The following is a 48781-nucleotide window of genomic DNA, read 5'->3' as shown; positions in this document are numbered from 1 at the left end:
AGTTTTTGGAAGGAGAGAAATGAACTTGGTGGCTTTGGCATTGAGAACAGAGAGGTACAAAAGACAGGAGTCACTATAAAAAGAGTAAAAGTAATTTTTTCTAACGGACAGGAGGAGTTAGTATGACAATAAACGATAAGCATTACAATGATATTAGTGAGAAGGTTTATTGGCTAGATCCCAAATATCCCCGCTACAATGAGGGATACAAAAAGAACTCTGTTAAAGAATTTGCTGGTATGGAATTCCAAATCCTAAAAATCAAAGACTCATTGGACGGCATGCAGGCGATGGCTGTAGCGCCAATCAAGAACGGTAAAGTGGATATTTCTCAAGTAGTGATTGCTTTTGCAGGAACGAACTTAAGTGATTGGAAAGATTTGGAAACGGATGCAAGGAGTATCATGAATCTCTATGGGAATAGACCAGGAGCAAGTTTTTCTGAAAAAGCAACAACAAACAAGATTTTATCCGTTAGTGGATTGAAAACAGCGGGGCAAATCAATTCAGCGATTGCATTTGCTAATGAAGTAAAAAAGGAATATGGAGAAGCTGCTATTTCTACTACCGGCCATTCATTAGGTGGATTCTTAGCATTATATGTAGCAGCAGAGAAACAATGGAAAAATGTCGGCTTCAACGGGCCGGACCCGTTTGATCTCTTATCACCAGAAGCAAAAAAATGGGTGGAAGAAAATCCCGGTATGCTCACCAATTACCGAAATCACGCCGATTTTATCGGTAATTTTGGTGGTAATGGCACAGGTGCTGAAGTTCGGATAAGTATGGAAACAGAATTCTTGAATCTGCTTGCTTCCCACAGTTTAACCTCTTGGAAGTTTGATGAAAATGGAAAGCTGATTATTCCTGAAAATGAAAACAATGTTGAAGCTCGAAAACAACAGAAAGAAAACCAAGCGACCCAGTTGTTTTCCTATCAGTTGCAAGAACTGAACAACATACGCAAAAAACTACGATTAAGTGGCGGCCGGCTGACAGTTAAAGAACAAATTTACTTAGATGACACACAAGCTAGGTTAGTAGTGGGAAAGTTATCGGCAAAAATGAAAAGCGCTATGGAAGAAGTTATCCGCATCAATCAAAGAGGAATTTTTGAGCTAGAGAAAAAATGGCTAGAAGGCTTGCGACAAGCACGTTTTGTCGCCCCTTCGTTGACTGAACAGGAAATCATAGAAGCATTAGCTAGTGTGGGCGCTACAAAAGAAAACTTAGTCGATTCTGCGAAAGAAGTCTATCTGCTGCGAATCAATAAGGCAAGACGTATGGGGGAGGCCTTTGATATATTGGCGAAGGAGATCCAAGACAAAATCAATGAAATCGTGGCACGAGATCGAGAATTAGCACAGCAATTCAATTAAAGGAGAAGTAGATGAAACTAGAAGAATTGGAAAGAGATTATCGAAGTGAACGAAGACAATTAGAAGCTCAAGAAGATGAATTGATCCACTTTAAGAATCAAGGATTACGATTGATGGAGCAAGAGGAGCAGCGACTGCATCATGTATTAAAGAACTTAGCTTTAGATAATGAGCCTCTGTTTCAAGCAAGACGAAGTTATTCGAATTATCAGGAGCATTATCAACAAGCCCTACAAGTAGAACGACGAAAACTCTATCAGCAGCAAGACGAACTAGAACGTTCCTATCGTCAAAAAATCAGACAAATAACTATGGAGAAATCATCTTATGAATGAATTTTTAATGCAATTACTAAAAGAATTAGAGAAAAATCTACATCGATCAAATGTACGTTCAGTTGGGATGGGGGTATCTCAGCAAATTTGGGCAGAAAAACGATTGACAGATCAAAACCACCAAATGACTGCAGAAGAAGCTGCTCAAGAATTTTCTAACCGACATTCACACTTGAAAGAATCAGTAAAAGGACAATTTGCAGAAAAACTAACCGAATTATTCCAAAGACAAGAAAAGGAATTAAAACAGTTTCGTTAGTAAAGTTATATAGAAAAATTTTGTGAAAATGGCTTTTCACATTTTTGTATAAATTTGACTTATTATTGTAGATGTAAGCTTTTGAACACCATTTATTCGGAAAAAGGGAGCTGCGACAAGATTTTTGTCGCAGCTCCCATTATTTCTGATTAATCTATTAGATCAATCATCTTTATCGTCTGATTCTTTGGTCTCTGGATTCGCTCTAGCATAAGCTGAAGCGGTGTTCCAGTAATCTGTATAGTTTTCATCAGTACCGCCAACGCCGAATTTAAAGGCGCTTTTCTTCGGACCATTTTTCGCCCAAAGTGATTCAACTGTTTTTCCTGGCGTTTGGATAGATTTTTTATTGACAGTAACTTTTCCAGCTGTTTGTCCTGTAAACCCAGATACTTTTTTCTTCATCACATCAGATGATAAGTCAAATTTCTCATCAGTGCCGAAAATCTCAGGGTTTGCTTGGTAAGCTTGATTGATTAGATTGGCAAGATAATTAGCCGAACGTATCCTTGCTTGGCTGTCCATTCCAGTATTGTCATCGTGTCCTGCCCAGCTACTGATAGTGATAGATGGAGTTGAGACGATCAGCCATGAATCTCGGTATTCATTGGTAGAACCAGTTTTTCCGACCCAATCTGCTTTTCCTAGGTTTCCGTTTAAGCTTGAGATGACATCTTTGAATGGTGTAGTGATTTTTTCATTGATCACACTACGCATCATGTCATTCATGATCGATGCCGTTGCTTCGGAATAAATACGGACAGAATTACTTTCATGTTTATAAATCACATTACCTGCATTATCTGTGATGGAATCAATGATATAGCCTTCTTCATAGACTCCACCATTTGCTAAGGCCTGGAATCCATTTGTCTGTTGAAGCGTCGTTACATCTACTGTCCCTAAAGGAGCAGATTCAACGCCCCAATTACCATTCGCTGGGTAGTTCATCTTCGCCAAGTAGTGCTCGTAAGCATATTGTTTCGATCCACCGGAATTCAATACGTCTTGGTATAAGTGATAAGCTGGAATATTGTTGGACCATTCCAGTGACTCACGGACGGTTTGGAAGGTGTTCGACCCTTCATTGGTCGCATTGACGATTTTCTCACCAGCATTTTCTCCTTCTTGCCAAGTCGTTGCATAATCTGATACACGGGATTCTGATCCGACAAGTCCCATATCGATTGCAGGACCGTAAACAAGAACCGGTTTGATGGATGAACCAGCTTGACGTTCTGTATCAAAGGCGTGGTTATTTTGATTCTGGTTGTAATTACGGCCACCCACGAATCCATAGATACGTCCGGTTCTGTTATCCATCAATACATTTCCAGTCTCCACTTGGCTCCCAGCACCATCATCTAACATGTAGCCATAATTTTCTACGCCGGTTTGCAATGCAGCATAGATGTCTTTATCGATTGTCGAATGAATCGTATATCCTTTGTTTTGGATCGTTTGCTGTGCTTTTTGATAATAAGCTTCACTGACCGATGAATCTGACATATCAGCATTATCTTTTTCTGCCAATTGTTGTGCAATAATCCTTGTTGCTTCGTTCATCACGGTATAATACAAGAATTCTCTGTCAGTCTGTTCCGCGATTTGTTGTGGGAGAAAGTCTTTTGTAAGATCATAGGCTTTCGCTTCTTCGTATTGTTCTTTCGTAATTTGTCCTTCACGGTACATACTGAATAAAACAAAATCTTTTCTGGCAAGACCGGCAGAAAGATCTTCTTTTAGCGCGCCTGTATTCGTGTATGGACTATACGTGATAGGGCTTTGAGGCAAACCAGCGATATAAGCAGCTTGTGGCAGAGTCACATCTTTTGCATCTACACCAAAGATTCCTCTAGCAGCTTCTTGGACTCCAGAAATATTTTGCCCCTTATTGTTCCGACCAAATGGCGAGACATTCAAATACGTAGCAATGATCTCATCTTTTGAAAAGTGTTTTTCTACTTGTGCAGAAAGAACGATCTCGTTTGCTTTACGTTTGAATGTTGTTTCATCGGTTAGGATCTGCTGTTTGACTAATTGCTGTGTCAAAGTGGATCCTCCAGACGAGCCGATGCCAGTAGCTTCTGAAACTAATGCTCGTAAAACAGCTTTAGGGACATAACCTTGGTGTTTATCGAAGTATTCATCTTCTGTACTGATAATTGCGGTTTTCAATAAAGGCGAAATCTTATCAGATGAAATAGTCGTACGCATCAGATCTGTCTGGATTTTTGATATCTCTGTATTATCTGCATAAACGATCTTTGACGTTTCCGTAATGTTTCCTAGTTCTGTCTGCAGTTCTTTTTTAGTCGGCAATTGTGTATCTTCGACAAGATAGGCAAAGTAGCCAGCACCTATTCCGATACCTAGAGCTGCGAACAACAAAAGAAGAACAGTAATAAAAACAGTCAATGATTGAAAGACTCTAAAAATAATCTTAGGAACAAACCATTTTTCTTTTTTTCTTCTATTCTGTTTTTTTCGAGTATTTTTGCGTGGCAAAAGGGTCACCTCAACTAATGGTTTTATTTCGCTAATTATAGCAAATAATAGGACAAAAAAACAGACAAGGCTGTTTTTGACAGGAATTTCTTTTTCGAATGAGATAAAACATGAGAAAATGATCTTTTTTATGAAAGAGTTCTTAAGCTTTTCTTTAGAGAAAGTTTCAGTTACTATGGAGAACAGGGCAAAGAAAAACAAACCATTTTCTTTGTACATCATCTTACCAATATATAGGAATTGTTCGAAACAATTACCTTTCAAGGAGGAATCCATCCATGTTATTAGGCTCACACGTCAGCATGAGCGGAAAGAAAATGCTGTTAGGCGCGGCAGAAGAAGCAGCCAGTTACGGATCTTCGACCTTTATGATCTATACAGGTGCTCCTCAAAATACTAGAAGAAAAGCTATCGAAGAGATGAATATTGATGCCGGAAAAGCATTTATGACAGAAAACGGACTAACAAATATCGTCGTTCATGCACCTTATATCATTAATTTGGGAAATACGATCAAACCAGAAATGTTTCCATTTGCTGTACAATTCCTGAGAGAAGAGATTGTCCGTGCGGAAGCTTTAGGTGCTACTCAAATCACCCTTCACCCAGGCGCTCATGTAGGAGCAGGGGCAGAAGCTGGGATTGCTAGAATTATTGAGGGTTTGAATGAAGTTTTGACAAAAGAACAGACGGCACAGATTGCTTTGGAGACGATGGCAGGGAAAGGTACGGAAATCGGTCGAACATTTGAGGAACTAGCGCAAATCATCGATGGAGTAAAATTGAATGAAAAATTATCCGTTACTTTTGATACATGTCATACGAATGATGCCGGATATAATATAAAAGAAGATTTTTCAGGTGTAATGGAAGAGTTTGATAAGGTCATCGGATTAGATCGGCTTAAAGTACTCCATATCAATGATTCTAAAAATCCACAAGGTTCTCATAAAGATCGGCATGCCAATATCGGTTTTGGAACAATTGGATTTGACACATTGAACAAGATCGTCCATGATCCAATGTTTAACAGTATTTCGAAAATCTTAGAAACCCCATATGTCGGTAAAGATAAAAAGAAAGCTTATGCACCGTATGGAAAAGAAATTGCCATGTTCAAAGCGCAAGCATTCGATCCCGAAGTGTTCCCTGAGTTATTAGCAGAAGAAGTCACACTTTAAGTTTTCTATCTGACAGCAACAAAAAAGGATTGGGCAGTCTGCCTTGTCCTTTTTTGTTTAAGAAACAAAGGAGTGCTTTTTGCAGTCGTTTTCATCACGCTTCTTCTACCCCCTCTTTTTAAATTCAGACAAACAGGGTATACTGATAGAAAAGCAAAAAACGAAAAGATTCACAAGCAAGTAGCAAAACGTGATTGAAAGGACGAAAAGATGCTGAACACTTTAAAACCCTTGATCAACCAACTAAAAAAGAAACATACATACTTTATTCTTGGCATAGCCGTATTATTTACAATTATTCGTTTGTATTTATATAGTAAAGCAATCTATGGAACAGATATGTCGGCGACCTATGATGATCAGCTGCTGATTCACTATGCTCAAAATATTTTGGATGGTAAATGGCTAGGGGAGTATACGACTACGACACTTTCAAAAGGGATCTCCTACAGCTTGTTTTTAGTACTTGCACATAAACTGCATCTTTCTTATGCAGTTTTGTTCGGCATGTTCAGTATTCTTGCCAGTATATTGGTTGCACTAGCGTTTAAACCGATCGTGAAGAACAAGTATCTTCTTTTGAGTATCTATTTTTATTTTTTGTTTTCTCCGATTAGTTTTACACATGAATATTCCACTCGAACGTATCGTAATGCTCTCGTGATTCCGGCTGTTGAGATCATTATCGCTTGTTTACTAGCTATTTATTACCGTAAATATAGTTCCAGCAAAAAATTGCTGCCGTGGTTTTTAGGGCTAGCTGTTTCTTTTCCTTTCTTTTGGTTCATTCGCGAAGATTCCATCTGGCTTCTTCCTTTTACTGTAGTCGCGTTAGGCATCAGTTTCGTCCAGATCTTGCTAGGACAAGACTTTTCTTTCAAAGAAGCAAAGAAGTTAAAAGAACGACCATTTCTCCTTTCGAAACAAGAATGGCTGAAACTTTCATTGTTTTTACTCCCTCTAGTCGGTTTCTCCATCGTCTATCAGTGGATCGAATATAAAAACGAGACAACATATGGTATTGCGACCATCAATGACCGTTCGAGTGGCGAATTTGGACGTTTGATGAAACAGCTGATCCGAATAGATGACGAAACGAACTTAAATAAAGAAAACAGTGAGATATGGGTCTCGCATGCTGCATTAAATAAAGCATTAGACGCATCTCCTACATTTCATACTGTTTCTACTAGTATTGACGAATTGTATACGACTCATGCGTGGACCCAAGGTGGAAAAGTAAAAGAATTACCAGGAGATATCATTTTTTGGGCATTGCGAGATGTGGTAAGCGAATCTGGTTATTACCAAAACAATGCAAAAGAAACCAATGATTTTTGGAAAAAAGTCAATCAAGAATTAGAAGAAGCCTATCAAAAGGGAACTATCAAAAAGAAAAAAGAATTCTATCTGATGGGATCAGGGGATGGAAAAACGATGAATGATCTGCCAATCGTATTTGATTTTCTGAAATCAGGATATGCCTATGCATGGCGATACAAAGATTTCCATCAAGGGGGAAATTATAGTTTTGGGACACAAGAACAAGTCGAACAGGCACAAGAATTATTGAATCTTCCACTAATGGATAATTGGATCGATAGCAATGATCCGAGAACACCTGATTTCCAGTTGACAAAAACAGCAAAAGTCGCGAATGTCATGATAAAAATTTACCAAGTTCTGGCCATTCCCGTGCTGATTGCTTCAATAGCAGGGATATTACTTATGATACTAGGAACCATATTTGCAAAAGCTGATCGTGCCTATTATAGTTCCTCTTTGATTGTAGTCATCGGATTAATACTCACACAATTGGTTTTTCTTTTCGGTGTCTCGTGGTTTTGTTCTTATGCGCCAGAAAAAAAGGATTATTTTTTAAGTGTCTACACTGGCGCGGGCGTGCCATTAACGCAATTCATCGTAGTAACAAGCATGCTAGTTTTCAGTAAATTGAATCTGAAAAAAGCTTTATCTTCTAAATAAAAAGACCCTTGGTAGCTAGATTTTTAACCTAACTATCAAGGGTCTTTGTGTGAAAAAATCAGTTTCTATTCGATTTCTTCTATCGTTTCTTGCAAACGCTGTGCATATTTTTTGTTTCCTTTATATAAATCACCAATCGTCCATGCCAACAGGAGAAGGACAAGAACAATGATTACATAAGCGATTTGATCAGCCAATGCTAGTTGAGCTGAGGTGGCTTGCTCGCCGAAGAAACTTTCGATTTGACCTGGTAATCCTCGTAAGTTCAAGTAAGTCAGACTAATCACAGAGAACCAGCCAAGAAGTTTTACAACAAATGAATTTTTGAATCGGCTCCCCATCTCCGCTTGGCTATTGGTCATCATCAGTAAAGGAATCATCGAGAATGGTAATGCAAAAGCCAGAAAAACTTGGGATTCATTCATCAAGTTATTCAAAGCGGTATGTTCTTCGATTGTTCCTTTTGTACTTGTAAACAAAACACAAATCAATACAGGAATCACAGAGAGCAATCGTGTGACCAGTCTTCTTAGCCAAATCGGGATACGCATATGGATGAAGCCTTCCATGATGACTTGACCGGTCAACGTACCAGTAATAGTAGAGTTCTGGCCAGAAGCAAGAAGTGCTACAGCAAATAAAGTGGATAAGATACCAGATTTTGCTACAGCAATCAAGATACCATTGCTCATAGCTGATGGATCAGATAAAGCTTCATACAGACCAAAAAAGGAAGGATCTTGGACAGAACCGGTTTTGAATACAGCGACACCCATGATCAATAGTAGTGCATTGACTAGAAAAGCCATTGACAACTGGATATTAGAATCCCAAGTAGAAAAGCGTACCGCTTGTGCTACATCTTCTTCGTCTTGGTGATCAATCTTCCGAGTTTGAGAAACTGCTGAATGAAGATATAAGTTATGCGGCATGACTGTTGCACCAATAATCCCTAAAGCTCCAGTCAGCGGAGTTTCGCCGCCGATGACCGGTGAGTCTGAGAATGTATGACTGTTAGGGATGAAGCCGGCAAACAAACTGTGCCAATCAGGGTTAGATAAGCCAACTTGATAGACGAAAACGAATAAAATGACGAAAATCAAGCAGACAACCAAAGCTTCGATTTTACGAAACCCGACTTTTGTCAGCAATAAAAGGACGAAAACATCTAACACAGTGATAAATACGGCAATCACCAATGGAATATCAAAAAGTAAGTAGAGGGCGATGGCTGCACCAATGACTTCTGCGATGTCTGTTGCCATAATGGCTAATTCAGTCAAGATCCATAAAATGACACCCAATGTCTTACTTGTCCGAGCTCGGATTGCTTGGGCCAAATCCATTTGGGTCACGATTCCTAATTTTGCTGCCATATACTGTAAAAGCATAGCAATCAGACTAGACATCAAAATAACTGACATCAATAAATATTGGAAATTTTGTCCACCAGTGATCGAAGTGGACCAGTTACCTGGGTCCATATAACCAACTGCTACTAATGCACCAGGTCCAGAGTAAGCAAGAAGTGTTTTAAAAAAACTTTTTCCCTTTGGTACATCCACTGTTCCATTTGCTTCAGCTAAAGATAAACCATTTGTATGTTCAATAAGTCGATGCTTATGAAATTGTTTGTTGGATTGATTATTCAAGAAAAAACCACCTTTCCTATTTATCTACGATTACATTCTACACCTCAGAAAGAAAAAATTAAAGAAAAAGATTCGGTATGCCTAATTTTTTTTCGTGGCGTGTCTTGCTAGTTAATGAAAGAAATTTTGTTCTTCTCTAAAAAAACCACTATTTTTTGCATGAAACTAAAGAATACGCCTTTCTTTTTTCAATAAACTTTAGTAAAATAAATCATTGAGAGCAATTCGGAAATAGAAAGGAGAGATTTATATGGTATCAACAGGTATTGTCGTACTTATTGCTATTATTGCTTTGCTAATCGGCGCAGTAGGTGGCTTTTTCCTAGCGCGTAAATATATGAAAGACTATTTAGAAAAAAATCCTCCCGTTAATGAGGACATGTTGCGATCAATGATGATGTCAATGGGGCAAAAACCATCTGAGAAGAAAATTCGCCAGATGATGCAGCAAATGAAGAACCAAGGGAAAAAATAGGTTCTGACCCAAAGACTTTTTGCGGGCTGATTTTTTCAGTCCGTTTTTTATTTCGTAATTTGTTAGACTATTCAGACTATTCAGCAAAAAAGACAAGCACAGACAATCCTATGCTCTTGATAAAGACAAAGGAGGAGTAAAATGTCGATTTTTAGAAAATTAGGTTGGTTTTTTCGACAGGAAAAGAAACATTATTTAATTGGGATTTTCTCCCTATTCGCGGTGGCTTTGGTACAGTTAGTTCCTCCAAAAGTGATTGGGATCATCATTGATGAGATCGCAGATAAAAATTTATCAATAAAGATCATTTCTTGGTGGATCTTACTATTGATCATTGCAGCTTTCTTACAATATCTTTTTCGTTATATCTGGCGGACGAATATTTGGGGAAGTGCAGCTCGGTTGGAGAAAGAACTTCGGCAGCAGCTATTCAAACATTTTACAGAAATGGACAATCTCTTTTACCAAAAATATCGGACTGGAGATTTGATGGCTCATGCAACGAATGATTTAAATGCAATCCAGAATGTAGCAGGAGCTGGTATCTTGACCTTTGCAGATTCAGTGATTACGGGCGGAACAACGATCATTGCGATGATTTTGTTTATTGATTGGCGCTTAACACTGATTGCGCTGATTCCTCTGCCTTTGCTAGCCGTTACTTCACGAGTGCTGGGGTCAAAACTCCACGACGCTTTTCGTGATTCGCAAGAAGCTTTTTCTAGTATCAATGATAAGACACAAGAAAGTATCACTGGAATCAAAGTCATTAAAACATTTGGACAAGAAAAAGAAGATCTAGCGGATTTTGAAGAAAAGATTGAAGATGCAATTATTAAAAACAAACGAGTCAATTTTTTAGACTCCTTATTCGATCCATTCATTACCTTGATTATCGGTCTGTCTTATGTTGCAACAATTATTTTAGGTGGAAAGTATGTCTTGGAAGGCACGATCTCGATCGGGCAGATGGTCTCATTTATTAGCTATATCGGTATGCTTGTTTGGCCAATGTTTGCGATTGGTCGATTGTTCAACGTATTGGAAAGAGGAAATGCTTCTTATGATCGCGTCAATGAACTTTTGCATGAAAAGACGCATATCGTGGAACAACTGGGTGCAGTGCAGACCCCGGCAAAAGGCGAGCTGAATGTAGCTATTTCCTCTTTTAACTATCCGAAAGAAGAATCACCAGCATTAGAACAAATCAAATTTGCGATCCAAGAAGGAGAAACATTAGGTATTGTTGGGAAAACTGGTGCGGGAAAAACGACGATCATCAAATTACTGATGCGTGAATACGATGATTATCAAGGGAAAATCCAATTTGGCGGACGTTCGATCAAAGAATATTCATTGAATGCTTTATTAGGATCAATCGGCTATGTGCCTCAGGATCACTTCTTGTTTTCGATGACCATTCGAGATAATATCCGTTTTTCTAATCCAAAACTTTCAGAAGAAGAAGTAGAGCATGCGGCTTCTTTAGCATTTATCAACAATGAAATCAAGGAATTGCCAAAAGGTTATGATACCTTAGTTGGAGAACGTGGAGTCTCTTTATCTGGCGGACAGAAACAAAGGATTTCGATTGCTCGAGCATTGATCAAAAATCCTGAATTGCTGATCTTAGATGATGCACTTTCTGCAGTAGATGCCAAAACAGAAGAAGCTATCTTGCATAATTTAAAAGAAATAAGAAAAGAGAAAACAACCATCATTGCAGCTCACCGTTTAAGCAGCGTGATGCATGCAAAAGAAATCATTGTTGTCGATCAAGGGAAAATCATTGAACGAGGAACCCATCATGAGCTGCTTGCACTAGGCGGCTGGTATGAACGAATGTGGGAGAAACAGCAATTAGAAGCGAAGATAGAAGGAGGCGAGGCCTGATGGATGAAAATTATCAATCGGAATGGACAAAATCGATTCCACTTAAAGAACAGAAGAAGATCATCAAACGACTGATGAAGTTCGCCAAACCTTTTAGAAGAACGTTTATCGTTGCTATCTTATTTGCGTTTGCTCTGTCTGTGATCAATGTCCTATTGCCAAGGATCATCCAAACTTTTATGGATGATCATCTGGCTAAACAGTCGGCTACGACGCAAGTTATTTTGTTTTTTGCTGGTATGTACTTGTTTGGAGTCATAGTCAAAAGTATCATTTGGTTTTTCCAATGGTATTTGTATTCCATGGCTTCATTGAAGACCTATCAGTATGTTAGGGTAAGATTATTTGAAAAGCTGCATACACTAGGTATGCGTTATTTTGATCAGACACCGGCAGGATCGACCGTTTCTCGAGTGACGAATGACACAGAAACGCTATTTGAATTTTGGTATGTCTTTTTGATGGTATTGACTGGGATTTTTGCAGTCGTTTCTTCTTTCATTGCCATGTTTCAAATCAATGGAGAAATTGCCTTGTGGACTTTGGTGTTCTTACCGATTTTAGGAATCGTCATCTGGTATTACCAGAAATTCAGTTCTCGTATTTACCGGAATATGCGGGAAAAATTAAGTCAGCTGAACACGAAATTGAATGAATCGATTTCCGGCATGCGTATTATCCAACAGTTTCGCCAAGAAGCTCGTTTAGCTAAAGAATTTGAACAAGTGAACAACGAGTATTTAGACACGCGCTATGCGATGATCAAAACGAATTCGATTCTGTTAAGTCCGATCATCAATTTTCTATATGCATTGGCGATTGCGTTGGCGTTGACTTTGTTTGGGATCGATGCGTTGCATTCTCCCGTAGAAGTTGGACTGATATATGCATTTACGACCTATGTCCAGGGATTTTTTAATCCAATGTCTCAAATGATGGACTTTTTGAGCACCTTTACAGATGGAATGGTTGCCGGTAGTCGTATTTTGAAAATCATGGATACAGAAGAATATGCACCGCAACAAAATCCTGGAGCAGATCAAGCGATTACTTCAGGTAAGATCGAGTTTCGCAATGTAAGCTTTTCTTATGATGGAGAGCACAATGTATTGAACAATATCTCTTTTGTCGCTAATCCGGGAGAGACCGTTGCATTAGTGGGGCACACCGGAAGCGGAAAAAGCTCGATCATCAACGTATTGATGCGGTTTTACGAATTTTATGAAGGCCAGATCTTGATTGATGATCATGACATTCGAGAATATCCAATGGAAGAGTTACGTAAGAAAATGGGATTGGTCTTGCAAGATGCCTTCTTGTTTTATGGAGATATCGCAGGAAATATCCGGATGATGAATCCAGCTATCACAGACGAACAGATTCGCCATGCAGCTGAGTTTGTTCAAGCAAACAAGTTCATCGATGAATTACCAAAAGGATATCACTCAAAAGTGATCGAACACGGTGCCAGCTATTCTAGTGGACAACGACAGCTGATCACTTTTGCGCGAACAATCGTGACAGATCCTAAAATACTAGTATTGGATGAAGCAACAGCAAATATCGATACTGAAACCGAAGGATTGATCCAAGAAGGATTGGCAAAAATGCGACAAGGACGGACAACGATTGCGATTGCCCATCGGCTGTCCACGATTCGAGATGCAGAATTGATTTTAGTTTTAGACAAAGGTCATATAGTAGAGCGTGGGAATCATGAAACACTTCTAGCGCAAAATGGTTTGTATGCAGATATGTACAAACTGCAAAGCAGTGGTGTGTAAAAGAGGTTGTGACAGTGCTCCGTTCAGCTTTAGGTGATAAGAAAAAATTTGTAAAAAAGGTTTTCCAGATTTTTGCATAAATTTGGCTTATCACCGATAAGCTGGTACTGGAACACCGTATATTAGAGGTTGTGACAGTAGCATAGTAGCATTTTGACCTAAGTGCTAGAGTGAAAATAAAACAGAGCTTCCCAGATTCTTCATCTGTGAGCGGTAGTGTCGTAGTCACCAGATTTAAAAAAAGATTCGACAGCTAGTCAGAAGTGCCTAATAGGCGCTAAGAAAGCGTTGACAAAAGCGTTTGCTTTCGATAATATAAAGAAAACGATACAACTTGGATAGTGATTGCCTGATGCAAGCTAAACCTGATGAGTCTCCCATGGTTCCATGGACGGCTTTTTGGGTTTTTCTTTTTGTTTTGGATACAGCCCTATATAATCATGGAAAGGAGCAAAACATGCTGATTGAGAAAGTACTAAATAACAACGTCGTAATAACCAGGAATGAAAGAAATCAGGAAATGATTGTGATGGGAAAAGGTTTGGCATTCAAAAAGAAAGTGGGTGACCCGATTTTTGACTCATGCATCGACAAAAAATTTCAGTTGACAAATGACGGACTTTCACAACAGTTCCAAGAATTGGCACAAGCGATTCCTCTTGAGTACTTAGAAATTTCTTGTGAAATCATTGAATATACAAAAGAGGCTCTACAAGTCCATTTGAATGATTCTGTATATATTGCATTGACGGATCATTTGTATACGGCTATCGAACGTCACAAAATGGGAATATTTGTACCAAATGTATTGCTGTATGATATCAAACAACTGTTTCCTAAAGAGTATGCCATCGGGAAAAAAACAGTGAAGAAAATCTCGGATAAATACCACATCAAGTTATCAGAAGACGAAGCCGGATTTATCGCATTGCATTTAGTCAATGCACAAGGCATTCAAAGCCAGCAAGACAATACCTACCTGTTTACCACAACAATACAGGATATTTTAAATATCGTCCGCTATTACTATAAGATTACATTTGATGAAGATTCAGTCCACTTTTTTCGATTCGTCACACACCTGCGTTTTTTTCTGACACGTGTCCTAGATGGAGCGAAATCAGAAGATGGAGAAGTTTCTGAGGAATTGTTCCAAGTTATTCAAAAAAAATATAAGGATACGTTTGGTTGCGTTGAGAAAATAGTAGACTTTTTAGCCGAGGCATTCAACTACCAGATGTCCACGGATGAAAAAATGTATTTAACGATCCATACTGCGCGTTTAGTGCATGAGAATCGTTGTAAATAAATAAAAAAAGGAGGATAAATTAACAAGAACGTATGAAAATAAGGGTAGTGACATTCAGTTGGCTAAACCTTCCACTAATAAATTGGAGGGAATAGAAATGGGAAAATACCAAGAATTAGCAGAAAACATCGTAAAGAATATCGGAGGAAAAGAAAATATCCGTAGCTTGACACACTGTGTGACGCGGCTTCGTTTCAAACTAAAGGAGGAAAATAAAGCAAAGGATGATGTTTTGAAAAAGATGGAAGGGATAGTTACCATCATGAAAAGCGGCGGGCAATATCAAGTTGTCATCGGGAATCACGTGCCAGATGTCTATGCAGAAGTACTGACAGCAGCAGGGATTTCCGATGAAGCAGAAGAAGAGGTTTCTTCAAGTAGTAACCTGTTCAATCGATTAATCGACATATTAAGTGGCTGTTTCCAACCTTTTTTAGGTGCTTTGGCTGCAGCGGGAATGGTCAAAGGATTAAATGCTTTGTTCTTGTTTCTCAAATTTTATACTGAAGGATCGGGTACGTACATCATGCTGAATGGGATAGGGGATGCAATTTTTTATTTCATGCCAGTGATCTTGGGGTACACAGCAGCGAAAAAATTTCATCTGAATCCGATGGTGGGGATTGTGATTGGTGCAGCACTTTGTTACCCGACTGTACAAGGAGCAGCACTACAAAGTGGTTTCTCTGATGGCAGTCCTGCCCCTTATAGCTTGCTGGGTCTTCCGGCTTATGAAACATTTTTGGGTATCCCATGGGTGGGCAGCAGTTATACCAGTAGCGTCGTACCTGTTATCTTCATTATCGCATTTGCCGGACAAGTCCAAAAAATTGCTAAGAAATGGATTCCTGCGGTCGTCCAGACCTTTTTGGTTCCTTTTTCTGTGTTATTAATCGCACTTCCTGCTGGCTTTTTGATTATCGGCCCGATTGTCAGTATACTGACAGATCTATTAAGCACGGGATTCCAAGCATTGATGGACTTTTCTCCAGCTGTGTATGGTGCAGTTCTAGGATTTCTTTGGCAAGTACTGGTGATTTTCGGACTTCATTGGAGTATTATCCCTCTTGCGATTATGCAGCTAGCGCAAAACGGGTGGAGTCAGATGTTAGTAGGCGTTTATGGTGCGAGTTTTGCACAGACCGCAGTGGTATTGGCGATGTATTTCAAGTTCAAGGATCAAAAAATGAAGGCGCTTTGCATGCCAGCTGTGATTTCAGGAATCTTCGGCGTAACAGAACCAGCCATTTATGGAATCACCTTACCGAAGAAGAAGCCATTTATTTACTCGATGATTGGTGGTGCCATTTCAGGAATCTATTTGATGGCATCTGGAACAATCAGCTACACAATGGGCGGATTAGGGATTTTTGGGGTGGTAAACTACATCACGGAAACAGACGCCAGTGGTATGTTTCAAGCGTTTATCGGCATTGCTATTGCTTCGGTAATCGGGTTTTCGCTGACTTTTTTCTTTTGGAAGGATGAAGCAGATGAAACAGATGCTATACAGAAAAAATCAGGTAAAGAAATTGTAAAAACACCGATACAAGGACAAATCGCTCCACTGAATGCAGCAAAGGATGCAGCTTTTGCACAAGGAACACTAGGTCGAGGAATCTTGATCTACCCTGAAAAAGGAGAAGTACGTGCCCCTTTTGACGGAACAGTCATGACCCTGTTCCCGACGAAACATGCAATTGGAATGGTTTCTGAAACAGGTCTGGAATTGCTGATTCATGTCGGATTGGATACTGTTCAGTTGGAAGGGAAATATTTTGAAAGCTTGGTGCAGCAAGGAGAAAGAGTGAAACAAGGCGATCTGTTGCTCCGCTTCGACAAAAAGAAAATCGAAGAGGAAGGATACAGTTTAGAAACACCTGTGATCGTCACCAATTACACGGATTATTTAGATATTTTAGAAAATCAAGGGGAGACGGTCGGGCCAGACGATGCACTTATCACCGCACTGACCTGAACGGTTAGGTGAAAGAATGGACTAGGCTTAACTATTCTTTTTATTCCACTTCTTTATTTTCGAAATTGAAAGGCTCTTTCATGATGGCCGAGCTGATAGGGCGTTTATCGAATTTTTGTCCTACAGAGATTAGATGGACTAAATTCTGTTGATAATTTTCTGCAAAAACACAACTATATAACACGTCTAGAAGATAACAAATCGATGTATTGATCGTAAAATTACCAATTTTTGAATACAGTCGCTCGCGTGTCGTAAGTCGCAAAGCGGCTGTACTCATTGAGGATAGAGTTGAATCACCGATACTGGTCAAAGCTAAAATTGGAACATGATTTTGTTTCAATATTTCTGCGGTACGAAGGATCACATTGTTTTCACCCGTATAAGAAATCAGAATCCCGCACATATCACTCGTGCAATTGTACGCTTCATAGAACGATTCACCAAAAGTGGTGACAATTGTGACATCCATTTTGATGCGCTTCATTTTCAGCATGAAATCTTGAGAAATCAAAGTATTCGAGTTACTGGCGAAAATCACGATTTTTTTTGCTTGAAGCATTAGTTGTTTGGCTTTTTGCAGTTGGTCATGATGAATGAGAGAAAGTGTATCTTGAATCGTCATCTGTTCTAAAGAAGCCATTTTATTTGCGATCGTCATAATACCGTCTGTGGTGGAAAAAGGAAGATTCGCATCTACGTCTTGAAAATTCCCATCAAGATAGGCTGTTTCAGCTAAAAAAGCATTACGAAAACTGACCCAGCCATCAAAACCCATTTTTTTTGCTACACGGATGAGTGTGGACGGGTGGACATAACATCGCTCAGCGATCTCTTGGATGGTCATTTCGCCAAGTGCTGGAGAATCACTTAAGAGAAACTGAATCACTTCATTTTCTGAAGGAGAAAAGGAGATTTCTTTAATTTTTTCACGTAATAACATGTAGATACCTTCTTCTTGTTTTTTTACGTAAATTATAACTTTTTTGAAAATGATTTGTAAACGAATTTATGTTGTACAGCTTAAAAAAGACGTTTTTTGACAAGATATTTACAAAAATCCAATAGAAAACACTAACTTTTGTAAATCTTACTGGAAAGAAACGAATTTCTATTGTTTGTTTTGTTTACAAAAAAGATAATAAAAGTGTAAAAAGTAAAGGAGTGAGAACATGGCAAAAGGAATCAAAATCGCTACGATTGGTGGAGGCAGCAGTTACACCCCCGAGTTGATGGAAGGATTTATCAAAAGATATGAGGAATTACCGATACGAGAAATCTGGCTCGTAGATGTAGAAGAAGGAAAAGAAAAGCTTGAGATCGTCAGTCAGATGTCTCAGCGTATGTGGGATGCTTCTCCGTATGAAGTCAAAATTTATGCAACTCTGGATCGGGAAGAAGCATTGAAAGATGCGGATTTTGTTACGACTCAGTTTCGTGTCGGTCAATTAGATGCACGAATCAAAGACGAGCGGATCCCTAGTTATTATGGGATGATTGGGCAAGAAACAAATGGTGCTGGCGGGATATTCAAAGCTTTTCGTACCGTTCCAGTGGTTTTGGCAATCGTTGAAGACATGAAGCGTTTATGTCCAAATGCTTGGCTAATCAATTTCGCGAACCCAAGTGGGATGGTGACAGAAGCAGTTATCAGATATGGCAAATGGGATAAAGTGATCGGATTATGCAATGTGCCAGTAATGGCGATGATGACAGAACCAGCAATGCTTGGCAAGAAAAAAGAAGAGCTGATCTACAAGTTTGCCGGTCTAAATCACTTCCATTGGCACAAAGTAGCAGATAATAAAGGAAATGACCGCACGGCAGAATTGATTGATCGTTTATACGATGAAGACAATGGATTGCCGAAAAATATCTTTGATATCCCGTTTTTTAAAGAACAATTAAAACAAATGAACATGATCCCTTGTGGCTACCACCGCTATTACTATCGTGAAGAAGAAATGCTGGAACATGCTTTAGAAGAATATCAAACGATTGGTACAAGAGCGCAGCAAGTGAAAGAAACAGAAGCAGAGCTGTTTGAATTATACAAAGATCCAGAATTGAATCATAAACCTGAACAATTGCAAAAACGAGGTGGTGCTTATTATTCAGATGCTGCCTGTGAAACGATTGCTTCGATCTATGGAAATAAAGAAACACAGATCGTGGTATCTACAAAGAATGATGGAGCTGTTCCTGATCTGCCGGCAGATTGTGTAGTAGAAGTCACTGCCTATGTTGGCGCACAAGGCGCACGAAATGTAGCGTTTGGTTCCCTTCCTGCTGCTGAAAGAGGGTGGTTGCAAGTAATGAAGAATATGGAATTGCTGACGATCGAAGCAACCGTGACTGGTGATTATGGAACAGCTTTACAAGCGTTTACGATCAATCCACTTATACGATCAGGAAAGACAGCAAAACGGATCATGGATGAGTTGTTTATTGCACATCAGCAGTATTTACCGCAATTCAAGGAAACAATCAGCCGGTTAAAAGCAGAAGGAATCGAAGTCCAAGATGAACTGGCAAGAGAATTATCAAGCAATTCACATGTAATGGAGGAAGTATGATGGGATTCAGAAAAGATTTTTTATGGGGCGGTGCTACAGCAGCCAATCAATGCGAGGGCGGTTATGATGAAGGCGGACGTGGGTTAGCGAACGTAGATGTTGTGCCAATCGGAGAAGACCGTTTTCCTGTCATTACTGGAAAAAAGAAAATGTTTGAATTTGATGAGGATCATTTTTATCCAGCAAAAATTGCGATCGATATGTATCATCATTATAAGGAAGATATTGCTTTGTTTGCAGAAATGGGGTTCAAGACTTATCGGATGTCCATTGCTTGGAGTCGTATTTTTCCAATGGGCGATGAAAAAGAGCCAAATGAATCTGGTTTGAAATTTTATGAGGATGTCTTTAAAGAATGTCAAAAGTACGGAATCGAGCCGCTTGTGACGATTACACATTTTGATTGTCCGATGCATTTGATCAAAGAATATGGTGCGTGGCGTTCCAGAGAACTCGTTGGTTTTTATGAAAATCTGTGCCGAGTCATCTTCAATCGCTATAAAGGACTTGTCAAATATTGGTTGACATTCAATGAGATCAATATGATCCTTCATGCACCATTCATGGGCGCAGGGCTGTATTTTGAAGAAGGAGAAAATGAAGAACAAATCAAATATCAAGCGGCACATCATGAGTTGGTTGCAAGTGCCATCGCAACGAAGATTGCTCATGAAGTAGATCCGGAGAACAAAGTAGGCTGTATGCTGGCAGCAGGAGCATATTATCCATACACTTGCAATCCTGAAGATGTTTGGGCTTCTAGAAAATCAGATCGAGAAAATTATTTCTTCATTGATGTCCAGTCACGAGGAGAATATCCCGCTTATGCATTGAAAGAAATGGAACGAAATGGCATTCAGATCGAAATGGAACCTGGGGATGCCGCATTGCTGAAAGAACATACTGTTGATTTTATCTCCTTTTCTTACTATTCTTCTCGAGTTTCGACTACTGACAACGAACTCTTGGAACAGACTGCAGGAAATATCTTTGCTTCTGTCAAAAATCCATATCTGGAAGCAAGTGAATGGGGTTGGCAAATTGATCCATTAGGCTTGAGAATAACGATGAATGATATTTATGATCGTTATCAAAAACCACTATTTATTGTAGAAAACGGCTTAGGTGCAGTCGATACGCCTGATGAGAATGGTTATGTGGAAGATGACTATCGAATCGACTATCTGGCAGCACATATCCAGGCAATGAAAGATGCAGTAGAATTAGATGGAGTTGATCTATTAGGCTATACGACTTGGGGATGTATTGATTTAGTATCAGCTGGTACAGGTGAGATGAAGAAAAGGTACGGATTCATTTATGTCGATCGTGACAACGAAGGAAATGGCACATTAGCCCGTTCGAAGAAGAAATCATTCAACTGGTATAAAAAAGTAATTGATTCAAATGGAGAAAATCTTTCGAACGATTAATCAATGATTTATAAAAGTCTATTGTTTTTCAGCGGATTTTTCGAGTATAATAAAGCTATTCGAGAAACGCAAGCAGAACAATAGACTTTTTTTTGCATTAGCTGTAAAGTATGCTTACTTGATTAAGTAAAGGAGAATCTACATATGTATGATGTAATCGTTATTGGCGCAGGTCCTGCTGGGATGACTGCTGCTTTATATGCTTCACGTTCAAACTTATCCGTATTGATGATCGAACAAGGCGCCCCTGGCGGCCAAATGAACAATACGGCAGAAATCGAAAACTATCCTGGTTTCGATTCAATCATGGGTCCTGATCTAGCTTATAAGATGTATGAAGGTGTTTCAAGATTTGGGACAGAAAATGCTTATGGAATCGTGCAAGATATCAAGGATCACGGCAGCCACAAAGAAGTTATTTGTGAAGATAAAACTTACGAAGGAAAAACAGTCATTATCGCAACAGGCTGTATCCACCGTAAATTAGGCGTACCTGGCGAGGAAGAATTTGCTGGACGTGGCGTTTCTTACTGTGCAGTTTGTGATGGTGCATTTTTCCGTAACAAACGTCTAGTAGTGATCGGAGGAGGAGACTCAGCAGTAGAAGAAGCCATTTATTTGACACAATTTGCTTCTGAAGTAGTCATCGTCCACCGTAGAGATGAATTACGTGCACAAAAGATCATCCAAGACCGTGCATTTGCGAATGAAAAAATTTCCTTTATGTGGGATACAGTCGTTGACGAAATCGTTGGGAATGAAATGGTAGTGACAGGTGTGAAAGCACGTAATGTCAAAACCGGCAATGAGTTTGATTTGGCAGCAGACGGAGTATTCATCTATGTTGGACTGGATCCATTAACTGCACCATTTAGAGAAGCAGGGTTGACGAACGAAGCTGGCTGGATTCCAACAGACAACGAAATGAAGACGAATATACCAGGCGTTTTTGCCATCGGAGATGTTCGTGAAAAAGATTTGCGACAAATCACTACTGCTGTTGGTGATGGTGGGATCGCTGGACAACAAGTGTATAAATACTTGGAATCTTTAGAAGAAACAACTGCATAAGTTTAAAAAGAGTGAAAGAACGGTTTCAATTGTTCTTTTACTCTTTTTTTTCGCGTGAATTCTACTGAATCCGATTTATGCGAATACTTGTAACCGTGCTTGATAAAAGAATCCTTTCTTGATTTAAGCGTTTTTTGGCCCTCATACTTTCATATCTAATAAGTGAATGCTATACTTATTAAGAACCATATTTCAGAAAGAGGTGTTATTTTCATGTCTTGGGAACAAGTGTATGAACAATGGGTACATGAAGAAAATTTAGAAGAAAACTTAAAAAAACAATTAAATGATCTGGGTGAAGATCCTGAAAAACTTGAAGATGCTTTTTATGCACCGTTGGAATTCGGTACTGCAGGCATGCGGGGAATCTTAGGACCTGGGATCAATCGAATGAACATCTATACGGTAAGACAAGCAACAGAAGGACTTGCACGTTTCATGGATACACAAGGTGAAGAAACAAAACGCCGAGGTGTCGCTATCGCTTATGACTCACGCCATCAATCGCCAGAATTTGCCATGGAAGCAGCCAAAACATTAGCACATCACAATATCCCATCTTATGTATTCGAAAGTCTACGTCCAACACCAGAGCTTTCTTTTGCAGTCCGTCATTTGAAGACGTTTGCGGGAATCATGGTAACCGCATCCCACAATCCAGCAGCTTACAACGGATATAAAGTCTACGGAGAAGATGGGGGACAAATGCCTCCTGCAGACGCAGATGCATTGACGAAATATGTCCGTGAAGTCAGCAATCCGTTAAAAGTTGAAGTATTATCTGACGAAGAAGCTGAACATAGCGGATTGATCACGATTATCGGAGAAGAAGTGGATGCCGCTTATCTAGAAGAAATCAAAGCAGTAACGATTGATCATGAATTGGTGGAAACAATGGGGAAAGATTTGAAACTTGTGTACACACCACTTCACGGAACAGGAAAAATGTTGGGTGAACGTGCGTTGAAACAAGCTGGATTCGAACAATTCGTACTAGTTCCAGAACAAGCTGTCGCAGACCCAGATTTCACTACAGTCAAATCACCAAATCCAGAAGAACACTCTGCTTTTGAGTATGCGATGCGACTTGGCGAGAAAGAAGGCGCTGACTTGCTGATTGCAACAGATCCTGATGCAGACCGTTTAGGTGCAGCCGTTCGTTTGCCAAATGGCTCCTATGAAGTATTGACCGGAAACCAAATCGGAGCACTGTTTGCTCAATATATTTTGGAAGCACACCAATCGCGAGGCACTTTACCTGAAAACGCCGCGGTATTGAAATCGATCGTTTCTAGCGAATTGCCTACAGCAATTGCGGAACACTATGGTGCTACCATGTTCAATGTATTGACAGGATTCAAATTCATTGCTGAAAAAATTCAACAATTTGAAGAAGATCATTCCCATACTTTTATGTTCGGATTCGAAGAAAGTTACGGTTATTTAGTTAAACCTTTCGTTCGCGACAAAGACGCGATCCAAGCATTGCTCTTATTAGCAGAAGTAGCAGCTTACTATAAAAAACAAGGCAAAACGTTGTATGACGGCTTGCAAACGATTTTTGAAACCTATGGCTACTACGCAGAAAAAACGATTTCTGTGACAATGAGCGGACAAGAAGGTTCTGCGAAAATCTCTGCTTTGATGGAAAAATTCCGTGAAGAAGCACCGACAGAATTTGCCGGAGCAAAAGTCATCCAAACAGAAGACTTTAAAGAGTTGACGAGAACAGACCGTGAAGGAAACGTAGAAAAACTAACGACACCGCCATCTGACGTATTGAAGTATACGCTGGAAGAAAATGGCTGGATCGCTATCCGTCCTTCAGGAACTGAGCCAAAAATCAAATTTTATATCGGTGTAAAAGGAAGCTCTTCAGAAGACGCAGCTGGAAAAGTAGCCGCTTATGAAGCGATTATCAAAAAAATGACAGAAGAATAAAAAAACTTGAGACTGATGGAAAAAGTGGTAAACTTTAGAAGTCAGTCTTTTTTCAAGTTGGAGGTGAATGGATTGCCAGACACGCAAAAAACAAAAGTAGAGAAAGTCAGCCAACTATTCAAAATGTTGAGTGACCCCACTCGTCTCAAAATTCTGCTGTATCTGAAAGACGGGGAGCAAAATGTGACAGCAATCACCCAAGCAGTGGAAATGGAACAATCTGCTGTATCGCATCAACTGCGTTTATTAAGAGAAAACCATGTCGTCAAGTCCCATCGTGAGGGAAAAGCGATTTTGTATAGTCTTGATGATTCTCACGTACTAGATATTTTGAACCAGACACTCAAGCATGTGGAACATCAATAACGATAGGTGCAAATAGAGACAAACTGGACTGTGTCAACGAATCTTCTTCGCTGACACAGTCCAGTTTTTTTTAAGAAAAAGACAAGAAAAATTGTTAGTCTGTTTCTTCGGTGGTTTCAGTTCCATAATAACTATGATCTTCTAGGTCTAAAGCATTCAAAATAAGCGAAGCTGTTTCTTCAATAGATAAAGAAGCGACATTGATTACTACGCAGCCCAATTTTTCATAAAGATCATTCGCAAAATCGAGTTCAGCTCGTATTTTTTCGATATCGGAATAAGCAGTATCAGGATTTAATCCGTAAGAGCGCATCCGTTCTTTACGGATATTGTTTAAAATATCTGGGTTATTCGTCAGTCCCACGATTTTTTTAGGATCAATTTCCCAAAGCTGTTTGGGAATATGTGCTTGTGGGATCAAAGGAAGATTGGCAACTTTTAAATTTTTGTTAGCTAAAAACAAGCTCAAAGGCGTTTTGGAAGTTCGGGATACGCCTAGCAAAACGACATCTGCTTCTAGAAACCCACGAGGATCTTTCCCGTCATCATATTTTACAGCAAATTCCATTGCTTTGATCCGTTTGAAATAGTTCTCATTCAATAAATGAAGGGCGCCAGGTTGCCGAATGGGCTTGATACCAGTTAAGCGCTCGATTTCTGATATCGGCGGAGTCATCACATCGAAACTAAATAATTGATGTTCTTCACAAAAAGCACGCGTCATCTCGATCAATTCTTGATTGATCAATGTGTGCAGGACAAGGGCATTTTCTTCTAGTGCATCTTGCAGTGCCTGCATCAATGTTTTCTCATCTGTCACAAATGTTCTGCGGAATAAATTGAACTCAACGGTAGGATATTGGGCCATAGTGGCTTGCGCTAGTTTTGTCGCAGTTTCTCCAGCAGAGTCGGAGATGACAAAAAAAGTAACGATTTCTGTAGAATCGGAAGACATGGATAAAACCTCACTTGCATTTTTTTTATGTTTATTATACCATACTCTAGAATGTGTACTTCGTAATCATTTTGATTTGGAGGAATAAGTCATGAAAAAACAGACATTGATCGAACAATCACTAGAAACATTGAAAAATAACGGTTTTAAATATACTAAAAAAAGAGAAGCATTGTTAACTTATTTAGTGAAGCGCAATCGCTACGTATCCGCTAAAGAAGTTTTTGACTATATGAATCAGGAATTCAAAGGAGTAAGTTACGATACGATTTATCGAAATCTCCATGATTTTGCAGAAATCGATTTACTGGAAGAAACCGATTTAAATGGAGAGATGAAGTTTCGTTTTCATTGCTGTCAAGGGGAAATCGGCCATCACCATCACTTTATCTGTACGGTGTGCGGAACAACGAAAGAAATCCATATGTGTCCAATGAATTATTTCGAAGAACAGCTCGGTGGATGTACGATCGAAGGGCATAGATTCGAGATTTTCGGAAGATGTGAAAATTGTCAATAAGGATTTAAATAAAATAACATTTGATAATTTTAAAAAAAAGCAAGATTTCCTTGACGGTCAAAACAGCATTAGATATAATATTCACAGGACAGTCTTGTTTTTTGAGATATATTTCAATAACAATTACGGTTACTTTTTAAGCTCGGAGGGAGGGAATTAACATGTCAAAAACAGTCGTTCGCAAAAACGAATCACTTGACGATGCTCTTCGTCGCTTCAAACGTTCCGTGTCAAAAGCGGGTACTTTACAAGAATCTCGTAAACGTGAATTCTACGAAAAACCAAGTGTAAGACGCAAGAAAAAATCTGAAGCAGCTAGAAAACGCAAAAAATTCTAGTTCTGTGATGAATTGGAGTTGGTAGTGTGTCACTACTAAGTAGATTAAACGATGACATGAAAACAGCGATGAAAGCGAAAGATAAGGAATCTTTACAAGTCATCCGAATGATCAAGTCATCTATACAAAACGAGCAGATTAAAGAAGGTCACGACTTGACAGAAGAAGAAGAATTAACGGTGTTGTCTCGAGAAATGAAACAGCGACGTGATTCTTTGCATGAGTTTGAAGAAGCAGGACGTGACGATTTAGCTGAAAAAGTAAAAAGTGAAATTGTGATAGTCGAAAAATACATGCCGGAACAACTTTCTGACGAAGAAATTCGACAACTTGTTCAAGAAGCAATCACGCAAACTGGTGCTTCATCAATGAAAGAATTTGGCAAAGTCATGGGTGCGATCATGCCTAAAGTCAAAGGAAAAGCAGATGGAAACCAAGTAAATGCCATTGTGAAAGAACTATTACAATCTTAATTTTATCATTTAAACTGCGGACAATCATTGTCCGCAGTTTTTTTGTGCTCGTAAAAAAGAGATCTAAAAAATAGCTAGATGAAAGAATAAGATTCTTTCATCTAGCTGTTTTTTTCCTGTTTAATATTTCTTATGTTAAATTGTGTTTGATTTGGTTATTCTTCTGGTAGTTCATTCGCTTCTTGTTTATACCCTGATAGGCGATAGGCGTAATAGAAGAGTAAGCTGCCAGCGTAACCAAGTAACGTTGGGACCATCCAGCCGAGTCCTAATGCAGCAAAAGGAACGTGATGATGATAAAATTCGAGCATGCTTGCTACAACTCTTTGTTGACTCACTAAAGCAGGCGAATTTGCCAGCATATCCAATACGGCGGGAACAGCAGCAAACAACATCGTTACTTGATAGACAAATGGTGTCTTTTGGAAAAATTTTGCTGTTAAGGAAAGCAAGATCAACGCAAGCGACAATGGATACAAAAGCATCAATACTGGTAAAGACCATTGGATGATATTGTCCAAACCAGCATTTGCAACGACAAAAGAGACGAAAGTCGTTAACCGCAGCCATGTCATATAACTGACTTTAGGGAACAGTTTATGGAAATCTTGTGCAAAAGAAACAACGAGTCCCATAGCGGTAGTGAAGACACCTAATGTGACCATCACTCCTAAGAAGCTAGCGCCGAAGTTACCTAAATAAAAATTAGTGATCTGAGAAAGTGCAGTTCCGCCATTTTCTGATAAAGACATTTTATTCAAACTCATCGCACCGAGAAGAACAAGACCAAAATAGATCATGACTTCTAGCGCAACGCTCAGGCTACCAGCTTTTGCTGTTAATTCTGTGACTTTTTTATCTTTGAAACCAAGGTCACGGACTGCATGGACAAAAGTGACACTTAGAGCAAGCAAAGCTACTGCATCAACCGTGTTATAACCTTCTAGGACACCATTTGTTAAAGCGTTTGTTTGGTAAGTATCTGCAGCAGATTGATTTAGATTTCCCATTGGGTGGAATAAAGAAACGACAAAAATGATTGCTAATAATGCAAGAAACAAGGAGTTTAGATACTTTCCGACGTATTTGACCAACCGTGTGGGATGGACAGTAAGGAAATAAGCAAGTAAAAAGAAAAGAGCAGAGAATAAAAACATACCTAATGAATTATATTTTTCAGGCAAAAATGGTTTAGCAGCCATTTCAAAAGCAGTAGCAGCTGTCCGTGGTGTACCGAAAAATGGTCCGATCGTCAAATGAACAAGGATTAAGAACAAGGCAGCATACCATTTTCCGACAGGTTTAGCTAAGTCATACAGACCATCACTTTTTGTCACTACTACAGCTAAGATAGCTAGTAATGGGAAAAGAGCGCCTGAGATGGCAAATCCTACGCCAGCACTGACCCAGTTTGCGCCAGCCATTTGACCTAAGTGGACAGGAAAGATTAGATTACCTGACCCGAAGAACATCCCGAAGATAAGTGAACTGACCATCAATAGTTGTTTCCATGAATAAGTTTTTGTTTCTTCCATAAATTTTTCCTCCAATAATTATCATTTTGATTGACGATATAAACGTTGTAGCAATTAGTAATGCCACTAATATCAGATTCCATGAAAACCACCACCTTAAAATATAAAAAAAGCCCTTTTCCACTTGGGAAAAGGGCTCTAGATTCTAGAACGGTACCACCTTTTTTCGCTTAAAAAAGCTTCTTCATTCACGGACGCTTTTTGATAAAGTTATCCGCTAGCCTGATAATGGAGGCAGCCACAATGATCTACGTTTTCGACATTGACTCGGAAATGATGTTCGTCTATTCGATTTATTGTCATTTTTCACTTACATGACTCACTGGGAATAAATCGTTGAATAGCCTACTGTTTTCCTCGACGCTTTGCTGTATGTTTATTTGTTGACGTAATAATACACCTGTTTTTTTTGAAATGCAAGAATATTTTAAATATTTTGTTTTCTTTTTTTGAAACAAGAAAAATACCTAGAGAATACCTGCTGAATGAAACGGAATATTTTATTCTCCGCTTTCATATAACTTACCTTCTCAGCTTCTTTTTATCAAAATGAGACCTTTAGCGAATGGAAACGGCTATTTTTTAACGTTTCTTGGTACGTATGGTTAAGCGGCTCTTTTACAACCTTTTCTTATTTGCTATATAGTTTCTTCTGAGTATGGTAAAATAGGAAAGAATGAATCGAAAAAAAGGGGATGTCTATTTTTGACGGAAGAGTCTAGTTCTTTAGAGATTAGATTGACAGCTGCTGATGATGTCAGCATGCTTTTAGGTGCACACGACAAGCATATAAAACTGATCGAGGAAACAACGGAAACAACCATCCATACACGTGGAGAAATCATTCAGATCATTGGTGAGCAATCCCAGATTTCCTTGGCTGCCTCAGTCATTCGGACATTACAGGAATTGATCAAACGAGGAATCCACGTAAGTACGCCAGATGTTGTGACGGCATTGAAAATGGGGCAAAAAGGTACATTAGACTATTTTGTTGAGATGTATGAGGAAGAGATCGTCAAAGACCGTAATGGGAAACCTATACGGGTAAAAAACAGCGGTCAAAAGAAATACGTTGAATCGGTAGCCAAACATGACATCGTATTTGGTGTAGGACCAGCCGGAACAGGGAAAACGTTTCTTGCCGTAGTATTAGCAATTGCTGCCCTAAAAAAAGGCGAAGTGCAAAAAATCATTCTGACGCGGCCCGCTGTGGAGGCAGGGGAAAACCTAGGCTTTCTACCCGGAGATCTGAAAGAAAAAGTGGATCCTTATCTGCGGCCTGTTTATGATGCTTTATACCAAATTTTTGGATTGGATCATACGAACCGATTGATGGAACGAGGCGTGATCGAAATCGCACCTTTAGCTTACATGCGGGGGCGGACATTGGATGATGCATTCGTTATCTTGGACGAAGCACAAAACACGACAGTCGCTCAGATGAAAATGTTCTTGACCCGTCTCGGTTATCAATCAAAAATGATTGTCAATGGGGATACAAGTCAGATAGACTTGCCTCGAGGGACGACAAGCGGTCTTGTTCATGCAGAGCGAACACTAAAGCAAATCAAAAAAATCGATTTTGTTAATTTTGAAGCAAGTGACGTTGTTCGGCACCCTGTAGTTGCCGAAATCATCAAAGCTTATGAAAAGGCGGATCTTCATCAAGAATAAGCTTTGCTTAGGAGGATAAGCACATGTTGAATAAAACACTGCAGAAACTACAAGAAAAACTCGGAAAGGCAGCATTGCCTTTCCTTCTGTTCTTGTTTTTTATCATTGTCTGCGGCGTTACATTTAGTAGTGTCAAACAAAAGGCCAATGATTTTAGAGAAGGCCAAGTAGCAGAAGAGAGTATCCGTGCGAATAAAACGATCGAGAACACGGAAGAAACCGAACAAAGAAGAAAACTGGCAGCAGAAGCAGTGACTCCAGAATATACTTATCAAAAAGATCTGGCAGATGACCAGAACAATCGAATCAAGCAATTATTCGAATTGATCGATAAGACGAATGATACCATCAACAAATCTTATAATGACAAGGTAGATAAGGCGAAGGAAGATGAAAATATCCCGAAACCTACTACAGAAGAGCGGATTGCTACACTAAAGAAAAATTTTGAAAACGTGAATGCAGAAAACGTTGCATTTTACCAAAAACTGCCGAACAATTTTTATTCGACGATATTTGAAATGACTGAAACGGAAATTCACACGGTTAGGGATGAAAGTTTGAAGCTCATTGACGAACAGATGAGTAAACAAGTTCGTGAAAGCGAATTGGAAGCTTTTAAACAAGAAGCAGAAGATCAGATTCAGTATTTGAATGTCACAACAGAGCAGCAACAAATGATTCGCTACTTAGTGGATCAAGGCATTGTAGTCAATGATGTATTGAATGAGAAAAAGACAGAAGAATTAAAACAATCTGCACGAGAAGCTGTACAGCCAGTGATGATCTTCCAAGGAGAAATCATTGTTCGCGAAGGAAATCAAATTGATGCTTCAGCGATGAAAAAATTGGAATTACTAGGATTGACGAATCAAACGACTTCGATTTTCCCACTCATTGCCATGGTTTTAGCTGTTTTGCTTCAAATCGGTGTACTGATTTATAATTCACTTCAATTCCAAAACGCAGGAGAAAGAACAAAATACGTACTTTTCTACGTGACAGCAATGTCAGTCAGCGTAGTACTAATGAAATTTTTCCAACTCTTCCAAACAGAACAAGCTGCTTATATTCCGTTGTTTTACCCCGCGGCTTTTGCTCCACTTGTTTTAAGCTTTTTCTTGAATCGAAGAGCAGGGATCATGGCTGGTATTTTCCAAGCAGTATCCGCACTTTTCATTTTTTATGATTCGATTGGCACGAACTTTCTGACAGTTATTTTGATGTCCTATGTATTTTCAGGTCTCATGGCAACGATCGTCAGACGCAAGCGGATCTCAGAACAAGGGTTATCCGCTGCTATGTGGGTCATTATTTTCCCTGTGATGATGGATGTCATTTTAATTATCTACCAAGGAATGAGCTTTGGGGATGCAACGACTTGGTTAACGCTAGTCTGCGGATTCACAGGTGCACTGTTCTCATTCTTGCTGACGATAGGTCTGCACCCCTATATTGAATTGATGGTCAATGATGATAGTGTGATCGTATTAAATGAACTCAGCAATCCTAATCATCCTTTATTGAAACAGTTGCTAGAAGAAGCACCAGGTACGTATCACCATAGCATGATGGTAGCCAATCTAAGTGCTAATGCTGTAGCAGAAATCGGTGGACGTTCTTTACTTACTAGAGTAGCTTGCTATTATCATGATATCGGCAAGATCAAACACGCCAGCTTTTTCGTTGAGAACTTACCTTCAGGAGCGGAAAATCCGCACAATTTCTTATTGCCAGAAGACAGTAAACATATTATCTTTGGACATGTGACAGATGGTGCCAAAATATTGGAAGATTATAATATGCCGCAAATGGTGATCGATATTTGCAGACAGCATCATGGAACCACGCTGATGCGTTATTTCTACGTTAAGGCAAAGGAACGCAACCCGGAAGTCACGGAAGAGCAATTCCGTTATCCTGGACCAAAACCTCAAAGCCGTGAAGCAGGAATCGTCAATATAGCTGACAGTTGTGAAGCGGCAGTACGGGCAATGGACCATCCAACGAGTGAAAAAATCGAAAGTTTTGTCCATAATCTTATTGAAGAGCGTATTTCCGATGGACAATTGGACGACAGTGGATTGACGTTAAAAGAAATCCGTAAAGTAGAAAAATCATTGATCAGCGGTTTAAGCAGTACCTTCCATTCTCGGATCAAATATCCTAAAATGAAATCGGAAGTTGAGAAGATAAAAGAAGAACAAGAAGAATAGCAAGAAGAATAGAAAGAAGCGATGTATAATGGATATTACCTTCATGGATGAAACAAACCAAGTATCAGAAGAGAAAATGAAAGAAATCGACGACTTGTTGCAATTTGCAGCATCATATTTAGAGTTGCCAGAAGAAACAGAAATGTCTGTTACTTTCATGGACAATGCAGCGATCCAAGTAATCAATCGTGATTACCGTGGAAAAGATGCACCGACAGACGTCATCAGTTTTGCCTTGGAAGAAGAGGGCGAAGACGAAATCCCAGTGATTTTTGAAGATGGAGAGAATCCATTGCCTCGTGTACTGGGAGACATCATGATCTCTACTGAACGTGCCGCAGAGCAAGCAGAAGCTTACGGCCATTCGTATGATCGGGAACTTGGCTTTTTAGCGGTTCATGGATTCTTGCATATCAACGGGTATGACCATATGACACCAGAGGATGAGAAAGAAATGTTTGGTTTACAGAAAGAGATCTTAGATGCCTATGGACTTAAAAGATAAAAACGTAGAGAAAAACAAACATTTCCTGATGTCCGTGGAATTTGCCGTCCAAGGAGTCAAAACCGTTTTTGAGGAAGAACGCAACATGAGGAAACATGTTGCGTTCGGAATCCTTGCTTTGTTTATGGGCGTGATTTTCCAACTTGATCGGATAGAATGGTTATGGCTGCTTTTAGCTGTTTTTCTCGTATGGATAGTAGAGATCATCAATACTGTTTTTGAAAATGTCGTGGACATGTTTACGGATTTTCATTTTCATCCGATTGGGAAAAAAATCAAAGATATGGCAGCTGGAGCAGTTTTAGTGACCGCTTGTTTTGCCGTCATCGTTGGGTTGATTTTATTTGTCCCTAAAATATATCATTTGTTGTTTAATTAAAAAGGAGAACGTATATGCCAGAACATAAATCAGGGTTTGTCGCAATCGTCGGCCGCCCGAATGTAGGAAAATCCACATTATTGAATCGAATCGTGGGTCAAAAAATTGCCATCATGAGTGACAAGGCACAGACAACTAGAAATAAAATCCAAGGAGTATATACTACACCAGAAGCTCAGTTGATTTTTATTGACACACCAGGAATCCATAAACCAAAGCATCGTTTAGGAGATTTTATGGTAGAAGCAGCTTACAGTGCGTTGAAAGAAGTGGACGCGGTCTTATTTATGATCAGCGCTGATCAAAAACGCGGTCGGGGAGACGATTTTATTATTGAACGTCTAAAAAACGTGCATTCTCCTGTTTATCTGATTATCAATAAAATCGATAAAATCCATCCAGACGAGTTGTTGGGAATCATCGAAGATTATTCAACGCAGATGCCCTTTGCACAAGTGATTCCAATTTCTGCTACAGAAGGAAACAACGTCGAACGTTTGATGGATGTATTAGTCAGTGAAATGCCAGAGGGCCCACAATATTTTCCAGATGATCAAGTGACTGATCATCCTGAATACTTCATCGTTTCTGAATTGATCCGTGAGAAAGTCTTGTTTTTAACACGAGACGAGGTGCCTCATTCTGTCGCAGTCGTTGTTGATTCGATGAAGCGAAACGAGAATGATAAAATCCATATCCAGGCTACGATCATCGTCGAAAGAGATAGCCAAAAAGGGATCATTATCGGCAAAGGCGGAAAAATGCTGAAACAAGTAGGAACGAAAGCAAGAAAGGATATCGAAAATCTTTTAGGAGACAAAGTCTTTCTAGAACTTTGGGTCAAAGTTCAAAAAGACTGGCGAGACAAAAAAGTCTATCTGCAAGACTTCGGCTACCGAAAAGACGAATACTGATATTCTGAGCTTCTTGTAAGTTAGGTATAGAAATAAACTGGATAAAAATCCGCGTGTTGAGAAAAGCTGCGGAAGATCGCAACATAAATGATCTGGATCGGCAGAATCTGCTTTTCCAGATTTATTTTTTAGGAGGGAGAATATGAGCCAGCTTGCAGAATCAAAAGGCTTGATTTTATCTAGCCGTAATTACAAAGAAAAAGATAAATTGGTCAAAATCTTTACGGAATCTTCTGGCAAAATGATGTTTTATATCAAAGGGATCCATCGGCAAAATCAGCCATTAGCTCCGGCTTTGCTCCCTTTTACTGAAGCAGTTTATATCGGGAATTTTCGAAGTGAAGGTTTGTCATTTTTAAGCAGTGTCAAAGATGTCCATGCGTTTCGACACATCCAAGAAGACATCTTTTTGAGCGGCTATGGCACATATTTATTGAATCTAGTAGATGCGGCAATCGAAGATCATCAGTACGACCCGCATTTGTTCCAGTTTACGCAACAAGCACTGCAACGGATGGACCAAGGAGATGATGCAGAAATCATCACGAATATTTTTGAAGTCCAAATACTGCAACGTTTTGGAATTGCACCAATCTGGACACACTGCGTCGTATGCGGGGAAACAAAAGGAAAATTTGACTATTCTTCCAAATATGGTGGTGTGATATGCGAAAGACACTGGTCGATGGACGATCACCGTTATCATGCAGATCCTCGAGCTGTTTATTTCGTTCGGATGTTTTCAGCTATTTCTTATGATAAGATCAGTGGAATCCATCTGAAAGAAGAAACCAAACAAGCAATCCGTGAACTCATCGACCAGCTGTATGATGAATATGTCGGTATCCATTTGAAAAGCAAAAAGTTCATCGATCAAATGAAGTCTTGGGCACACGTATTAAAGACGCCAGAGAAAGACATGTCTGAAAAAGAAAAAGATCTACCTGAAAAAGAAGAATAGTAAATGAGACATACAACAAAAAATCAAAACCATTTGACAAACACAGGGAGTTCCGTCTATTATTAACCGTAGATCAAATAGATCGTTCACTGAGAAGATCTATTATAGAAACAAGAAAACTGCAAAATGAATACGTACATTGACCAAGATCAGTAAAAAACACGTGGTTTAGCGAGTTCGGGAGAGTGGGAGCCGGACCCAAACGATTTTTGAAGAGGCACTTGCGAGTACGATAAATGAAGCTGCCGAATCTTTATTCGGAAGTAGGGTGGAACCGCGAATTATTCGTCCCTATGTCTGTAATCAGACATAGGGATTTTTTGTCGTTTTCTTTCCTGTATTCTTATTTGACAGCAACGCTTTAAAATTGAAAGGGGCAAAACAGATGAGTAAAAAATTGACCGTCCAAGATATGATTTTAACATTACAAAAATTTTGGTCATCAAACGGCTGCATGCTGATGCAAGCTTATGACACAGAAAAAGGAGCAGGTACGATGAGCCCATATACCTTTTTACGGGCAATCGGACCAGAACCCTGGAATGCTGCTTACGTAGAGCCATCTCGCCGACCAGCTGATGGACGTTATGGCGAAAACCCAAACCGTTTGTATCAGCATCATCAATTCCAAGTCGTGATGAAACCTTCACCTGAGAATATCCAAGAGCTTTATTTAGAAAGCTTGCGCCTTTTAGGAATCGATCCATTAGAACACGACATCCGTTTTGTTGAAGACAACTGGGAGAACCCATCCATGGGCTGTGCCGGTGTGGGTTGGGAAGTATGGCTTGACGGAATGGAAATCACACAATTCACGTACTTCCAACAAGTTGGTGGACTGCCTTGCAAACCAGTAACTTCTGAGATCACTTATGGATTAGAACGTCTTGCTTCTTATATCCAAGAAGTTGAAAGTGTCTATGATTTAGAATGGGCTGATGGCGTGAAATATGGCGAGATCTTCAAACAACCAGAATATGAACATTCTAAATATTCTTTTGAAGTAAGCGACCAAGACTTGCTACTAAGCAACTTTGATCGTTTTGAAAAAGAAGCTAAACGCTGTATCGATGAAAATCTTGTTCATCCGGCGTATGATTATATCTTGAAATGTAGCCATACATTCAACTTATTAGACGCCCGCGGTGCAGTATCCGTAACAGAGCGTGCCGGTTATCTTTCTCGCATCCGCAACATGGCTCGTGCTGTAGCCAAAATATTTGTGGCAGAACGCGAAAAATTAGGATTCCCTTTGTTGAATAAAAACACAGCAAATCCAGAAACCGTGAAGGAGGCTGAATAAGATGGCAAAAGACTTATTACTTGAAATCGGGCTGGAAGAAATGCCTGCCCATGTTGTCACACCAAGCATGAAACAATTAGAAGAAAAAACAGCAAAATTTTTAGATGAGAACCAATTGACTTATGATACGATCGAAACATTTTCCACACCGCGCCGTTTAGCAATCAAAGTAACAAACATTCTAGAACGACAAGCGGACAGTGAAGAAGAAGTCAAAGGACCAGCCAAAAAAATTGCTTTGGACGCAGATGGAAACTGGACGAAAGCAGCGGAAGGATTTGTCCGCGGACAAGGTCTGACGACAGATGCTATCACTTTTAGAGAATTAAAAGGTGTAGAATATGTCTATGTAACGAAATACACTCATGGTAAGGAAGCAAAAGAAGTATTGACAGGCTTAGCAGAGGTGATCAAAAGTTTGACTTTCCCTGTAACGATGCATTGGGCAGAATACGATTTTGAATATATCCGCCCTATTCACTGGATCGTGGCATTGTTAGATGACGAAGTAATCCCGTTTGAGATCTTGGATATCAAAACAGACAGAGCTTCAAGAGGTCATCGTTTCTTAGGCGAAGATGTGACATTTGCGCATGCAAAAGAATATGAAGAAAAATTGAATGAACAATTCGTCATTGCGTCTCCGCAAAAAAGACAAGAAATAATCGTTACACAAGCAAACGAATTAGCAGAAAAAAATCATTGGGTTATTGATCTAGACGAAGATTTACTAGAAGAAGTTAACAATTTAGTCGAATATCCAACTGTCTTTTCTGGCGACTTCGAAGAAAAATATCTTTCTGTTCCTGAAGAAGTACTAGTCACTTCTATGAAAGAACATCAACGTTATTTCGAGGTACGGAATGATCAAGGTATGCTGCTTCCTCATTTTATTTCTGCTCGTAATGGCGATCGGGTAAAATTGGAAAATGTGGTTCGAGGCAATCAAAAAGTATTGACTGCTCGTTTAGAAGATGCGGAATTCTTTTATAATGAAGACAAGAAAGCTTCAATCGACCAATACGTTGAAAAACTAAAAACTGTTACTTTCCATGAAAAAATCGGTAGTATCTATGAGAAAATGCAGCGGGTACAAGTCGTTGCCCGTATCATTGGCGAACAAGTAGGACTATCTGAGGAAGAATTGATGGATTTGCAACGAGCTGCTGAAATCTATAAATTTGATCTAGTAACCAACATGGTAGGGGAATTTCCTGAACTACAAGGGATCATGGGCGAAAAATATGCTCTGCTGAAAGGCGAGAAACCTGCTGTAGCGACAGCGATTCGTGAGCATTACATGCCTATATCCAGTGAAGGAGAGCTACCTCAGTCTACAGTAGGTTCTGTTTTAGCGATTGCAGATAAATTAGATAGCATCTTTTCTTTCTTTGCAGTTGGGATGATTCCAAGCGGGTCAAACGATCCTTATGCCTTACGTCGCCAAGCATACGGTGTCGTTCGGATCATCGAATCGAAAAAATGGGCCTTTCCTTTGTCTGTTCTGCAAGAAACGATTAGCGATGTTATCAGTAAAGATACGGATCGTTTCGGCATTGGTTTATCAGAAGGACAACAACAAGTGATCGACTTTATCAAAGGTCGTCTGCGCCAATTACTGACAACGAAGAACATCCGTCATGATGTCATCGAGGCTGTTTTGAATGCGGAACAAAAAGATCTGACAAAAGTATTTGCAGCAGCACAATTGTTCAAACAACATCTTGCAGATGAAGACTTCAAACCTTCAATGGAAGCTTTGACACGTGTCGTGAATTTAGCGAAAAAAGCTCAGCTTGAAAAACAATCAGAAGTAGACCCTGAGCTGTTCGAAAACGACGCAGAGAAAGAATTACACAAAGCAGTAGAAGCAATGAAAGCAAGTTTTGCTGACCAAACGATCCACGAAAACTACGACCAGCTTGTCGCTCTTCGTCCACTGATCGAAAATTATTTTGATCAAACGATGGTCATGGCTGAAGAACCAGCAGTACGTAAGAACCGACTAACACAACTAAGTCAAATAGCTGCCATGGCTTTGTCATTAGCAAGCTTGGATCAAATCATCACAAAATAATCTTTTGTTTGAAAAACAGAGAGCATGCACGCAACGTGCTGTGCCTCTGTTTTTTTTGTTATAAATATAAATAGCTGTTATTAATTCTATTTTAATAATTTTTGTTATTTTATTTTTTGTTCGAATTTTCAAAATGCTCATGAAAAGAGAGGAAATAAAAATGAAAACGATTAATCATAATCTCGTTACCGTTTTATTTACTTTTAAATTATGAATTTCCCTAGTCAAGAAAACTGTTTGTGGTATGATTATATAGGGAAAACCTGCTTACAAATATTTCTATGAATATATTAGTTTAATTATGCTTTTAAATAAAAAGCGCTCATTCTGATGTGAATGAATCACATCTTTATTTATCTATCATCAATATTTAGGAGTGAATCTATGGAAAAGCCGTTCGTCAAGTTATTGGCTACTGTGGCGGTAGGCACAGGCGCTATTGTGATTTGCTTGTTTGGATACCATCTCAATAATCAGCGGCAACATCATCAACGGATCAATTACGCAGAATCTGCCATCACCAATCAAAAAGACACCGTGACCTCTTTATCAAAAGAAGTAGATAAGCTGTACAGTACAAAAGAAAAAATTTTCCTAAATCCTGAAATAACAGAAGAAACAGTTTCAAATTTGTCACATAAACTATCTTCTATCAAACTTTCAGCAGATGATTATGACATCAAGGAATCAGAATTACCTAAAGAAGCTGCTGCGATCCAAGAAGAAAAGAAAGCAGTCTTAACACAGTTAGAGGATGCAGAATCAAAACTGAAGATCCAGACGGCTGTCAATAAATTATTTACTAAAAACGTATCAAACTGGCAGCAAGCTGTAGATGATGTCATCATCAAAGAAAAGTTGGCAAGTGCAGATGTCGCCCATGTACGTGAAAATATGAGCTTTTTTAAGGATAGTGCTTGGAAAACGGTCGTTATGCAATATCTAGGATTCGCTGATACCCAAATTGCACAAGTCACGCAACTAGATCAGCTATTCGATACGATGCTGAAAGACGGTCAAGTAACAGCTACTGCTACTTACGATCAATATTTGACCGCACTCAGTCTCATCGAACAGATCCGGAATGAAAAAATAAGAGCCGCATATGCGTCAAAAGCAGAAACAGTCGCTCAGCAAATGGGCTATGGCAATACGAGCTATTAATAGTAAAAGCGAGATTCAAGCAAGGCTAGCAAACGGAGGAAACTATGGCAAAACGAAGAAGAAAATCAAGAGGGAAAAAGATATTTCTAATTATTTTAGCAATTCTTGTCGTATTAGTATTAGCAATCGTAGGAGTAGGAGCAAAATTATATCTAGATCTCTCACATTCTATTGAGAAAACTTATGAATCAGTGGAACGAACCCAAGGAGAACGAACAAAACCAGTTGATCTGGACAAACAAGAATCTTTCTCTGTTCTATTGATGGGGATCGATACGGGAGATTTAGGTCGGGTCGATCAAGGACGATCAGATACGATGATGGTTGCCACAGTCAGTCCTGAAGACAAACAGACAACGATCGTCAGCATTCCTCGTGATACGTATGTCGACATCGTTGGTCGTGACACAAAAGATAAAATCAACCACGCTTATGCATTCGGCGGAGCTGCCATGGCAATGGATACCGTACAAAAATATGTAGACATCCCAATCGACCACTATGTTTCAATCAATATGAAAGGTCTAAAAGAACTCGTTGATGCAGTTGGTGGTATCGAAGTCAATAATGACCTCACCTTCTCACAAGATGGCTATGATTTTACGATCGGTAAAATCACATTGAACGGGGATCAGGCATTGTCGTATTCTCGTATGCGTTATGAAGATCCAAACGGTGACTACGGCAGACAAGAGCGTCAAAGAAAGATCGTAGAAGGTGTAGCGAAAAAAGTATTGAGTCTGAACGGTGTAAGCAACTATCAATCCGTTTTGAATGCTCTAGAGTCGAATATGAAAACAGACATGAGCTTTGATGAAATGAAAAAGATTGCTTTAGATTATCGGGATGCATTTGGTACGATCAAGCAAGATCAGCTGCAAGGAGAAGGCTTCATGCAAGACAATATCTCATACCAAAAAGTCAGCGATCAAGAACTTGACCGTGTGAAAAAAGAATTAAAAGATCAAATGAATCTAGAGAATAAATAGGAAAGTGGAGAAAAAATGGAAGAGACTATCAGCTTGAAAGAAATTTTTGAAACATTACGCAAACACGTGTTAACAATCCTCATCTCAATGTTTGCTGGCTTGGCCATCTCAGGCATCGTGACGTTTTTCATCTTGACGCCAAAATACAGCTCACAAGCCCAATTGATCGTGACACTGCCGCAATCAGATACTGCAAATGTCAATGATGTCAATACGAACCTGCAAATGATCAATACGTATAAGGATATGATCGTCAGTGATCTAGTACTAAATGAAGTCAAAGATCGTTTAGAAACAGAAGACAATGTGAAAATGACTGCTGGACAAATCAAAGATGCTATCTCCGTCAATCAGTCACAAAATTCACAAATGTTCTCGATCCAAGCAACAAGCACGAATGCAGTGACGGCTCAACAAATCGCTAATACAACGTCACAAGTATTCCAAGAGAACGCCAAAGATGTGATGAATGTCGATAAAATCTCGATCATCTCAGGTGCAGTTGCCAATACGACACCTGTTTCGCCAAATAATAAATTGAATCTAGTGATTGGCTTAGTGTTAGGAATGATGGTAGGTGTAGGTCTAGCTTTCTTATTTGAATTACTTGACCGGACAGTAAAAGATGAAAAATATGTGACGGATACATTAGGCTTCCCAATCTTAGGGACTGTACCAGAAATGTCAGCGAAAGAATTGAATGCTGGTATCCGTAAAAAAGGACCAGCTCCGACACAACCAAAAGCTACAAACGATAAAACAGCGCCATCACGCAGAAGCCGCTCAAGAGTCTAGGAGGAAAGAAAAATGGCACGAACACAGAAACAAAAAGCAACCCAAACTCATGCAGTCAGTTTGGTCACACTCACAAATCCCTCTTCACCAATCGCTGAACAATATCGTACGATTCGGACGAACATCCAGTTTGCCTCCGCAGCTGGTCAGCAAATCAAAACGATTGTTGTGACTTCATCAGGACCTGGAGAAGGGAAATCTACCACTGCAGCAAACATTGCCGTTGTTTTTGCCAAATCTGGTCAACGGGTGCTGCTAGTCGATGCAGACTTACGTAAGCCCGTCATCTATAAAACGTTCAAGTTGAACAACGCAAGCGGATTAAGTACCGTTCTTAGTTCATCAGGAAGTGTAGCAGATGAGATCCAACGAACACCAGTCGAGAATTTGTCGATTCTGCCAAGTGGACCTAAACCACCAAATCCATCAGAGTTACTAAGCTCGCCAAGAATGGATCAGATTTTAGCAGAAGCAAGACAACTATTTGATGTAGTGATCTTCGACATGCCGCCAGTCGTTGCCGTAACAGATGCACAAATCATGTCTTCAAAAACGGATGGTACCTTATTGGTCGTACGTGAAAATACGTCACGTAAAGAATCATTGTCTAAAGCAAAAGAATTGCTGGATATGGTACAAGCACGAGTCCTTGGCGTTGTATACAACGGGGCAGAACACAGCAAAGATGCTGGTTATTACTACGGGAATTAAGAAATAAAAAGAGAGGAGACAAGAGAAATGATCGATCTACATTGCCATATCCTGCCAGGAATCGATGACGGAGCAGAAAACTTAGATGCCAGTATTGCCATGGCTGAAAAAGCGATTCAACAAGGGATCACACATATTTTATGCACACCCCATCATAATAATGGAAAATACAGCAATGAAAAATCACAAGTCATTTCTCTAGTCGCTTCGTTACAAGCAGAATTAGAGAAAAGACAATTGCCTTTGACGTTATTGGAAGGACAAGAAGTACGTATTACTGGAACGCTGATCGAAGACATCCACCGAGATGAAATTTTATTTACAGATTTAGATGATACATATCTTTTGATCGAATTTCCGACACTGGAAGTGCCGTTATATGCAGAACGGCTCTTTTTTGAGTTGTTACAACTAGGAAAGACACCAGTGATCGTCCATCCAGAACGCAACGCGCATTTTCGTAAAGACCCGAATCATTTGCTGCCATTCCTAGATATGGGATGCTTGGCCCAACTCACCGCACCAAGTTATGTCGGTGTATTTGGCAAAGACATCCAGAAAACAGCTAAAACGATGGTCAAACATAATCTCGTGCAAATGGCTGCCTCTGATGCCCATGGGGTCTCTAAACGCACCTTTTACTTAAAAGAATGTTATGAGCAAATCGCCAAGGACTTTGGCAAGGAAAAAGTAGCACAGATGAAACAAGTCGCAAAGGACCTGATCAACGGGGATGAGATCAGTTATCCAGTCTATGAAGAGGTAATAAAGAAGAAGTTTGGTTTATTTTAGGGGGAATGTAGGGTGTTTGTTTTAACAAGAAGAAGAAAAATCATTACTTTGATTTTAGTAGACAGCTTGTTATTGATTGCTGCAAATAGTGCAGCGGTTAATTTTATGGAGCCGTTTGTAGCTATACCAATAGATCTTATTTTAATCTCCAGCGGGTTATCGATTATTTTTTATCTATTATATGGTAGTTTTTTCAAAGTATTCACTCGAATCAATCGTTACACCAATTTAAGAGAGATGATTGCGATTTTTGGTTCGTTATCTGCAAGTGCGGCCTCAAGTATCCTCATACTGCTGTTCATTAATCGGCGATATAGTTTACGATTAGTTATCTTTGCTTATCTGCTTTCTCTATTATTGATTATCGGTAGCCGATTGATCTGGCGTATCTATATCGAAACAAAAAATATGAGGTATCTATCAACAGATTCCGCTAAAAATACCTTGATTGTTGGGGCCGGCGAAGGTGGACGTATTTTATACAACAGCTTTCTTGGTTCTAAAACGGCTCAAGATATCCATGTCGTTGGATTCGTGGATGATGATCCGAATAAAAGAAATACGTATCTTTCAGGAAAAAAAGTACTGGGGTCGTTAAAAGATATACCGGAATTGATCAAAAAATATGACATCCAAATGGTAACGATCGCTATCCCTTCTTTATCAAGAAAAAAATTACGAAGAATCTTCGAGTTAGTCGAATCCGCTCATGTGAAAGTCAATACGATGCCTTCTATGGAAGAACTTGCTTCAGGGAAAATCAGCGTATCAAAATTAAAAACCATTGACGTAGTGGATTTACTGGGAAGAGATGAGGTAGAGCTGGGTATCGAATCCATCAAAGACCAGATCACGAACAAAGTCATTCTTGTCACCGGTGCAGGAGGATCAATCGGTTCAGAAATCTGCCGGCAAATCATCCAATTCAATCCTGCAAAGTTATTGCTTTTAGGACATGGGGAGAACTCGATTTACTTAATCGACCGTGAATTACGCACGCATCATCAAAAGTGTCCTACAGAAATCGTACCGATCATCGCAGATATCCAAGATCGCAAGAAAATCAATGAAATCATGGAACAATACCACCCAGATATTGTCTACCATGCAGCCGCTCATAAGCATGTACCATTGATGGAATATAACCCAAAAGAAGCAGTCAAAAACAATATTTTCGGTACAAAAAATGTAGCAGAAGCAGCCAAAGCAGCGAAAGTAAAAAACTTCGTCATGGTCTCGACAGATAAAGCCAACAATCCGCCAAACGTCATGGGTTCAACAAAACGAATCGCTGAAATGATCGTGACTGGGTTGAATGAAGAAGGCTGTACGAAATTCTCAGCTGTCAGATTCGGGAATGTCCTTGGTTCTCGTGGTAGTGTGATCCCAGTATTCAGAGAACAAATTGCTCAAGGAGGGCCAGTCACTGTAACAGACTTTCGTATGACCCGATATTTCATGACGATTCCTGAAGCTAGTCGTTTAGTTATTCAATCTGGCGCATTAGCAAAAGGCGGCGAAATCTTTATTTTAGATATGAGCGAACCAGTGAAAATCGTAGATCTAGCCAAAAACATGATCCGATTGAGCGGATATAGCGAAGACGAGATCGAAATCATTGAAACAGGTATCCGTCCAGGGGAAAAACTATATGAAGAACTATTGTTAGATAAGGAAAGAAACGATGAAGCAGTTTACGAGAAGATCTTTGTAGGAAACATCAAAGGTTACTCCATGCAAACAGTGATGGAATTCGTCAAGAGCCTGCCGCAAGACGACGAACAATTGGCTAAAGAGATCGTCACTTTTGCAAATGCTTCAAATAAGTAGGGGGAGTAAAGTGTATAAAGACGGTTTAAAAAGAGGGATAGATTTTTTATTATCTTTAGTTGGTATCATCGTATTGTCACCGATTCTTTTGATTCTATATATAGCTATCAAAATCGATTCAAAAGGTCCAGTCATCTTTAAACAAAAACGGGTAGGAAAAAACAAATCCCATTTTTATATCTATAAATTCCGAACGATGAAAGTAGATACGCCTCAAGAGACACCAACTCATTTGTTATCAAATCCTGACTTTTTTATTACACGAGTAGGAAAATTCCTTAGAAAAACAAGTCTGGATGAACTACCGCAATTATTTAATATATTAAAAGGGGACATGGCAGTCATCGGACCACGTCCAGCACTATGGAACCAATATGATTTGATTGAAGAACGAGACAAGTACCACGCAAATGATATCCGTCCAGGACTAACAGGGCTCGCACAGATCAGTGGACGGGATGAATTAGAAATCGACTACAAAGCACGTTTAGATGGACAGTACACAGCAAATATCACGCCAATGATGGATCTAAAATGCTTTTTTGGAACCATAATCTCCGTCTTTAAAAGCGACGGCGTTGTCGAAGGCGGAACTGGTTCGGTGAAAAAGGAGGATGCAAAATGAAAAAGATCCTGATTACTGGTGCAAACAGCTATATCGGTACATCCTTCAAAAAATGGATGACACAATTTCAAGACGAGTATCAAATCGACACACTAAGTGTACGAGGTGACGCGTGGCGAGAACATGACTTTTCGGAGTATGATACGGTTTTTCATGTAGCAGGTATCGCGCACGCAGATGTATCGAAAGTAAGCGAAGAAACTAAACAGCTCTATTATGCGGTCAATCGAGACCTTGCAATTGAGACAGCAAAAAAATATAAACAAGATCTATCAGGAAAGAATGGACAATTCATTTATATGAGTTCCATCATTATTTATGGTGAAGAAACAAATATCAACAAAAAACGTGTAATCACTCCAGATACCAAACCAAATCCTTCCAATTTCTATGGTGACAGCAAACTGCAAGCGGAAATTGGCTTACAACCATTAGATGATGATACTTTCCATGTCGCTATTTTACGTCCGCCAATGATCTATGGACCGGGGAGTAAGGGGAACTACCAACAATTGGTCAAGTTGGCAAATAAATTGCCTATTTTTCCCGATGTAAAAAATGAAAGATCAATGTTATATATAGAAAATCTTTGCAGTTTTATTAAATTAATAGTTGATAATGAAGAAAAAGGTATATTTTTCCCACAAAATAAAGAATATACATCCACCAGTGATATGGTAAAGATGATTGCACAAACTCATAACCATAATATTGTCATGATCTCTGGAATAAATTGGCTAATTAAGGGTATGATGCATTTTCCTGGAAAAGTGGGTAAACTTGCAGTAAAAGCTTTTGGAAATTTAGTTTATAGCAAAGATATGAGTGAATATTACATTGATTATAGAATTGTCAATTTAGCAGAATCAATTAAAAAAATTGAAAAATGAGATGAGAGGACAATGTTTTTTTGAAGAAAATACTTTTTTTAGTTAATCACGATGTAGTTATTTATAATTTTAGATTGGAGTTAGTTGAAAGACTTTTACACGAAGGCTATGAGGTTTGGATTTCTTCACCTTACGGAGAGAGAATCGACGAATTGAAAAATTTAGGATGTCATTACGTTGAAGCTAATATTTCGAGACACGGGATGAACCCTATTACAGAGTTAAGATTATTGAGTTATTACGAAAATATTATTGAAAAAATCAATCCTGCTATAGTTTTCACATATACAATTAAACCTAATATTTACGGAGCGATGGCATGCAAAAAGTTACATATCCCATGCGTTGCTAATATCACTGGGTTAGGAACGGCTGTTGAGAAGGGAGGTATTTCTCAGAAAATTTCTGTTTTACTTTATAAACTTGCGTTTACGGATATCCAGCGCGTTTATTTTCAAAACGAGGAAAACCATCAGTTTTTTATAGATAAAAAAATTGCATTGGGGAAAGATGACATGCTTCCGGGGAGTGGTGTCAATTTGGAAAGATTTGCATTAATAGATTATCCTTCAGACAATACAATAGAATTTGCTTTCATTGCAAGGATTATGAAAGAGAAAGGAATTGATAATTATTTAGAGGCAGCCAGAAAAATAAAAAAGAAATATCCCAACACTGTATTTCATGTATGTGGTTTTTGTGAATCAGAATATGATGGAAAACTACAAGAATATGTGGATGATGGATCTGTAATTTACCATGGAATGGTAAGCAATGTTAGAAAAATTCACGAAAAGGTACATTGTATCGTACATCCAACATACTATCCAGAAGGTCTATCAAACGTATTATTAGAAGCGTGTGCAAGTGGACGACCAATTATTACAACGGATAGAAGTGGATGTAGAGAGGTAATTGAGGAAGGAAAAAATGGATTCATTGTGAAGCAACAGGATACCCAAGATTTAGTGCGTGTGATTGAAAAATTTATATTACTTCCACATGAGAAAAAAGTAGAAATGGGGCTTGTTGGGAGAAAGAAAGTGGAAGAAGAATTTAATCGCCAGATTGTCGTTGAAAAATATATGAATGAGGTAAATGAGATATGATAAAAAAAAGTATATGCGTTTTTACGTTGTATCCTAAACAAGGAGCATCCTCTAATTATCGTATTTTAATGTATATTAATGATTTGCAGAAAGATTATGATGTGTATACATATGAATTTTGGAATAAAAAATATACAGAAAAATATATTAATCAAAAAAAAAATATGCTTTAAAAATATTTAGTATATATTTATATGGTCTAGTTAAAAGATTATATCAAATATTTACAGTGGCTTCTAAATGTGATTATGTAATATTTCAAAAGGGAATCTTTCCCATGCTCCCTTTTACTTTTATTAACTATTTGAAAAGAAAAAAATGTAAAGTAATATTTGATGTAGATGATGCGATTCATATAAAAAAAAGAAATAATTCTGATGCTATTGCTAGATTTGCTAATGCTGTTGTGTGTGGAAATGAACTTTTGAGTGCACATTATTTGAATATCAACAGTAATACTTATACTTTTCCAACGGTGGACTATACGCCTCAATATACCCCATATATCCATGATACTTTTGATAATAAGACTATAGGATGGATAGGTAGTAAATCATCAATTGCTAATTTAGAATTAGTTATTGATGCAATAAATCATATTAAGTTAAAATATCCTGATATAAAATTCAAGTTTATCGCCGGTACGCCTGATGACTATGATAAAAAAATAGATAATGCTGAATTTGTAAAGTGGTCTTTAGATAATTATATCTCTGAAATGTCTAGTTTCACAATTGGGATTATGCCACTTTACGATACTGAATTTAATAGAGGAAAATGTGGCTTTAAGCTTATACAATATTTAAATATTGAAAAACCTGTCATTGCTAGTCCTGTTGGTATAAACGATAAAATCATTGGTAATTGTGGAATAATCGCATCTGATACTAACGAATGGATATTAGCTATAGAAAAATTGTTATTTGATCAAGAATTTTATGATAACTGTAAAGTTAATATTAAAAAAGAATTTTATGGAAAATATGATTATAAAGTCATTTTAGAAATGTGGAAAAAACTGCTTGACGAGTTATAACTAAATTTAATTAGACTAGGAGGGTGAAAATGTATTCAGTAACTGTATTTATGAGTACTTATAATGGCGAGATGTATCTGGAAGAACAAATAAAAAGTATATTAAAACAAAAAAAAGTAAAAGTGTCATTATGGGTTAGAGATGATGGGAGTTCTGATAATACAATAAATATACTAGAAAAATATAAAAAAAAAGGAAAACTGACATACTTTTCTGGATGTAATTTAGGTTATGGTAAAAGTTTTCTTGATTTATTCAAGAATATAAAAATTCCAACAGATTATTATGCATATTCAGATCAAGATGACTATTGGGAAGAGAATAAGTTAATCAATGCTATTAATAAATTAGAATCGCGTACATCAAAAGTAGGGAAAATATATTTTTCAGATTTATGTGTAGTTGATAAAGATTTAAGGCCGGTTGGTTATAAAAAATTTGATAATTTAATAATTTCTTTAGGAAGTGTATTAGTTAGGCAAAGAGTAGCAGGTTGTACAATGGTATTTGATAATAATCTTTTTCAGAAGGCAAATGCTATAGAATTTGATAATTATAAATATCATATTTCGCATGAATGGATCTATATTTTATGTTTAGCATTGGGAGGAGAAGCTATTTACGATAAACATGCATTTATAAAGTACCGTCGTCACGACTACACAGTAACAAGTTTAGGAAGAGGAGTTAAATCTAGAATTAAAAGAGAATTCACTCAATATAAAGCTACTAAGTGGGATAAATCAGAATTGTGCAAAATAATTTTGACTAATTATAAAAAACATATCCCTCATTCAAATTTAAAACTTATCTTTTTGGTAAGCAATTATAGATTTTCTAAACTTTCTAAATTAAAACTGC

At 38.7% G+C, this 48781-nt stretch carries 42 protein-coding genes; 37 read left to right on the top strand and 5 right to left on the bottom strand.

The window, feature by feature from the left end:
* Nucleotides 1–122 precede the first annotated feature (122 nt).
* Genes ESP02_RS05650 through ESP02_RS05640 form a run of 3 tightly spaced genes read left to right on the top strand, consistent with a single transcriptional unit; the run spans nt 123 to nt 1973 of the window.
* Complete coding sequence (locus ESP02_RS05650; RefSeq protein WP_002400523.1) at nt 123–1379, top strand: hypothetical protein; 1257 nt, start codon at nt 123–125, stop codon at nt 1377–1379.
* 11 nt (nt 1380–1390) lie between these two features.
* A complete protein-coding gene (locus tag ESP02_RS05645; protein ID WP_002305582.1) occupies nt 1391–1714 on the top strand; it encodes a hypothetical protein in 324 nt (107 codons plus the stop codon).
* Nucleotides 1707–1973 carry a hypothetical protein gene (locus ESP02_RS05640; RefSeq protein WP_002400522.1) on the top strand — a complete coding sequence of 89 codons (267 nt, stop codon included), beginning with the start codon at nt 1707–1709 and terminating at the stop codon, nt 1971–1973. Before ESP02_RS05645 ends, ESP02_RS05640 begins: the two co-directional genes overlap by 8 nt.
* 162 nt (nt 1974–2135) lie before the next feature.
* On the opposite strand, the gene ESP02_RS05635 is transcribed toward ESP02_RS05640, so the two are convergent.
* Nucleotides 2136–4481, bottom strand: a complete 2346-nt coding sequence (locus ESP02_RS05635; RefSeq protein ID WP_146926011.1) for a transglycosylase domain-containing protein — start codon at nt 4479–4481, stop codon at nt 2136–2138.
* Between the two features lie 278 nt (nt 4482–4759).
* Here ESP02_RS05635 and ESP02_RS05630 point away from each other — a divergent pair, with 278 nt between their 5' ends.
* Both ESP02_RS05630 and ESP02_RS05625 read left to right on the top strand, forming a co-directional pair.
* On the top strand, nt 4760–5662 hold the full coding sequence (locus ESP02_RS05630; protein WP_025478455.1) for a deoxyribonuclease IV: 903 nt from the start codon (nt 4760–4762) through the stop codon (nt 5660–5662).
* A 210-nt stretch (nt 5663–5872) separates the two neighbouring features.
* Nucleotides 5873–7648, top strand: coding sequence for a hypothetical protein (locus ESP02_RS05625; protein ID WP_002400517.1), 1776 nt, complete (start codon nt 5873–5875; stop codon nt 7646–7648).
* 65 nt (nt 7649–7713) lie between these two features.
* On the opposite strand, the gene ESP02_RS05620 is transcribed toward ESP02_RS05625, so the two are convergent.
* Nucleotides 7714–9300 (bottom strand): Nramp family divalent metal transporter, encoded by a 1587-nt coding sequence (locus ESP02_RS05620; protein ID WP_146926008.1) that lies wholly within the window; start codon nt 9298–9300, stop codon nt 7714–7716.
* A gap of 250 nt (nt 9301–9550) precedes the next feature.
* On the opposite strand from ESP02_RS05620, the gene ESP02_RS05615 reads away from it, so the two are divergent.
* From ESP02_RS05615 to ESP02_RS05595, 5 genes are all read left to right on the top strand, one after another.
* The gene (locus tag ESP02_RS05615) at nt 9551–9775 is read left to right on the top strand and encodes a YneF family protein (RefSeq protein ID WP_002291670.1); all 225 of its coding nucleotides are present in this window, start codon (nt 9551–9553) and stop codon (nt 9773–9775) included.
* 141 nt (nt 9776–9916) lie between these two features.
* A complete protein-coding gene (locus ESP02_RS05610; RefSeq protein WP_002325057.1) occupies nt 9917–11668 on the top strand; it encodes an ABC transporter ATP-binding protein in 1752 nt (583 codons plus the stop codon).
* On the top strand, nt 11668–13452 hold the full coding sequence (locus tag ESP02_RS05605; protein WP_002400515.1) for an ABC transporter ATP-binding protein: 1785 nt from the start codon (nt 11668–11670) through the stop codon (nt 13450–13452). Before ESP02_RS05610 ends, ESP02_RS05605 begins: the two co-directional genes overlap by 1 nt.
* A gap of 457 nt (nt 13453–13909) precedes the next feature.
* A complete protein-coding gene (gene licT, locus ESP02_RS05600) occupies nt 13910–14761 on the top strand; it encodes a BglG family transcription antiterminator LicT (RefSeq protein ID WP_010732164.1) in 852 nt (283 codons plus the stop codon).
* 97 nt (nt 14762–14858) lie between these two features.
* A complete protein-coding gene (locus ESP02_RS05595) occupies nt 14859–16739 on the top strand; it encodes a beta-glucoside-specific PTS transporter subunit IIABC (protein WP_038398516.1) in 1881 nt (626 codons plus the stop codon).
* Between the two features lie 40 nt (nt 16740–16779).
* On the opposite strand, the gene ESP02_RS05590 is transcribed toward ESP02_RS05595, so the two are convergent.
* Nucleotides 16780–17682 carry a MurR/RpiR family transcriptional regulator gene (locus ESP02_RS05590; protein WP_002400509.1) on the bottom strand — a complete coding sequence of 301 codons (903 nt, stop codon included), beginning with the start codon at nt 17680–17682 and terminating at the stop codon, nt 16780–16782.
* Between the two features lie 229 nt (nt 17683–17911).
* Here ESP02_RS05590 and ESP02_RS05585 point away from each other — a divergent pair, with 229 nt between their 5' ends.
* From ESP02_RS05585 to ESP02_RS05565, 5 genes are all read left to right on the top strand, one after another.
* Complete coding sequence (locus ESP02_RS05585) at nt 17912–19315, top strand: 6-phospho-beta-glucosidase (RefSeq protein ID WP_002400506.1); 1404 nt, start codon at nt 17912–17914, stop codon at nt 19313–19315.
* Nucleotides 19315–20748: a 6-phospho-beta-glucosidase gene (locus ESP02_RS05580; protein ID WP_002322636.1), complete on the top strand. Its 1434-nt coding sequence runs from the start codon at nt 19315–19317 to the stop codon at nt 20746–20748. The genes ESP02_RS05585 and ESP02_RS05580 overlap by 1 nt, the downstream gene beginning before the upstream one ends.
* Nucleotides 20749–20892: 144 nt before the next feature.
* Nucleotides 20893–21819, top strand: a complete 927-nt coding sequence (trxB, locus tag ESP02_RS05575) for a thioredoxin-disulfide reductase (RefSeq protein WP_002291688.1) — start codon at nt 20893–20895, stop codon at nt 21817–21819.
* Nucleotides 21820–22032: 213 nt separating this feature from the next.
* Nucleotides 22033–23760 (top strand): phospho-sugar mutase, encoded by a 1728-nt coding sequence (locus ESP02_RS05570; protein ID WP_010732169.1) that lies wholly within the window; start codon nt 22033–22035, stop codon nt 23758–23760.
* Between the two features lie 15 nt (nt 23761–23775).
* A complete protein-coding gene (locus tag ESP02_RS05565) occupies nt 23776–24126 on the top strand; it encodes a helix-turn-helix transcriptional regulator (RefSeq protein WP_002316410.1) in 351 nt (116 codons plus the stop codon).
* Nucleotides 24127–24220: 94 nt separating this feature from the next.
* Here ESP02_RS05565 and ESP02_RS05560 read toward each other — a convergent pair whose 3' ends face one another.
* The gene (locus ESP02_RS05560; RefSeq protein ID WP_010732170.1) at nt 24221–25081 is read right to left on the bottom strand and encodes a pyruvate, water dikinase regulatory protein; all 861 of its coding nucleotides are present in this window, start codon (nt 25079–25081) and stop codon (nt 24221–24223) included.
* A 91-nt stretch (nt 25082–25172) separates the two neighbouring features.
* Here ESP02_RS05560 and ESP02_RS05555 point away from each other — a divergent pair, with 91 nt between their 5' ends.
* The 3 genes from ESP02_RS05555 to ESP02_RS05545 all read left to right on the top strand — a co-directional run bounded on the left by ESP02_RS05555 (nt 25173) and on the right by ESP02_RS05545 (nt 26412).
* Entirely contained in the window at nt 25173–25601 is a 429-nt protein-coding gene (locus ESP02_RS05555; RefSeq protein ID WP_002287322.1) for a Fur family transcriptional regulator, read from the top strand.
* 161 nt (nt 25602–25762) lie between these two features.
* Nucleotides 25763–25939: a 30S ribosomal protein S21 gene (gene rpsU / locus ESP02_RS05550; RefSeq protein WP_002287321.1), complete on the top strand. Its 177-nt coding sequence runs from the start codon at nt 25763–25765 to the stop codon at nt 25937–25939.
* Nucleotides 25940–25965: 26 nt separating this feature from the next.
* Nucleotides 25966–26412: a GatB/YqeY domain-containing protein gene (locus ESP02_RS05545; RefSeq protein WP_002291695.1), complete on the top strand. Its 447-nt coding sequence runs from the start codon at nt 25966–25968 to the stop codon at nt 26410–26412.
* Between the two features lie 155 nt (nt 26413–26567).
* Here the strand turns inward: ESP02_RS05545 and brnQ are convergent, their stop codons facing one another.
* Nucleotides 26568–27947 carry a branched-chain amino acid transport system II carrier protein gene (gene brnQ / locus ESP02_RS05540; protein ID WP_002291696.1) on the bottom strand — a complete coding sequence of 460 codons (1380 nt, stop codon included), beginning with the start codon at nt 27945–27947 and terminating at the stop codon, nt 26568–26570.
* A gap of 705 nt (nt 27948–28652) precedes the next feature.
* Between brnQ and ESP02_RS05535 the strand changes: the two genes are divergently transcribed.
* The 19 genes from ESP02_RS05535 to ESP02_RS05445 all read left to right on the top strand — a co-directional run.
* Nucleotides 28653–29624, top strand: coding sequence for a PhoH family protein (locus tag ESP02_RS05535; RefSeq protein WP_002291698.1), 972 nt, complete (start codon nt 28653–28655; stop codon nt 29622–29624).
* A 23-nt stretch (nt 29625–29647) separates the two neighbouring features.
* Nucleotides 29648–31840: an HD family phosphohydrolase gene (locus tag ESP02_RS05530; protein ID WP_002291699.1), complete on the top strand. Its 2193-nt coding sequence runs from the start codon at nt 29648–29650 to the stop codon at nt 31838–31840.
* Nucleotides 31841–31868: 28 nt separating this feature from the next.
* Nucleotides 31869–32345 (top strand): rRNA maturation RNase YbeY, encoded by a 477-nt coding sequence (gene ybeY / locus ESP02_RS05525; protein ID WP_002291700.1) that lies wholly within the window; start codon nt 31869–31871, stop codon nt 32343–32345.
* Nucleotides 32329–32724, top strand: coding sequence for a diacylglycerol kinase family protein (locus ESP02_RS05520; RefSeq protein ID WP_002316408.1), 396 nt, complete (start codon nt 32329–32331; stop codon nt 32722–32724). Before ybeY ends, ESP02_RS05520 begins: the two co-directional genes overlap by 17 nt.
* Nucleotides 32725–32738: 14 nt before the next feature.
* Nucleotides 32739–33638: a GTPase Era gene (gene era / locus ESP02_RS05515; protein ID WP_002288753.1), complete on the top strand. Its 900-nt coding sequence runs from the start codon at nt 32739–32741 to the stop codon at nt 33636–33638.
* A 142-nt stretch (nt 33639–33780) separates the two neighbouring features.
* Nucleotides 33781–34599, top strand: coding sequence for a DNA repair protein RecO (gene recO, locus ESP02_RS05510; RefSeq protein ID WP_038398521.1), 819 nt, complete (start codon nt 33781–33783; stop codon nt 34597–34599).
* 385 nt (nt 34600–34984) lie between these two features.
* On the top strand, nt 34985–35902 hold the full coding sequence (gene glyQ, locus ESP02_RS05505; RefSeq protein WP_002305598.1) for a glycine--tRNA ligase subunit alpha: 918 nt from the start codon (nt 34985–34987) through the stop codon (nt 35900–35902).
* A 1-nt stretch (nt 35903) separates the two neighbouring features.
* The gene (gene glyS, locus ESP02_RS05500) at nt 35904–37979 is read left to right on the top strand and encodes a glycine--tRNA ligase subunit beta (protein WP_038398522.1); all 2076 of its coding nucleotides are present in this window, start codon (nt 35904–35906) and stop codon (nt 37977–37979) included.
* A gap of 384 nt (nt 37980–38363) precedes the next feature.
* On the top strand, nt 38364–39143 hold the full coding sequence (locus tag ESP02_RS05495; protein ID WP_038398523.1) for a hypothetical protein: 780 nt from the start codon (nt 38364–38366) through the stop codon (nt 39141–39143).
* Nucleotides 39144–39187: 44 nt separating this feature from the next.
* On the top strand, nt 39188–40132 hold the full coding sequence (locus tag ESP02_RS05490; protein WP_038398524.1) for an LCP family protein: 945 nt from the start codon (nt 39188–39190) through the stop codon (nt 40130–40132).
* A 15-nt stretch (nt 40133–40147) separates the two neighbouring features.
* A complete protein-coding gene (locus ESP02_RS05485; RefSeq protein WP_038398525.1) occupies nt 40148–40927 on the top strand; it encodes a YveK family protein in 780 nt (259 codons plus the stop codon).
* Between the two features lie 12 nt (nt 40928–40939).
* Nucleotides 40940–41638 carry a CpsD/CapB family tyrosine-protein kinase gene (locus ESP02_RS05480; RefSeq protein WP_038398527.1) on the top strand — a complete coding sequence of 233 codons (699 nt, stop codon included), beginning with the start codon at nt 40940–40942 and terminating at the stop codon, nt 41636–41638.
* Between the two features lie 27 nt (nt 41639–41665).
* Nucleotides 41666–42430 (top strand): tyrosine-protein phosphatase, encoded by a 765-nt coding sequence (locus ESP02_RS05475; RefSeq protein ID WP_038398529.1) that lies wholly within the window; start codon nt 41666–41668, stop codon nt 42428–42430.
* Nucleotides 42431–42442: 12 nt separating this feature from the next.
* Nucleotides 42443–44260, top strand: a complete 1818-nt coding sequence (locus ESP02_RS05470) for a nucleoside-diphosphate sugar epimerase/dehydratase (RefSeq protein ID WP_038398531.1) — start codon at nt 42443–42445, stop codon at nt 44258–44260.
* 10 nt (nt 44261–44270) lie between these two features.
* Entirely contained in the window at nt 44271–44885 is a 615-nt protein-coding gene (locus ESP02_RS05465; protein WP_270276642.1) for a sugar transferase, read from the top strand.
* Nucleotides 44882–45775, top strand: coding sequence for an NAD-dependent epimerase/dehydratase family protein (locus ESP02_RS05460; protein WP_038398533.1), 894 nt, complete (start codon nt 44882–44884; stop codon nt 45773–45775). Before ESP02_RS05465 ends, ESP02_RS05460 begins: the two co-directional genes overlap by 4 nt.
* 20 nt (nt 45776–45795) lie before the next feature.
* Complete coding sequence (locus ESP02_RS05455) at nt 45796–46884, top strand: glycosyltransferase family 4 protein (protein ID WP_038398534.1); 1089 nt, start codon at nt 45796–45798, stop codon at nt 46882–46884.
* 277 nt (nt 46885–47161) lie between these two features.
* A complete protein-coding gene (locus ESP02_RS05450) occupies nt 47162–47920 on the top strand; it encodes a glycosyltransferase (protein WP_146926004.1) in 759 nt (252 codons plus the stop codon).
* Between the two features lie 29 nt (nt 47921–47949).
* Nucleotides 47950–48781: glycosyltransferase (locus tag ESP02_RS05445; protein WP_146926000.1), on the top strand; the 832-nt coding region annotated here is incomplete at its 3' end.

Source organism: Enterococcus sp. NBRC 3427, from assembly GCF_007996925.1.
GTDB lineage: Bacteria > Bacillota > Bacilli > Lactobacillales > Enterococcaceae > Enterococcus_B > Enterococcus_B lactis.
The sequence above is the reverse complement of the archived record's forward strand: the minus strand, read 5'-3'. Positions and strand labels throughout refer to the sequence as shown.

What these genes read in the sequence shown, in the direction of transcription:
- ESP02_RS05650 (WP_002400523.1), top strand. Translation starts at nt 123, where the DNA reads ATGACAATAAACGATAAGCATTACAATGATATTAGTGAGAAGGTTTAT.
- ESP02_RS05645 (WP_002305582.1), top strand. Translation starts at nt 1,391, where the DNA reads ATGAAACTAGAAGAATTGGAAAGAGATTATCGAAGTGAACGAAGACAA.
- ESP02_RS05640 (WP_002400522.1), top strand. Translation starts at nt 1,707, where the DNA reads ATGAATGAATTTTTAATGCAATTACTAAAAGAATTAGAGAAAAATCTA.
- ESP02_RS05630 (WP_025478455.1), top strand. Translation starts at nt 4,760, where the DNA reads ATGTTATTAGGCTCACACGTCAGCATGAGCGGAAAGAAAATGCTGTTA.
- ESP02_RS05625 (WP_002400517.1), top strand. Translation starts at nt 5,873, where the DNA reads ATGCTGAACACTTTAAAACCCTTGATCAACCAACTAAAAAAGAAACAT.
- ESP02_RS05615 (WP_002291670.1), top strand. Translation starts at nt 9,551, where the DNA reads ATGGTATCAACAGGTATTGTCGTACTTATTGCTATTATTGCTTTGCTA.
- ESP02_RS05610 (WP_002325057.1), top strand. Translation starts at nt 9,917, where the DNA reads ATGTCGATTTTTAGAAAATTAGGTTGGTTTTTTCGACAGGAAAAGAAA.
- ESP02_RS05605 (WP_002400515.1), top strand. Translation starts at nt 11,668, where the DNA reads ATGGATGAAAATTATCAATCGGAATGGACAAAATCGATTCCACTTAAA.
- licT (WP_010732164.1), top strand. Translation starts at nt 13,910, where the DNA reads ATGCTGATTGAGAAAGTACTAAATAACAACGTCGTAATAACCAGGAAT.
- ESP02_RS05595 (WP_038398516.1), top strand. Translation starts at nt 14,859, where the DNA reads ATGGGAAAATACCAAGAATTAGCAGAAAACATCGTAAAGAATATCGGA.
- ESP02_RS05590 (WP_002400509.1), bottom strand. Translation starts at nt 17,682, where the DNA reads ATGTTATTACGTGAAAAAATTAAAGAAATCTCCTTTTCTCCTTCAGAA.
- ESP02_RS05585 (WP_002400506.1), top strand. Translation starts at nt 17,912, where the DNA reads ATGGCAAAAGGAATCAAAATCGCTACGATTGGTGGAGGCAGCAGTTAC.
- ESP02_RS05580 (WP_002322636.1), top strand. Translation starts at nt 19,315, where the DNA reads ATGGGATTCAGAAAAGATTTTTTATGGGGCGGTGCTACAGCAGCCAAT.
- trxB (WP_002291688.1), top strand. Translation starts at nt 20,893, where the DNA reads ATGTATGATGTAATCGTTATTGGCGCAGGTCCTGCTGGGATGACTGCT.
- ESP02_RS05570 (WP_010732169.1), top strand. Translation starts at nt 22,033, where the DNA reads ATGTCTTGGGAACAAGTGTATGAACAATGGGTACATGAAGAAAATTTA.
- ESP02_RS05565 (WP_002316410.1), top strand. Translation starts at nt 23,776, where the DNA reads ATGGAAAAAGTGGTAAACTTTAGAAGTCAGTCTTTTTTCAAGTTGGAG.
- ESP02_RS05560 (WP_010732170.1), bottom strand. Translation starts at nt 25,081, where the DNA reads ATGTCTTCCGATTCTACAGAAATCGTTACTTTTTTTGTCATCTCCGAC.
- ESP02_RS05555 (WP_002287322.1), top strand. Translation starts at nt 25,173, where the DNA reads ATGAAAAAACAGACATTGATCGAACAATCACTAGAAACATTGAAAAAT.
- rpsU (WP_002287321.1), top strand. Translation starts at nt 25,763, where the DNA reads ATGTCAAAAACAGTCGTTCGCAAAAACGAATCACTTGACGATGCTCTT.
- brnQ (WP_002291696.1), bottom strand. Translation starts at nt 27,947, where the DNA reads ATGGAAGAAACAAAAACTTATTCATGGAAACAACTATTGATGGTCAGT.
- ESP02_RS05530 (WP_002291699.1), top strand. Translation starts at nt 29,648, where the DNA reads ATGTTGAATAAAACACTGCAGAAACTACAAGAAAAACTCGGAAAGGCA.
- ybeY (WP_002291700.1), top strand. Translation starts at nt 31,869, where the DNA reads ATGGATATTACCTTCATGGATGAAACAAACCAAGTATCAGAAGAGAAA.
- ESP02_RS05520 (WP_002316408.1), top strand. Translation starts at nt 32,329, where the DNA reads ATGGACTTAAAAGATAAAAACGTAGAGAAAAACAAACATTTCCTGATG.
- era (WP_002288753.1), top strand. Translation starts at nt 32,739, where the DNA reads ATGCCAGAACATAAATCAGGGTTTGTCGCAATCGTCGGCCGCCCGAAT.
- recO (WP_038398521.1), top strand. Translation starts at nt 33,781, where the DNA reads ATGAGCCAGCTTGCAGAATCAAAAGGCTTGATTTTATCTAGCCGTAAT.
- glyQ (WP_002305598.1), top strand. Translation starts at nt 34,985, where the DNA reads ATGAGTAAAAAATTGACCGTCCAAGATATGATTTTAACATTACAAAAA.
- glyS (WP_038398522.1), top strand. Translation starts at nt 35,904, where the DNA reads ATGGCAAAAGACTTATTACTTGAAATCGGGCTGGAAGAAATGCCTGCC.
- ESP02_RS05495 (WP_038398523.1), top strand. Translation starts at nt 38,364, where the DNA reads ATGGAAAAGCCGTTCGTCAAGTTATTGGCTACTGTGGCGGTAGGCACA.
- ESP02_RS05490 (WP_038398524.1), top strand. Translation starts at nt 39,188, where the DNA reads ATGGCAAAACGAAGAAGAAAATCAAGAGGGAAAAAGATATTTCTAATT.
- ESP02_RS05485 (WP_038398525.1), top strand. Translation starts at nt 40,148, where the DNA reads ATGGAAGAGACTATCAGCTTGAAAGAAATTTTTGAAACATTACGCAAA.
- ESP02_RS05480 (WP_038398527.1), top strand. Translation starts at nt 40,940, where the DNA reads ATGGCACGAACACAGAAACAAAAAGCAACCCAAACTCATGCAGTCAGT.
- ESP02_RS05475 (WP_038398529.1), top strand. Translation starts at nt 41,666, where the DNA reads ATGATCGATCTACATTGCCATATCCTGCCAGGAATCGATGACGGAGCA.
- ESP02_RS05460 (WP_038398533.1), top strand. Translation starts at nt 44,882, where the DNA reads ATGAAAAAGATCCTGATTACTGGTGCAAACAGCTATATCGGTACATCC.
- ESP02_RS05450 (WP_146926004.1), top strand. Translation starts at nt 47,162, where the DNA reads ATGCTCCCTTTTACTTTTATTAACTATTTGAAAAGAAAAAAATGTAAA.